Below are 46386 nucleotides of genomic sequence, written 5' to 3'. Positions count from 1 at the left end.
ACATCCTTGCAGAATTAATGATTACATTTGATGATAGAATTTCACAAGTTGATTTATTGAGTTAGGGGGCTAGCCCCCTAACTCAATAAATCAAATGACACAGTTCTGTGAACACTCCCATATTGAATTTCCTATAATTATTCCGTCAATTGTTTCGTTCCAATAAATAATGAAAGAAATGCCAATTAAAAACCTTCTTTCAAAATTTTAATTGGCTTTCTACCTTCAATTTACCGTTTACTAATTTTACATAAAGATTTATGCCTAAAAAATTGAAAATCAATTAAACTTTTCTGAACTTCTCAGCAGATTTTTACAAACCCATTTAATTCTGTTTTTCGATTTGCTAAATCGACTCAAAGCTCTATGAAAACCTCTTTTTTTAGCCCAAAATCGGGTATCTACTTCCTGCTCATTTCTTTCTTTTTCTTGTTTTCTTGTTCAAAATTTGGAGATGTTTCTATCCGAAATATGAATTTTGAAGATGAGGTACAGCCTACGCAAAACCTTGTGTTTACTTTCAGTAAGGATTTGGTGAAAGAAGCTGATTTGAATACTTGGTCGTCGGAACCGTTGATTGAATTTTCGCCCAAAGTAGAAGGTAAATTTAAGTGGACTGCCACCAACGAATTGGTGTTTTCGCCAGCTGTTGGTTTTGAACCTGCTACCGATTACTCGGCAACAGTCTTGAAAACTATTCTGGCAAAAGCTGAAAAAGATTTGGGTTTGGATGTCGATAAAATCAAGTTTCATACGCCTTATTTGAAAGTAGAAAATATAGAATCTTTCTGGACAAAATCAAGAGAGGACGGACAGGCTACAGCGATGTTGAAAGTGAATTTCAATTATCCTGTCAATCCACAAGAATTGGCAAAAGTATTGGTTTTGACGGATGAAGACGGCAAGCAACAAGAGTTTCAAATCACACAATCGGGTGCTTTGGCGAATGTGTTGGTGAAGCTGAAAAATCAAAGTAATGCCAGTGGAAAGTCGTTTAAAGTAACGATTGAAAAAGGGCTTTCGATGCCTAATTCTAACTTTGAAACACCAGAAGAATTAAGCTTAGAAACTACTTTGCCCGATATAAAAACGTTAGAAATTATTGATATTCAGCATGGTTTCGAGAGTAATCAAGGTTATATAAAAGTAATTACCAACCAAAGTGTGCCGACTGAGTTTTTACAAAATATGTATGCTATTGAAGCCGATGGAGGAACAAAACAGCAAGAAGCAGTAGAAGAAGCGGTGATAGAATACGATTCTACGGGAAATCCTATCGAGAAAAATATTGAAGTAAAAATACCTGAAAAGACGAACCTGACAATGAATACCAAAGTCGAAACGATAGACAATGGTTTTATTATTCGTGGAGATTTTAATGAAAGTGATAATTATATTCTAACGATTAATAAAAACATCAAAGGTGTAATGGGCGCAACTTTGTCAGAAGATTATATCAAAGATTTATACTTCGGACAAATGCCTGCTTCTATTGGTTTTGTGAATAAGAAAGCCATTTACTTATCGTCAAAAGGGAATAAAAATATTGCCGTAAATATCGTTAATACACCCAAAGTGAATGTAAGAATTGCGAAGGTTTATGAAAATAACATTTTGCATTTTATGAAGAATGGGCGGTATCAGGATTATAACGACTACAATGAAGAAACGGGCGAATACAAAGCAGGTTCGTTTATGTATGACACCGATGAATCGGGGCAATATTCGGATGTGATTGTTAATAAAACGGTTGAGACTTCTAACCTGAGCAAAGTAAAAGGTGTGCGTGCCTTGAATTTATCTTTGCCAGAACAGAATAATATCAAAGGTATTTACTTAGTCAGTTTGAATTCAAGTGACGAATATTACAACAGTGCCACCAAATTGGTGAGTATTTCAGACATTGGTTTAATCATGAAAACTTCTGAAAACGAAGTAGTCGTTTTTGCTAATTCTATCAAAACGGCTGACCCCATGCGTGATGTAGAAATCCGTTTGGTTTCAAGTAATAATCAAACCATTCAAACTGCCAAAACAGATTCAAAAGGCATTGTTACTTTCAAAGATTTAAAAGCTTCTGGCTTTAAAGTAGCGATGATTTCTGCCCATACTGCCGACGATTTCAATTACTTATTGATGGATGGTTCTCAAGTAGAAACCTCTCGTTTTGATGTAGAAGGCAAACGTGATAATACTTCTGGTTTTGAGGCCTTTTTGTATGGCGACCGTGATATTTATCGTCCTGGCGAAACTATTAATATGAATACCGTTATTCGCAAGCAAAACTGGGAATCGGTTGGAGAAATTCCTGTGAAAATTCGTCTTTTGTTACCTAACGGACGAGAATTCAAAACCTTTAGAAAAGAAACTAATCCACAAGGAGCTGTCGCTTTATCAATTCCAACAAGTACTTCTTCGATTACTGGTACTTACGTTCTTGAAGTACTGAACGCCAACGATGTTTTGTTGGCTTCCAGAAATATTGCGATTGAAGAATTTATGCCTGATAGAATTAAGGTTGATGTAAAAGCCAACAAAGAGTTTTATCGCAATGGCGAAACCATTCAAATTGGAGCTACAGCACAGAATTTATTTGGACCACCTGCTTCAAATAGAAATTACGAAATGGAAATTGAGCTGAAAAGAAAACGTTTTGAAGCCAAGGCATTTAAAAACTATATTTTTGATATTCAAGACAATACGAATTTTGAAGCCATTCAAAGGGAAGGTGTAACCGATGCCAATGGTATGGCAAAAGAAAACTTCCTAATTCCTGCTACTTATAGCAACATGGGTGTGTTGGAAGCTAAAACTTTTGTAACAGTTTTTGATGAAACGGGTCGTCCAGTAAACAGACTCAAAAAGGTTGATGTTTTTACACAACCAGTATTTTATGGTATCGGAATGCCCGATACTTATATCAGTACCAATGTACCCGTACAAATTCCTTTGGTAGCTTTGAATAAGGATGGGAAACTTGCAAATGCAAATGGTAAAGTAGAAATTGTTCGTTTTGAATACCAAACTGTTATTCAGAAAAATCCGAATAATACCTTAAAATATTCTTCTAAAAAACAGACGAAAGTTGTCTATTCAAGGGCTTTATCTTTTGAAAATGGTAAAACTTCTGTGGCTTATGCTCCGCCAGTTTCAGGTGAATACGAAGTAAGAGTACATAGCGAAGGTGCAAAATCTTGGACGGCACAAAGTTTTTATGCTTATGGTTTTGGCAGTACTCAAAACAGTTCTTTTGAAGTAAACAACGAAGGGCAAGTAGAAATGGAATTTGATAAAGAAAAGTACAATGTAGGCGACAAAGCCAAAGTACTCTTCAAAACGCCTTTTGCTGGAAAATTGATTGTTACGATTGAAAGAAATCACGTGTTAGAAAATTTTGTGATTGAAACCGACAAAAAATCGGCAGAGTTGAGTTTCCCAATTCGGAAAGAACATTTGCCAAATGTGTATGTTTCGGCAACGTTGATTCGTCCTTTGGATAATGCCAATTTACCGCTGACTGTAGCACATGGTTATGCGCCAGTCATGGTAGAAGAACTTGATAATCAATTACCGATTGAAATTGTGGCGGTTGAAAAATCTCGTTCAAAAACCAAACAAAAAATAACCATTAAAACCAAAGCTAATACAGAAGTAACGATTGCGGTAGTGGACGAAGGAATTTTGCAATTGAAGAATTTCAAAACGCCCGACCCTTACAAGCATTTTTATCAAAAACAGGCTTTAGAAGTAAACAGCTTTGATTTATATCCTTTCCTTTTTCCAGAATTATCTATTTCGGGAAGCTCGTCGGTAGGTGGCGATGGTTATGATTTGGAAAAAAGAGTCAATCCATTAATCAACGGCAGAGTAAAATTAGTAGCGATTTGGTCGGGCATTGTGAAAACTGGTTTTGGCGGAGAAACTACTTTTGAAGTCGATATTCCACAGTTTTCTGGCGATTTACGCATCATGGCAGTTGGCTACAAAGACGAAGCATTTGGCTCGGCTACCAAAAACATGAAAGTTGCCGACCCATTGGTAGTAAGTACGGCTTTGCCAAGATTTGTTTCGCCTAATGATGAAATACAAGTACCCGTAAATATCACCAATACTACCAAACAAAATGCTTCGGTTATTGCCAATATTACTTTATCGGGCGGACTGATGGTTACGGGACAAAGAACGCAAAATTTGGTTATTCCAGCAGAAAAAGAAGGTAGAACTTATTTTTCCGTAAAAGCAGGAGCGATGACGGGCAATGCCGTAGTAAACGTTACGGTGAATGGTTTGAAAGAAAAGTTTACTGAAAAAATAGATTTAACCATTCGTCCAAGTACTTCTTTGATGAAAACGGCTGTTGCTGGACAAGTAAATGGTGGCGGAACAGCTACGGTAAATTTGGTGCATGATTATTTACCCAATAGTATCAGTTCAGAAATTACGTTGAGTAAATCGCCAATGGTGCAGTTTACCAATCAGTTCCAAAGTTTGTTAGATTATCCTTATGGTTGCGTAGAACAAACTACGGCTTCGGCTTTTCCACAATTGTACTTTGCCGATTTAGTAAAACAAATTCAGTCGGGCAAAAAGCCTTATATGAAAACGGGTGATAATCAGTTGAATCCACGCTTTAATGTAGAAACTGCCATTCGCAAATTAGAAACGATGCAATTGCCAAGCGGAGGAATGTCCTACTGGCAAGGTGGCGAGCGTGAATCTTGGTGGGGTTCTGCTTTTGCCACGCACTTTTTGTTGGAAGCTCAGAAGAATGATTTTGAAGTAAATAATACTACTTTGGGCAAATTGATTGAATACCTCAGCAATCAATCAAACACGAAAAAGACCGAATATGAATATTATTATCAAGGAAGTGGCTTTACGACCAAAGTAATTGCAAGCCGAGAGACCATTTATAGTTTGTACGTTTTGGCTTTAGCTGGCAAACCCAACCGTTCGGTAATGAATTATTATAAAGCCAATCCGAATATTTTAACAACTGATGAAAAGTATTTATTAGCGGCCGCTTATAGTTTGATTGGTGATGTAAGAAGTTACTCAGCCATTTTACCGAAAAATTATGCTTTTGAACAAACCGAAAAGCAATCTGGCGGAAGTTTCAGCTCGCCGATTAGAAATCAGGCTTTGGTATTGAATACTTTAATTGATACCGACCCGAATAATATTCAGATTCCTACTTTGGCAAGACAACTTTCCACAGTACTCAAACAAGAACGTTGGCTAACTACGCAAGAGCAATCTTTTGCCTTTTTAGCTTTGGGTAAATTGGCGAAAAAAGCCAACGCAAGTAACATTACGGCTTCGCTGACTACGAATGGAAAAGTGGTTGGTAATTTTACCACAAAAGATTTATTGGTCAAAAATATCGGTACTCAGTCGCAGATTCGCACACAAGGAAAAGGGAGTTTATATTACTTCGCTCAGGCAGAAGGTTTGAGTGCTTCGGGCAAATACGAAGAAACGGACAATATTTTGAGAGTGCGTAAGCAATTCTATACTCGTTCAGGACAACCTTTGGGCGAAGCTAAATTCAAACAAAATCAATTGATTGTGGTAAAAATTACTTTATCCATATCGAATGGTTTGAATGTGGATAACGTGGTTGTGACAGATATGCTTCCAGCAGGTTTGGAAATTGAAAACCCAAGATTGAATGCTGACAGAGATTTAGTGTGGATAAAAGACCAAAGTACGCCAGAGTATTTTGATATTAGAGACGATAGAATCAATTTCTTCACCAATGTTTCCGACAAAACTCAAACGTTCTATTATTTGGTAAGAGCTGTTTCAAAAGGTAAATTCCAAATGGGACCAGTTTCGGCAGATGCGATGTATCGTGGAGAGTACAGAAGTTATTCAGGTGGAGGTGTTGTTGTGGTGGAATAGAGTGAAAGCATTGAGATTTCGGATATTCTTCCGAAATCTCAAATCACAAATCCAACATTAACCCTTGGCTTTTCTTCCAGTCTTGATAACCTTTCATTGCCAAAACTAATAAAAGTAAATACAATAGACTTGTTCCGTAAAGCCCTTTGTATAAGTACATTCCTGTATAAAAAAAGTCTGCGCCAATCCACAAAATCCAGTTTTCGAGGTATTTTCTTGCCATCATCCATTGGGCAATTAAACTGATTGCCGTCAGTGCTGAATCTACATAAGGCAAACTAGCATCCGAGTATTTACTGTGCATATAGCCAGAAGCCAATGTGAAAGCTAAAAAAATCACAGAACAGGCAACCCAAAATTTAGTAGGCATTGCTGTCACGGGCAATTCTGTTCTTTCTTTACCTCCAAAAAGCCATTGATACCAACCATAAATACTTAAAATGATAAACACAACTTGCAATTCCATATCCGAATACAATTTGAATTGCCAGTAAATCACGCCATAAACTCCAGAAGAAACAATTGCCCAAAACCAGCCCCAAATATTTTGGCGAGTATTCAACCACACACAAATTAATGTTGTGAGTATCCCTAAGCCTTCTAACCAGTTTTGTTGGATGTATTCTTGCATGATTATCTAATTTGAAAATGTGAGAATTTGAAGATTTGAAAATGTTTTATGATTGATAAAAATAAAAAAAGCTCATAACTCAAGGCTTAAAGCTTTTCCTTCCTCTTTTCTTTCATCACCTTCTTTTCAAGTGCTTCGTAGTATTTACAAAGATGCTTCAACGCACATTCTCCACATTTTGGACTTCTTGCTACGCAAATATATCGTCCATGAAGAATTAACCAGTGATGTGCCACAGGTACTGATGCTTCTGGAATATATTTAATCAATTCCTTTTCAACCGCTAAAGGAGTAGTTGCTGTTTTGGCGACTAAACCAATCCTGTGAGATACTCTAAAAACGTGTGTATCCACCGCCATTGCGGGCTGATTATAAATCACCGAAACAATTACATTTGCAGTTTTACGACCAACACCCGGCAAAGTTTGCAATTCTTCAATAGTGCTTGGTACTTCTGAATGATATACTGAAACCAAACGTTGTGCCATGCCAATTAGGTGTTTGGCTTTATTGTTAGGATAAGAAATCGAGCGGATATAATGAAACACCTCATCAAACTCAGCTTTTGAGAGTGATGAGGCATCGGGGAAACGTTCAAATAAAGCTGGTGTTACCATGTTCACACGCTTATCAGTACATTGTGCTGATAAGGATACCGCTACCAATAATTCATAAGGCGTGCGATAATGCAATTCCGTTTCTGCAATCGGGAAGTTTTCGGTGAAATAAGCAATTAGCTTTTGATAACGTTCTTTCTTGAGCATGGTATGGGTATAATTTAAAAGAAGCCTTCGATTTAGGCAAAGGCTTCTTTTAAGAATATTAAATTTTATGTTGAAGAATATTTAAGTTTTAGGCTATCAAAAAACTTATCAACTCATAATCTCATAGACTTCACTTACAACATTTCTGCTTCACGCTGGCGGTTTACTCTTGCCGAAACTAGAATACTTACTTCATATAAACCCAATAATGGAATAGTGACCAATAATTGAGAAATCATATCTGGAGAAGGTGTAATAACTGCGGCAACAATCAAAATCACAACAACTGCATGACGACGATATTCTCGCATAAATGATGGCGTAAGTACTCCAACTCGTGAAAGTACATAAGTAATCATTGGTAATTGGAAGGTTAGTCCGCAAGCCAAAGTCATCATCGAAAGTAATGAAATATAATCACTAATATCGAATTGGTTTTGGATAGATTCGTCTAATTTAAAGCTTGCCAAAAAGTTGATTGCCATTGGCGAAACTACAAAATAACCAAATGAAACACCCATGAAGAAAAGTAATGAAACCCAGAAAACTGCTCCACGAGCCGCCTTTGCTTCTGTAAGTTTTAAGCCTGGTTTTACAAAGCGCCAAATTTCCCAGAAAAAATAAGGGAAAGAAAACAACAAACCTACAAGGATTGATTGCGTAAGCGCCATCATAAACTGACCTGATACTTCTCTACTTTGTAAAATAAAATTCGCTTGTGTAAAACACAATCCCTCTACGCCCGTAGCATCTGCTAGTTTACAAAGCATTCTGTTCGTCCAAAATTCAGATTTTGAAGGCCCCATAATTACTTTTCCAAAGATTTCTTTTTGGAAAATCCATGCGATAATTGTAAATATCAAAATAGAGGCTACCGAACGTAAGATATGCCAGCGGAGTTCTTCGAGGTGGTCAAGGAAGGTCATTTCTTCACCTTCTGTTTCGTCTAATTCTTTGTCAGATTCTTGGTCTAAAGCCATTTGTTGAATATTAATTTGCTATTTTAGGGTAAGGATTTCTCTTAAAATTTCCTTTTTACTTGCCTTGAAAAAACCATTGCTTAACTACAAAGAAGCAATGGTATAATTGTTCTGATGCAAAAGTACATCAAAAACACAAAAAAACTTGATTACCTGTGTGATTGTATGTTTAATTATAGGGTTTATGTGAAGATACGAGCATATTTGAGGCATAAAAAAATCTCCAAATATTCAATAATGAAGCATTGGAGATTTTTCAGTATGGAAAGAATTCTATCAAATATTGTTTACTGTAATGATTTCTATTTTCTGATTTTGTAAAATACTTAAAGGAAAAACGGTATTGCTTTCGCCTGTTTTTAAGGTAATAGAAGTGGTATCAATCGTAATGATTTCGCCTTTTACACCATCCAACACTACAATTTGTCCTTCTTTGAATTTGTTTTTACTATAGAAATTTGAAAGAATATTAGCTAAAACATCTTTCGATGCCATGCCATAACCTACCGCAAACGCTAAAATAATTCCACCAATAATCAGATTAAAGCTAGATTCTAGCAAACTCGTTTCAATACCAGCCTGCTTCAAAGCCGCAATCAGGGCGATAATCAAAAAGAAAAAGAAAACAATGTTTCCCAATAATTTCCCTGAATCTATTTTCAAGGATTTACAAATATTAATGACCGAATTCTTGAGTGCATCGGCAATCATTACTCCAGCTAAAAGCATCAATGCCGAAGCAATTAATTTAGGAATTAAATTGACCAACGACGTTACCATGTCTGTCAGTACTTTCATGCCTAGCGTTTCGGTTGCTGCTGTTACAAATACCAGCATAATAAAGTAATAAAGCGTTTTTGAGGCCAGCTTACTTAGCTTAATTGAACCAAAACGCTGAATAATTTCGATGGTATTCAGCTTGTCGCCAAGTTTATCAAATCCAGTTTTTTCAAGACCTTTCTGTAAAATATTCGTTACTATTTTGGCGATAATAATACCAATAATTAACAAAACGATTGCTCCAAGGACTTTAGGAGTAAATAAAAATAGCTGCTCTAAAAGCTTTTGAAAAGTTTGAAAAAGTATCTCTTGAATATTAGGCATAATGGTAATTGTTTTCTGAAATGAATAAAAAGAAAATCAAACGTTGGGATTTTTTTCTTTGATGTGTATATCTTCTATTGATTTGCTAAAAGTGTTGATGAAATTGCCTACAAATAATTCTACCAAAACAGCAGTATTTCTGATGGTTTCGATTTCTGCTATCAGAGCAGACTTTACGTGAGCAGGTATTTTTTTTTCGGTGTCGATATTTTTAAATGAATTATTGTTCATGATTAAAAAAAACATGGATGGCTTTTGTGATAATCACTCCCCAGAAAAATAAACTTTCTAAGTATGCCTTTTTGAGTTTGTCTTTCGCTCTGAGCAAACGCATTTTAACAGCACTTTCAGAAATATCTAAATTGCCAGAAATTTCTTTGATACTCATTTCATCTTGATACTTCATCATCAAAATGGTTTTGTCTTCAGGAACAATTTGCTGTAAAGCTTTGCGAAGTCTATTGGCTTCCATTTCTGCTAATTCAGTTTCATCATCATCTTCAACTACATCAAAATGTTCTTCAATAGGGTTTTCAGCAAACCTTTTCGTGATTCTTGTTTGGTCAATACAGTAATTATAAGTAATAGCATACAGCCAAGTAGAAAACTTGGCGGTTTCCTTGAATGAAGCAATATTCAGCACAAGTTTCATGAAAATATCATGAGTATAATCTTCAGCTTTAGCTTCGTCTTTGACGAACGATAAGCATTTGCGATAAATTTTATCAGCATAACGGTCGTAAAGTTGTTCAAAATAGAGATTACTTTGATTGTCGATGTACAGGGAAACTAATTGCTCGTCACTTAAATTTTTAAGATTCATTGATAGGTAATGCTAAATTCTCAACATGAATTCTTAACCGTTTTTGATTTTCCGTCAATTCGGTTAAACAACTATACTTTCAGAGGGAATTTTGGTGGGCAGTGACGCTGTGTGTTTTGGAATACGAAAATAACAAAAAATATTTTAATCCTATTATATATTAAATAGCGAAAAGCCTTAAATTAGCTAAATCGCAAGGTTTTATATAATATTTTTAATAGAAGGAGCGTTCAAATTTATACATCATAATTTTTTGAAACGATGAAAAACTTCAGTTTTTTTTGCCTAACTATCTTGCTTTTAGGAGCTTGTAAGAATACCCGAAAACTTGCAAATGCCAATTCGGAGCAAACTGCAAAAAATGCGGAAAACCTTGCCAAAACTATTTTTACTTTAGAGAAAACAGCTTGTTACGGTACTTGTCCCGTATATAAGTTGAATGTCTTTGAAAACGATAGTTTAGTTTTTGAAGGCGAGAGGTTTGTTGGAACAATAGGTTTACATACTAAAAAACTGAAGAAAGGAACAGTGGCGCAACTCAAGAAAACATTCAGAGAAGCTAATTTTTTCAACTTCAAAAGTAGTTATGAAGCCCATATTAGCGATTTACCTACTACGATTATCGCTTTCAACGATGAGTCGAAAAAATTAAAGATTACAGACTATCACGGTAGTCCTGAAACACTAAAAAACCTAGAACAATTACTCGCTAATTTGGTAGCTGATGAAGTACAAATCAAAAAAGAGTGAGTTTGAAAATTTAATGATTTTATAATAGAGGATATATTCTGATTAGATTTAACTTTGTTGAGACATGAGTGGAATGATTCCCAAATACAAAAAACGCAGTAGAGTAAAGGATTCTCTTGTGGGGAATCTTTTTTCCTTTCTTAATAATTTTATGAATACAAAGCAAACGCCAGATGAGAAACGTCGTCTTGAAAAAGTCATTAACAAATCGTATGACGTCATTGAAAAGTCTGACTATATCAGCCGTGATTTAAGTTGGTTAAAATTTGATGAAAGAGTACTTGACCAAGCAAGAGACGTTCGCAGAAATATTTTCGATAGATTAAAGTTTTTAGCCATTACAGCATCAAACCTTGATGAGTTTTTTACCATCCGTGTAGGTTCTTTGTACAACTACATCGACTACGGTAAAGAACGTACAGATTACTCAGGTTTGAGAGAATTGCCTTTCAAAAAGACTTTGATGGCTGCCACACAATCTTTTGTGACCGAAACACAAAGATTGTATAAAGAAGATTTATTCCCAGAATTTTTAGGAAATGGCTTTAGAGTAATCGGCTTGAACGACCTCAATCATGAGGAAATGGAACAAGTACTTGATTATTTCAATCGTACCATTTACCCAATGCTTACGCCTATGGTTTTCGACCATACGCATACTTTCCCGAGTTTATTGGGCAAAACCTTGATTTTTGGGGTTGTCACCAAAAGCGAAGGCGAACGTACTGAAAGTAACATCAACGAAAGTAGAAAAATTAGTTTTGTACAAATTCCACAAAACTTAAAACGCTTTTATGTGGTAGAACGTGAAGACGAAATCATGTTTTTACCCATCGAAGAAATCATTCGTCATGAAATCTGGAAACTCTATAAAAATGTAGAAATTGAATCTGTCGCTTTATTCAGAATTACCAGAAATGGCGATTTTGATTTGGTAGAGCATGAAGATTCTGAAACAGATTTCATTGACGAAATCAAGAAGAAAATCAAAGACCGTCGTTTGGGAAGAGTAACCCGAATAGAAATGGAAGGTGGTTGTTCGGAATGGATGTTACAGATGATGTTGAAGCGTTGGAAGCTTGAAAAAAACGATATTTTTTTCAGCGATACGTTGATTGATTTTACAGCATTCTGGCAAATTATCAAACATGCAGAATTAAAATCAAAACAAGTTGCCCAAAGAGCATCAGTGCCAGCCTTGGGTCAGCTAACACAAAAACCAGAAAATATTTTTGAAACGATGAAACAAGGAGATATACTCCTGCATCATCCTTACAACAATTTTGAACCAGTACTCCAATTGCTTGAACAAGCAGCTGAAGACCCACAAGTATTGGCGATTAAAATTACACTTTATAGAATTTCAAAACATTCACGCATTGCAGAAGCCCTTTTACATGCAGCTGAAAACGGTAAACACGTTTCGGTATTGTTTGAAGTGAAAGCACGTTTCGATGAAGAAAATAATATTCGTGAAGCACTTCGTTTACAGAAAGCTGGCTGTTTTGTGATTTATGGAATTCCGGGATTGAAAACTCATACAAAACTCCTTCAAGTAATTAGAAATGAAGGAGATATGGTGAAAAGCTACGCTCATTTATCTTCTGGAAATTATAATGAAGATACTGCTAAACTTTATACTGATATTGGTTTGCTTACGACAGATGAAGTATTGACAAGAGATATTTCTGAGTTTTTCAACGTAATTACTGGACATTCCCAACCGCATTCATATCAAAGATTGATTACCGCTCCACGTGATATGCGTAAGAGTTTGGTAAAAATGATTCAGCACGAAGCAGATAATGCCAGAGCTGGTTTACCAAGTGGGATTTGTTTTAAAATCAATTCGCTACAAGATAAAATCACGATTGATGAATTATACAAAGCTTCACAAGCAGGTGTAAAAATTCAATTGATTGTTCGAGGAATCTGTTGTTTGCGTCCGCAAAGAAAAGGTTTATCTGAAAATATTACAGTACGTTCTATCGTCGGAGATTTCTTGGAACATACTCGTATTTATTATTTCCATAACAATGGCGATCCTAAAGTTTATGGCGGTTCTGCCGATGTAATGGTAAGAAGTTTTGACCGTAGAATTGAATCGCTTTTTGAAATTTATGGCACACAAGTTAAACAACAAGCCATTCATATTTTAGATTGGAATTTGAAAGACAATGTCAATGCTTATACCATGCAGGAAGATGGTTCTTTTATACAATGTGCTTCGCCTGCTGAATGTGGAGATGAAACATTTAATATTCATAAGAAATTCTTTGAAGTAAATGCCACAGAAGTAATGGAAGCCAGATTATTTCAGGAAGAAGAAATGATTGAGGAAGCATTAGGCACTGAAGTTTAAAAGATTTAATCTTCAGAAGTTGAGATGCCCAATAAGTAAAAAAAGGCGAACGTTTGCTAAATGTTCGCCTTTTTTGCGTCCTTTACAATAAAAAGGCGTCTTTCAGAAAAACTTCGTTTTATGAATGCAATATCCACATCCAAAGCCATAAAATTTAATCAGATTTGGTTAGACTTCAGTAAACCTGTCAAAGAGTTTATTCGGAATCAAACACATAATGCTGAGGTGACCGACGACCTTCTGCAAGAAGTATTTATAAAGATTCATCAACATTTACATGAATTGCGTGAAGAAGAACGCCTAGCTGGATGGGTTTTTCAGATTGCCAGAAATACAGTTTTAAATTACTTTCGTTCAAAGAAAAGAGCACTTGAGCAAGAAGATACTGTCTATCAAAACAATTTAGAACAAACATATTTTAGCGAAAATGAACTGAACACGATGGTAGCCCAATGGCTTGAACATTTTAGACAAGACCTTGATCCAAAGTACGAAGAGGCACTTCGTTTAGTAGATATTGAAGGATTATCGCAAGTACAATTAGCTGAAAAATTAGGGATTTCAGTTTCAGGAGCAAAATCAAGAGTGCAACGTGGCAGAGAGCAATTGAAACAAAAGCTCATGGATTGCTGTCCCGTAAAAGTAGATGCTTACGGAAACATTATAGAAATACGAAACAAAAAAGGAGAATGTCTTTGTGCTTAACTTTCGACGAAAATTAATTCAAAGAAGCTTCATAAAATGGTTTTAAAAGTCTGGAAGTTTTAGAAGAAAGAATACGATACTGCTCCATTTTTACATGTGAAGGCGTTTTTTCTAACTTTCTAATCACGAATTTTAAAGGTGTTTCTCTTGAAACAAAAACCAGAGAAATAAGCCAGTCTTGCGTTTGTGATTCTACCAAATAGCCAACTAAAGAATCGCCAAGCCATTTTTCCTCTAATAATTGTAAATCGTTGCCAGCTCCCTGAGAGTTTTCCTGAAAATCGTAATCGAAATGAAAAATATCCATAGTATTATATTTTATTATTTCAAGAATTTTTATAAATATAACGATAGTGTTGAGCTTTTGTTATTTTTTCAAAAGAAATATTTAAAAACCTGCGTCCATTTTTAAGATTCGGGTTCTTTCATATAAAAAACAAGATTATTATGAAAACGCAAGAAGAAAATTTAAAAGACATTGTTAAAGAAAAATATGGGGAAATCGCCCTTCAATCAGCCGAATATAATGCCTCAACTTGTTGTGGTGCTGGACCTTCTGGTACTTATACCATCATGTCTGAAAGCTACGAACATTTAAAAGGTTATAACCCTGATGCAGATTTGAGTTTAGGTTGTGGATTGCCAACAGCTTTCGCAAATATTCAAGCAGGCGATACTGTTATTGATTTAGGTTCTGGTGCAGGAAATGACTGTTTTATCGCTCGTGCTGAAACAGGAGTAACAGGTAAAGTAATCGGGATTGATTTTACAAAAGCCATGATTGATAAAGCCAGAAGAAATGCTGAAAAATTAGGTTATAATAATGTAGAATTCAGAGAAGGCGATATTGAAAATATGCCAGTTAATGATAATGTAGCCGATGTAATTGTAAGTAATTGTGTGCTGAATTTAGTACCCAACAAAAGAAATGTTATTCAAGATATTTTTAGAGTATTGAAACCAAGCGGACATTTTAGTATTTCGGATATTGTTTTAGAAGGCGAATTGCCAGAAGGGCTAAAAGCCGCTGCAGAAATGTACGCAGGCTGTGTGTCGGGAGCGATTCAAAAATCTGAATACCTTCAATTGATTAAAGAAGCTGGTTTCGAAAACATCACCGTTCAGAAAGAAAAACCAATATTTTTACCCGACAATATTTTGATGGAATATCTTTCTATTGATGCTTTAAAAGCCTTTTTAGCATCTGGAACTGGGATTTATAGCGTAACAGTTTATGCTGAAAAACCAACCACTGATGGCGTGAAGAAAGAGAAAGTAAAAATCAATTTAGCTGATTTAGCCAATGCGTCTTGTTGCACACCGGGAAGTGGTTGTTGTTAAGCATTAGCAATAAAAAAGCAGTCCGATTTAATTTCGGACTGCTTTTGGTTTTTTATGAAAAATACTTGGTTTTTCCCGGAGTTGCTACTGGATAATTTCCGTAGGCATCTGGTTTAAGAGGCATATCTGCGTCCCAGGCAAAGGTTTTTGGCATAATATCAATGCCCGAATTGATGGCTTTGTCCCATTCAATTACTTGTCCTGAGTAGGTTGCCATTCTTCCCAAAATAGAAGTCATCGTTGACTTTGCACCATTTTCTGCATCAGCAAATTTATATTCACCTTTAGCGATGGCTGCAAATAATTCATCATGTTCGGTTTGGTAAGGCTGATTTTCTTTCGTCTTTTTATCAAAAGAGAACAAAGGCTTTCCTTTGTGGTCGGTGATTTTGGCAGCATCAAACTGGATTTTCCCTTTTGTTCCAACCGCTAATTCATCTACTTTAGCCCAAGTACCTTTAATGTGTCGGCATTGAGAATTCATAATCGTTCCATCGGCATATTCAAATTCTACAATATGGTGGTCAAAAATCTCTCCTGTATCTTTTCCTTTTCTTACTTCACGTCCGCCAGTGCCTCTTGCTTTTACAGGATAGCCATTTTTCGCCCAGTTGATTACGTCGATATTATGAATATGTTGTTCTGTAATATGGTCGCCACAAAGCCAGTTAAAATAATACCAGTTGCGCATTTGGTACTCCATTTCAGTTTGTCCAGCCACTCTTGGTTTAGTCCAAACGCCATCATTATTCCACCAAACAGAAGCCGAAACGATGTCGCCAATCATCCCATCTTGATAACGTTTCATTAATTCACGATATGAATTTTGGTAACGTCTTTGCAAACCAACCACAACATTTAGTTTTTTAGCTTTTGCCTTTTCGGCAGCGGCTAATACTCTTTGAATTCCAGCGGGGTCGGTTGCCACAGGTTTTTCCATGAAAATGTGCTTGCCTGCATTTACTACTGCTTCAAAATGAATTGGTCGAAAACCTGGAGGAGTAGTCAGAATCACTACATCTGCCATAGGAATCGCTTTTTGATAAGCATCAAAACCAGTAAATTTATGGTCGGCTGGTACATCAATTTTAGCCTTTAAATGAGCAAAATCATCGCTAGTGATTTGCTCGAAGCAACCATCTAAACGGTCTTTGAAAGCATCAGCCATCGCTACTAATTTCACATTTTGCTTAGTGCTTAATGCCTGAATAATTGCTCCTGTTCCTCTACCTCCACAGCCAATTAAAGCTACTTTGATAGTATCATCAGAATTACTGTTGAAAAAAGAAGCCTCCGATAAAAACGGAGTAGTAAGTATTCCACCTGTGATGATAGAAGTACTTTTGACGAAATCTCTTCTGTTAAAGTTCATAGTTGTTTAGTTAATTGTTTATTTTGGGTAAGCTGTGAGCTATGAGCCTTGAGCTACGAGCTGTGAGTTTTTAAATTTATATTCATAAAAAAAGAAAGAAGCTCAAAGCTCATTTCTCATAGCTTATTACTCAAAGCTTACGGCTCATAGCTCACAACTTATTACTATTTTAACATTTTCTCAAAAAAAGCCTCAACTTCTTCTTTGTTTGGCTGTTTTACTGGACGAATAATTCTGAAACCTACAAAGGGAGAATCGGCATTCCACCATTTACTTTTCGGAATCTGCGGATCTCTTCTATTCCAAACTGCATCCGATTTCAGGCGATTAGCACTTCTTAATTGAATGGCTTCATCTTGATAATTCCCCCCTTTTACAGTACTTGGATAACGTTTTAATTTTACATTATAAGGATTGGTTTCACCATCTTTTATGGTCTGATAAAAGTTTTCGTCATATTGGTCTAAAGTCCATTCCGCTACATTACCAAGCATATCGTACAAACCCCAAGCATTTGGTTTTTTCTCGCCTACATGATGATATTTATCTCCTGAATTACTTTTAAACCAAGCGTAATCTGACATTTTTGAAGCATCATTTCCAAAGAAAAATGTGGTGTTACTTCCTGCACGACAAGCATATTCCCATTCAGCTTCTGTAGGCAATCTGTGAAAAATTCCTGTTTTGTAATATAACCATTTACAATACATCAAGGCGGCGTATTGTTGCATGGAATTAGCAGGAAAACCACCAACTTTGCCCATACCCAAAGTGAAATCTATGTACGGAGGGCTGGGACGAGTAATAGCATCTGGTCTAGGTTCTGGGTCTCTTTCTTCTTCAAAGAATAATTGATATTCATCATAAGTAACTTCATAAGCCCCCATCCAAAAAGGTTCAATTTTTACTTTTACTTGTGGGCTTTCGTCGGCTTCATGTCCTTGTTCAGAAGCGGGACTTCCTAACATAAATTCCCCAGCGGGAATTGGCATCATTTTGTATTTTACTGAAGTATTTGGAATGGTCTGCTCGTAAGGTTTAAAATCTTGAGCAATAGATTTTTGGGCAATAATAATTAAAAAGATAAAGAGTGTTTTTTTCATAAGGTTTTGAAAATATTAAGGTTTCTCAAAATTAAAAAAACAAGCTTTTCTATATGTCCTGATTAATCATACTTTACTGATTTAAATCAGCAAAATATGCCTTGAAAGCATCTGTTTACTGTTGAAGTATTTTATCGTTTTTATTTCAGTAATTAAATACCTTACAATGCGGTATAGATTTTATTTACTTCATGGCTTTTTAACGCTGAGAAAACTGCATGTAGTTGAGTACCAATCTGCAATAGCAAAGTCTGGAGTAGTGAAGCTTACATTTTTTCCTTCAGTTAAAGTTTTCGTTTGTAGAGCATAATAAAAATTAATAAAGAATTTTATCGAATTAGAATTTTACAATTATTTAATAAGAATTTTTTCATGAATCTTTTAAAAGTACAAAAAAGGTAGTAACTTTGTCTTGCAAATAACAATATCAACGATATTTGCCATGTTAGATACATCCAAGTTCCTTTTTGAAGCCCTCACATATGATGATGTGCTTCTTCTTCCCGCTTATTCTGAAGTCCTTCCACGAGATACAAGTACGAAATCAAAACTTACTCGTAACATTATTTTAAATACTCCAATTGTTTCTGCTGCGATGGATACTGTTACCGAAGCTGAGTTGGCTATTGCTATGGCTCAAGAAGGTGGTATCGGAATTATCCATAAAAATATGACGATTGCCCAGCAGGCTGCTCAAGTAAGAAAAGTAAAACGTTCGGAATCAGGAATGATTATCGACCCAATTACACTTACTGAAGGACAAACCTTGGGAGATGCTCACCGCATTATGCGTGATTTCAAAATTGGAGGTATTCCAGTAGTGAACGATGCAGGAAAACTTATTGGTATTCTTACTAATAGAGACTTACGTTTTCAGAAAGATTTGACCAAATTGGTGACTGAGATTATGACCAAAAATAATCTTATTACTGCCAAAGAAGGTATTTCGCTTGAAGATGCAGAAAGCATTTTACAAGAATATAAAATTGAAAAATTACCAATTATTGATAAGAATGATACGCTAATTGGTTTGATTACTTATAAAGATATTTTGAAAAGAAGAAGTCATCCAAATGCTTCTAAAGATTCATTAGGTCGTTTAAGAGTTGGTGCTGCCGTAGGTGTTACTGCTGATTTATTAGAAAGAGTAGAAGCTTTAGTAAAAGTTGGTGTTGACGTAGTAAGTATTGATACTGCACACGGACATTCAAAAGGTGTAATTGATGCTTTGAAATCAGTAAAAGCAAAATTCCCAAATCTTGATGTAATTGTTGGTAACGTAGCAACTGGCGAAGGTGCAAGAGCCTTAGCCGAAGCAGGTGCTGATGCCGTAAAAGTAGGTGTTGGTCCGGGAAGTATTTGTACTACTCGTATCATTGCTGGTGTGGGTATGCCACAATTAACGGCTGTTTACGAAGCCGCTTTAGCCGTTGCAGACTTAGGCGTTCCGATTATTGCTGATGGTGGAATTCGTTTCTCAGGTGATATTGTAAAAGCAATCGCTGGCGGTGCAAGTACTGTTATGATTGGTTCAATGTTGGCTGGTACAGACGAAGCACCGGGTGAAATGATTATTTTTGAAGGACGTAAATTCAAAACTTATCGTGGTATGGGTTCTGTAGAAGCAATGGAAGATGGTTCTAAAGACCGTTACTTCCAAGATGCAGAAGACGACATTAAAAAATTAGTACCAGAAGGTATCGTTGGTCGTGTACCGTTCAAAGGTGCTGTAGCTGAAATCATTTACCAAATGGTTGGTGGCTTAAAAGCAGGTATGGGTTACTGCGGAGCAGGAAACATCGAAGCCATGCAAAAAGCGAAGTTTGTAAAAATTACTGCGGCTGGTTCAAGAGAGAGCCATCCACACGATATTACCATTTCAAAAGAGGCACCTAACTACAGTGCCAAATAAGAATAAAATACTTTAGTCCGTTATTTGTGGAAATTATAAATAACGGACTAAAAAATATATTATGAAGAAACAGCATTTTCTCTTCTTTATCGTAAGCTTATTTTATTCGTCGAACATTTTTGCTCAAGAAGTAAAAAGTCAAGAAGTAAAGCCTCAAGAAGTAAAAACACCAGAAGTTAAACCGCAGGAAACCAAACCACAGGAAGTTAAGCCTAAAGAAATAAAAAAAGATACTTCGTATTGGAAAAAGAAAACCCAATATGGTGCTAATTTCAGTAATGCTGATTTTAATAATTGGAGTCCCGGAGGGCAAAATGCTACAGGTTTCACCGTTTTTTTTAATACAAAAAGAGAATACGCTAAAGCAAAAACTACTTGGGTGAACGATTTGCAAATGCAATATGGCTTGCTCAATAATGGTAACGGTTTTAGAAAAAGTATCGACCGCTTGTTTTTTGATTCAAAAGTGGGTCATAAAATATCTCCTACATGGGCTTTGGTTGGAGTATTCAACTTTCAATCACAATTTACTTCGGGTTATAAATATGGCGACGTTGCTGCCAATGATATAAAGATTTCTAACTTTTTATCGCCTGCTTATATTACAGAATCTATTGGGTTTGAATGGCGACCAAAACCTTATTTTAGCATGGTAGCATCGCCAGGTGCTATTCGTCAGACAATTGTAACAGACAATGGTGTAAGAGAAAAAGACCCAATAACTGGTGAATTGAAACCAGCTTATGGTGTACGAGTGGGCTCTAAGTTTCGTAATGATTTTGCCTTAATTCAAATCGTATCAAACTTTGATAAAGATATTGCTAAAAATGTCAACTTGAAATTACGCCATCAAGTTTTTATCAATGCCAACTCTTTAGGACATATTGATAATAGAATTGATGCGAAAGTTGCCGCTAAAATCAACAAGTATTTTAGTGCTACTTTTGATTTCATTTTACTTTATGATGACGATTTAAGCACTAAAATTCAGCAGGCTAGAAATTTAGGTTTAGGTTTCTTACATACTTTCTAAGATTTTCACCATATTAGTATTGTCAATTACTCTAAAAACACTCAGAACAATGCTAAAAGAATTTAAAAGTTTTATTGCCCAAGGCAATGTCCTTGACTTGGCAATTGGTGTAATTATCGGAGGTGCTTTCGGTAAAATTGTTACTTCATTAGTCGATGATATTCTGATGCCAATCATTGGGATTGCATTAGGAGGCGAAAATTTTGCTACGTTATCTGTTATGGTAGGTAAAGCGGAAGTGAAATACGGAAATTTCATCCAAGTTACTGTTCAGTTTTTAATCATTGCTTTTATGATTTTTTTAATCATAAAAGCCGCTAACAAAGCTGGAATCACGGATAAAACGACTGAAAAGTGATAGGAAAGTTTTGATATTATTCAATAAAGCCCGAAGTGTAAAAACTTTGGGCTTTTATTTTTTCCGTTAAAAAGATTAGAAGAGGGCTGAGATTTTGGTTACTTTGCAAATTGAATTTTGAGAACATAACAAATTCTGGAATATGAAAAAAATCGCAATCTTGGGCGGAGGTGAAAGTGGCGTTGGTGCAGCTTTATTGGCAAAAGCAAAAGGCTTTAAGGTGTTTTTGTCGGATAAGGGTATTTTATCAGACAAGTATAAGGAAATTTTGAATCAAAATGAGATTCCTTTTGAAGAAGGACAACATACAGAAGAACAAATTTTAGATGCTGATGAAGTAGTGAAAAGTCCGGGAATTCCAGATAAAGTTGCTTTAGTTCAAAAGTTGAAATCGCTTAGAATTCCTATTATTTCAGAAATTGAATTGGCTTCACGTTATACAAAAGCAAAAATTATTGCGATTACAGGAAGTAACGGAAAAACAACGACCACACTGTTAACCTATCATTTACTGAAAAATGCAGGTCTGAATGTCGGCTTGGCAGGCAATATTGGCGATAGTTTTGCCAAACAAGTAATTGATGATACACTTGATTATTTTGTATTAGAACTTAGCAGTTTTCAGTTGGATAATTGTTTCGAATTTAAGGCTGATGTTGCTATTTTACTCAATATCACGCCCGACCATTTGGATAGATATAACTATGAATTTCAGAATTATGTAGATTCTAAATTCAGAGTTTTACAGAATATGACACCTTCTGATAACTTTATTTTTTATCAAGAAAGTGAAGCACTAGCAAATGAATTAGCTAAAAAGACATTCCCAGTCAATTATCTGCCAGTTTCATTACAAGAAAAAGTAGCACAAGGAGGAAGTTTACAAAACGAAAGGCTTGAGGTTACTTATCAAGAAAATCATTTCTCATTTGCTTTAGAAGATTTGCCCATCAAAGGTTCGCATAATGCGATCAATGCAATGTCTGCTATTTTAGTTGCAAAAGTATTGGGCATTGAAAACGATAAAATTGCAGAAGGGTTAAAATCTTTCAAAAGTGTAGAACATCGCCTTGAGCCTTGCGGAGAAGTTGGTGGCGTAAAGTTTGTCAACGATTCAAAAGCGACAAATGTTGATTCTGTTTTTTATGCACTGGGTAGTTTCAACGACCCAATTGTGCTAATCATGGGCGGTGTTGATAAAGGCAATGATTATAGCCAAATTGAAGCCTTGGTTGAACAAAAAGTAAAAGCCTTGATTTGCATGGGAACGGATAATCAAAAATTATTAGATTACTTCGGCAAAAAAGTACCCTTGATTTTCTCGGTTGATAGTATGCAGAAAGCCGTTACGCTTGGGCAAGAAGTAGCCACTGAAGGTGACGTAGTTTTACTTTCGCCTGCTTGCGCTAGTTTTGATTTATTCAAAAATTACGAAGATAGAGGACGACAATTCAAAGCGGCTGTATCAGCATTGACAATTGCTTAAACAAAATATTATTTCAAAAATTCATTGAAAAAATGGTGACAAATTGGTTAAAAAGTAATCTTAAAGGCGATCATCAGATATGGACTATCGTTGCAGCTTTGTCGATGATAAGTATTATTGTCGTATCAAGTGCATCTGGGAAATTAGCGGTAATGGCTAGTGGAGGTATTTTTTATCATATCTTTAAACATATTATTTTGGTTTCGTTGGGGCTTGGTTCGATGTGGTTTTTTCATCGACTAGACTACCATCGTTTTGCGATGTATTCCAATGCTGGTGTAATTCTATCTTTTGTACTCTTGATTTATGCTTATAAATTCGAACAAGGAATTAACCATGCCAATCGTTGGATTCATGTTGGTGGTTTAACATTTATGCCTTCCGATTTAGCCAAATTATCTTTAATTACCAATTTGGCGGCAATGTTAGCCAAACGGCAACATGTGAGTTATACTTTTAATGAAATTTTACCGATGATTGTAAAAATCATTTTGGTCTGTTCGGCAATTGCACTCACCAACGTTTCTACTTCCTTACTTTTATTTACCACTTGTTTTTTGTTGATGTTTTTCGGAAGAGTACCTAGCCAATATTTACTATTGGCTTTAGCGGGTATTTTCATTACGGCAACTTTATTGGTTATGACCGGAACAGGTAGCCGTATCGAAACAGCCAGAAACCGTGTTATCAACTTTGCCAGTGGTTTAAAAGGAACGAAGAAAAAAGACGCCTCACAAACTTCCGATTATCAAATTGAAAGGAGTTTTTACGCCATCGCCAACGGTGGAGTTTTAGGAAAAGGGCCCGGAAAAAGTCAACAACGATACTTCTTAACAGAATCTGAATCTGACTTTATTTATGCCATCATTATCGAAGAATGGGGGATGATTGGTGGTGTATTTGTTTTGGGGCTTTATCTCTGGTTTTTATATCGAGGGATGAAAGCCGTGGATAGTTCTGGGCGAGCCTTCGGAGGCTTACTTTCTGCTGGACTAACCTTTAGTTTAGTGATTCAAGCAATGGTGCACATGGGCGTTGCTACTGGTTTAGGACCTGTTACAGGGCAAAACTTACCACTTTTAAGTATGGGTGGTAGCTCCCTTTTGTTCACGGGTGCAATGGTCGGAATTATCATTGCGGTGAGTAGAGATAAAGTAAAAAATCCAATTTTATAAGCTATCAGCCCTTCGTTGTCAGCTATTTGTTTTTAACAGTACCAAAATAAGTTTTTAGTTTAAGGCTTAAAACTTATTGCTTAATTATCATTCAAATGACCAAAGTCATCATCTCAGGTGGAGGAACAGGCGGACACATTTATCCTGCCATTGCTATTGCTAATGCTTTAAAGGAAATTAATCCTGCTATTGAAATTTTGTTCGTTGGAGCAGAAGGAAAAATGGAAATGGAAAAAGTACCAAAAGCGGGTTATCAAATTATTGGTTTACCCATTGCGGGAATCAATCGTTCTAATTTATTAGCTAATCTTAGCTTTCCTAGAAAATTAATCGCAAGCCTGAGCGAAGCCAGAAGTATTATTAAAGATTTTAAACCAGATGTTGCAATAGGAGTAGGAGGTTACGCTTCTGGACCATTATTGTTGGCGGCATCTATGATGGGGGTTCCTTACTTGATTCAAGAACAGAATTCTTATGCGGGTGTTACCAATAAATTACTAGCGAAAAAAGCAAAAAAAATCTGTGTGGCTTATCCAAGAATGGATACTTTTTTTGATGCAGAAAAAATAAAAATGACGGGCAATCCTGTCAGAAAAGATATTTTAGAAGTAAAATCAAAACGAGATGAAGCTTTAAAACATTTCGGTTTGCAAACTGATAAAAAGACAGTTTTAGTAATTGGTGGAAGCCAAGGTGCCAGAACAATCAATGAATCTATTGATGCGGGATTAACCAATTTGGTCGGTGCCGGTTATCAAGTAGTTTGGCAAACAGGTAAATTGTATATCGACAGAGCCAAAACGACTGCAAGTGTTTTCAAAGGTCAGGTTTATGTTTCTGATTTTATTTATGAAATGGATTTGGCTTATGCAGTGGCTGATGTGGTCGTTTCAAGAGCGGGAGCTTTATCGGTTTCTGAATTATGTTTGGCGGCGAAACCTGCTATTTTAGTGCCTTTGCCAACGGCTGCGGAAGATCATCAAACCATGAATGCCATGAGTTTGGTTAATAACGATGCTGCTATTTTGGTAAAAGATATTGCTGCCAGAGAGACTTTAGTAAAAGCTACGATTGATTTATTGCAAGATGCTTCAAAGCAAGAAGTGCTGAGCAAAAATATCCATCAATTAGCCAAACCAGAAGCGGCGAAAGAAATCGCTAGTGAAGTATTAAAACTCATTGGGAAAAACCAATAAAGTATTTATGCGAAAGGCCATGAATGTTTCGTTGATTACTCAATCATTATCAATACTTTAATCACTTCAATGACTAAGAAAATACTATTACTCGTTTTTTGTTTTTGTCTAACGCTTAGCAATGTTTTGTTTGCTCAGTCTATCAATGGAGTATGGCAACAAGTAAACCCTAATGGCAATACTTCAAGGTTGATTTGTACTGAAAACTATTTAATGTTTGCTACTTATCAAACCAATGATAAACATTTTGTCAATACAGGTGGAGGTACTTTTGAAATATTAAAAGCAGATTCAAAAACTATTTTATCTTTCAAAAGAGATTTTAATACAGAAGATTCTACTTTGGTAGGATTAACCGTAGCTAATATTTTTTCTTTGGATAAAAATACTTTAACCCTTACTCAAGGTCCTTTGGCTGGTACTTGGTTACGAATTACGGAAAAATTAAGTACAGAACCTTTTTCAAATGCACTTTGGCGTTTACGAGCAAAAGAAGACAAAGCATTTAAAATGCAAACTGTTTTTAAAGGACCTTTTAAAACAATAAAAATATTTTCTGGAGAACACTTTCAGTTGGCGAGTTTCAATATTGATACACATCAGTTTTTTGGCACTTTTGGCGGTACGTTTAGCAAGAAAAAGGAGAAGTATATTGAAAAAATTACTTTTTCTTCAAAAAGAAACAAAGAAGTGAATAATTCATTTGAATACGATTGTGTAATCAATGGCAAAGATTGGATTCATGCTGGGCAAAGTGCTACAGGCGAAAGAGTACACGAAGTCTGGGAAAAAGGATATTAAGACAACAATTAAGTATTAACCGAAACGGGGAATTTCTGAGAGGAGATTCCCCGTTTTTTATTTTTCTAGTTATTTTTTCAAATCCAGCAATCCAAGATGAAATGTCTTTCGTAGATATGTCTGTTGAATGAAAAACATATCTAAAAACTTCCAAATAAATATTTTCAGCCATGCAAACGCTAACCAAAATATTCAAAGTAACAAGCATTGTCATTTTAAGTCTTTTCGTTGCTTTTGTTGTTTATGCCAATTGGCAAGAACCGCCACTTTCTGAACGCTTGAATTTAAAACCAATTTCCCTAGCTGTTTTTAATCTCGACCGTGACTTATCGGTTCAAGATAGTATAAACATCGCCAACAAATTATCCGCTAACATAGGTATTACTGCTGCCACAGTAAACCGCATGGGAAAAACCGTAAGTGTTACTTTCCATGAAGACGAAACCTCAGAAGAAGCATTGAATAAAGTGCTAACTTCTGAGGATTTCAATCCTTCAAAATTAGATTTTAGCACTTTCAAAGGTCCGCAGTGTCCAGTTCCTTCAGAATACATTGATTTTATATTAGGAGCAAAAAAGGCATTATGCTTTCGATAAGTATTATCAATAGCACACTTTTAAGCAATAATCCTATAAAGTTTTCATCGCTTCTTGACTATTAAAATTTAATCTTCATTGCTCGAACATTCTTAAAATTAATCGTAAAAGTTGTGCATAACGAGCGTGCAAAACTCTTACAGTCATCGGTAAAATTTTTAAAAAACATGAAAAAAACAATGCAACTATGGGGCGCATTCCTCATGGCAGGAATGCTTGTGTTTACATCTTGCAGTAAAGATGATGAAGTAGTTCCTGTAAAATCTCTTTATGACCGTCTGGGTGGTAATGCTGCCATTTCAGCAGTAATTGACCAATTTATTACGAATGTTGCTGGTGATGCTAGAATCAATGCTTTCTTTGCTGATGCTGCTGGAGATCCTGCACGTCTTACAAGATTACGCAACAATTTGATTAACCAGGTTGGAATGGCAACGGGTGGAATGGAAAAGTATTCTGGACTTGACATGAAAACGGCTCACAAAGGAATGGGTATCGAAGAATCTCATTTTAATGCTTTAGTAGAAGATTTATCATTATCACTTGATAAATTTAAAGTACCAGCTACTGAAAAAACAGAATTGTTAACAGCTTTGGCTACCATGAAAGGTGATATTGTTGAAGGGCCTACTTCTGTATATGTACGTTTGGGAGGCAATCCTGCGATTACTGCCGTGATTGATGATTTTATTGGAAAAGTAGCTGCTGATACTCGTATCAATGCTTTTTTTGCTGCTGCTGCTGCTGACCCAGCTCGTTTGAATCGCTTGAAAATGAATCTTGTAAATCAAGTTGGTCAGGCTTCTGGTGGACCAGAAAAATATACAGGCTTAGATATGAAAACGGCTCATAAAGGAATGAAAATTACAGATGCACATTTCAACGCTTTGGTGGAAGATTTAACCGCATCTTTAGTAAAATTCAAAGTTGAATCAAGAACAAAAATTCAATTATTGACAGTTTTGGCGAGTCTTAAAGGAGATATTGTAGGGCAATAAGTTTACAAAGAAAAAGGTAAAAGGTTTTTTCAGAATAGAATTCAATGTTCATTTCAAGAATACCTTTTGCCTTTTTTATTGAATAGAATTATAGCTAAAAACTATTCTGATATACAAAATATCAATTTTTACTATTAAATATCTTTGTTTACTTTTGTGAAGTAAAGGTTTTGAATGGAATAAAATGAATACTCATCCTTAGTCAAGCTAATTAATATTAACATTAAAATTGATTAAAGTCAGTTTCGAAGCGTAAAAACTCTACTACCTTTCGACAAAATTAGAAAACAGTGAAATTGTATTTTTTTTAGAATACAGAACAAAGAATAAGCGTCTTATTTATATGTATTCTAAATTATAGATAAGTATAAATAATTAGCCATTATTAGAGCCAATCATAATCATTCGTGTTGTAATTTTACACAATTATTCAATTTGTGAAAATATGGCACACAGCGTTACAAATTGTTTAATTGTATAGCTTTAAAACAAGGATATTTTCTTGTTGAAGCGAATCGGAATTGTAAGGAGTCATGAAAAATATTTTCAAAGCATTAAGTTTATCATATAAATCTGCTCCCTTGGCGGTGCGAGAACAAGTAGCTCTAACGGAGGAAGAAATCAAAAATTTCTCACTTAAAATTAGAGATTTGTTTGGCATTCAAGAAAGCCTTGTTGTTTCTACTTGCAACCGAACTGAAGTATATTATGTAGCCGAACAAAATATCACGGCTGAATTAATCAAAGTATTATTAATTGAAAAAGGAATTAACAATACTGAATTATATTTTGATTATTTCCAACAACTTAATACACAAGCAGAAGCGGTTCAGCATCTTTTTGAAGTAGCAACAGGTTTGCATTCAAAAGTTGTTGGCGATTTGCAAATTCCTAACCAAGTAAAACAATCATATCAAATCGCTGCTGATTTGAACATGGCTGGGCCATTCCTTCACCGTTTGATGCACACGATTTTCTTTGCAAACAAACGTGTTGCTCAAGAAACTTCTTTTCGTGATGGTGCCGCTTCTACGTCGTATGCTGCAGTAGCTTTGACAGAAGAAGTAACTAGAAATATCAACAATCCGAAAGTATTGATTTTAGGTTTAGGCGAAATTGGTATTGATGTTTGCAAAAACATGGCAGACCAAGAATTTGCTGAAATCACAGTGATGAATCGTACTCTTGCTAAAGCTGAAAAAATCGCTGCGGGACGTAATTTCAGAATTGCAGATTTTTCTACTTTAGAAAGAGAAATTAAAAGAGCCGACGTAATTATTTCTTCAGTGATGATTGATAAACCAATTGTTACCAAAGAATTAATCGAAAGAATCGGAATTCTTACTTTCAAATATTTTATTGATTTATCAGTTCCTAGAAGTGTAGAGGATAATGTAGAGGAAATTCCAGGAGCTTTAGTATATAACATTGATAGTCTTCGTGAACGTGCCGATGAAGCTTTGAAAAGTCGCTTAGCATCAATTCCTCATGTAGAAAGAATCATTGCAGAAGCTATTGTAGGTTTTGATGATTGGTCGAAAGAAATGGTTGTTTCACCAACAATCAACAAATTGAAAAATGCACTTGAGCAAATTCGTAAAGAAGAGATGGCTCGTCATTTGAAGAATCTTTCACCCGAAGAATCTGAGAAAATCGAGAAAATTACGATGGGCATTGTGCAGAAAATCATGAAGTTGCCAGTAATTCAGTTGAAAGCAGCTTGTAAACGTGGAGATGCAGATCAATTAGTAGATGTACTAACCGAATTATTTGATTTAGAAAAGCAACCAGATAATTCAGCTTACAGTCACTAATTTTCGATAAATAATACTTTTAGAACCTGCGAATTATTTCGTGGGTTTTTTGTTTTTAGATAAATATCATCTCAATACTATGCTTATATATCGTAGATTACTTCGTTTAATCCCTTTGATTTTATTGATTATTTTGGCTGTTTGGGCATGGGAGAAATTTAAAAATTTAAAAAATCCTTTTGGAGATGCCGAACCAGAAGTATCGCATAGCGTGCTTTTACAAAAGATTACTTCCATGGGAAAACTGGAGTTGGTAAAGTATAATTTCAGAGATGTGGTAGAAAGTCGTATTAAAAAAGACTTTTTGCCAGATGCAAAAGTATTGTTAATCGTCACAGGAGAAGCCACAGGTTGTTTGGATTTAACCAAGATTAGGGTTGCTGATATTACAGAACAAGACAGTATTTTAGTCGTTCATTTACCAGAACCTGAAATCTGTAATTTTAAAATAGACCATTCAAAATCAAAGGTTTATAATACAGAATACGCTTTTATGGATGAAGCAAAATTGGTTGATGAAGCTTTCAAAAAAGCAGAAGTACAAGTAGCACAATCGGCGAAAGAAATGGGAATTCTGGAGCAAACTAAAAAATCAGCAGAGCAAATTTTAAAGCCTTTTCTGGAAACTGTTTCTAGGAAAAAAGTAGTATTAAAATATGCAATGAAAGATAAAAAGAGAGAGTTAGGATAACATAAGTTATCACTAATTTTAAAATCACAAAAAAGCGGTCGAAATTAGTTTTTCAACCGCTTTTTTGTGATTGATGGACACCGAATTCCTACTGTTTGAGCGAAGCGAGTTTAGGAATTCTTGATTTTCTTTTGTTACTTTTCTTTCATCAAGGAAAGAAAAGTAAGGACTATGATAATTCCAAAGACCTCTAAAATCTTTTTTGTATTAAAGGGGAATTCAGGTTGATTTACACCTTAGCGATGTCCAAAAATCGCAGAACCAACCCTTACCAAAGTAGAACCTTCTTCGGCAGCAATCAGAAAATCTCCCGACATTCCCATTGAAATTTCTTTTAATTGTAGGTTATCACTTTCAGGAATTGATACCTTTAATTCATCAAAAAATGTTTTTAAACTTCTGAATTCTAATCTGATTTGTGCTTGGTCGTCCGTATTCGTTGCCATACCCATCAAACCCACAATTTTGATGTTTTTCATGCTTTTAAACTCATCTGATTGTAAGAGTTCTTTGGCTTCATCTTGTGATAATCCAAATTTAGTTTCTTCTTGGGCAATATAAATTTGTAATAAACAGTCAATAATTCTATTATTTTTAGTAGCTTGTTTATTAATTTCCTGAAGTAGTTTTAAAGAATCAACAGAATGAATCATTGCTACAAAAGAAGCCATGTACTTTACTTTATTACTTTGTAGATGACCAATCAAATGCCATTCAATATCTTTAGGCAAGATTTCCCATTTTTCAACCATTTCCTGAACCTTATTTTCGCCAAAGGTTTTACAGTTTGCTTGATAGGCTTCTTCCAAATCAGCAATAGGTTTAGTTTTAGTTACAGCAATTAATCGTGCTGTTGTGCCTTGTAATTGAATATTGATATTATCTAAATTTTTTGCGATGCTCATGGTTTCAGCTCAAGAATGATTGGTAAATATTTGTATTTTTGTGTAATCGGGGGCAAACACTTAGTTTTGCAAAATTAAACCAAACTTATAACGTTTAAAGTTAATACAAACATAAATTATCAAATACTAGCCAATGGAGGAGTACAATCCAAATAGACAAAGTGAACAGAAACTTAAAATCGCCGTTGCTGTATTGATTATTTTGGTTACAGCATTGGGTTTTTTATATTTCAGAGAACGCCAGTTTAATAAAAGAAACGAAGACTTAAGCGATTTACAAGCGAAGGATTTGTTAGTAGCAAGTACCAAATTAGATTCGATAGAAAATCAGTTAAATACAAAAATTATTGAAATTAAACGTTTGGGTGGTGATGTAAGTGAGTTGATTCGTGCAAAGCAACAATTGCAAAAAGATAAAATAGCATTGCAGAAATCAGTAGGTTTTTCAATGAAAAAGTATGAGTTGAAATTCAAGAAATACCTTACTTTATTAGGAGAGAAAGATAATGAATTAGTGAGTTTAAGAAAAGAGAATGGTATTCTAGCTGCGATGAACGATTCGCTGAGTAAAGAAGCTCAAGCTCTTTTAGAAGACATTTCTTTTGCTCAAAAAGCTTTGAACGATTCTGCCATTAATTATACAATTCGCCAAAAAGAATTATCTGAACGTAATAGAGAACTGTCTGAAAAGGTTTCTCAGGCGGCGGCTCTTCATGCCGAAAGTATTAATGTTTATGCGATTTCTGTAAAAGGGAAAGAAAGTGATGGTGGTGTTTATAAATCAAAGAAAGTAGATAAAGTAAGAATTACCTTCTATTTGCAAGAAAATCCACTGACGACACGAGAAGCGAAAGTGATTTTTTTAAGAATTATCGACCCCTCTGGTCAGTCTATAGCGGATATGAGTACTGGTTCTGGCAGTTTTACGTATAAAAATAAAGACGTTACTTATACAGCCAAGCAAAGGATTGTTTATGATAACAGTCATCAATCTGTTGAATTCGTTTACAGTCGTGGACAAGCTTATAAAGATGGCAAACATATCATAGAATTATATGCTGAAGGCTACAAAATCGGCGAAGGCTTTTTTGAAGTGAAATAAAATAAAAAGAGGAGTTTGATATCAAGCTCCTCTTTTTTATTTATCAGTCTTTAATGCTTTTCCTATCCCTCTAATTGACTTTTACGATGATTATAATTAAGATGAAATTGGCATCTAGTAAGATTGAATGCTCATAAAGTAAAATGGAATTGGCATCTAGTAAGATTAAATGCCCATAAAGTAAAATGAAATAGTCATCTAGTAAGATTAAATGCTCATAAAGTAAAATGGAATTGGCATCTATTAAGATTAAATGCCCATAAAGTAAAATGGAATTGGCATCTAGTAAGATTGAATGCTCATAAAGTAAAATAGAATTGGCATAAAGTATTTTATCAACCCTATCTTTTCAAAGCCGAAGGCGTATGCCCATATTTTTCTTTGAAGGCTTTTATGAAGTGCGAGACACTTTCATAACCAATTTCCATACTGATTTCCGAAACGTTTTTCTCTGTCTTTTCTATTTGTAAACAAGCGTATTCCAAACGTTTATTTTTAATCCAAAGGGCTGGTGTTGTATTGAATTCTTGTTGAAAATCTCTTTTAAATGCCGACAAACTTCTTCCTGAAAGTCTTGATAATTCTTCTAAAGACAGTGGTTTTAAATAGTAAGAATTCATCAAAAAAGCTAAATCAGGTTTCTCGCCTTTGTACAAACTAAAAAGTATTGATTTAAACTGCTTTGAATGGTCAATTTCCAAAATGTGCAAGAGTAATTCTTGTAATTTTAATCGTAAGAAATGATTCAAATACTGCGTTTCATGATTGAAATACGGGAAAATAGATTCAGTGAATTTATCCAAACTTTCAGTAATTTCTAGTACCAATAACTGATTCGCATTATTCCACATCACTTGTAAAGCTTGGCTACTTTGGTATTCTTCAAAAAGCTCTAAATGTTGGCTGACAAATTCTTTCAAAAGCTTTTCGTTAAAGAAAAAAACCAAACTTCTGTAGCTCGCATCAATGGTTTCTTGCATTAAATAATAGCCTCTCGGAATAAACACCACACTTCCTTTACGCACAAGAATCGTCTGGCTAGGCAAGGTAAAACGCTTTTCCCCTTCCAAGACAAAAATCATGGCATGTTCTTCAAAAAACACTTCGTTTTTTAGAGGTGGGTCTTGGTTGCGATAGGCAACGAAAGTCATATCCTGAATCTTCAAGGATTGAAATTCACCAGCGTGTATAAGGGAAGGGACTCTAATCATGGCAAAAATTTATACATTTCTTTTCGTAAATCCATATCATTTCTGTAGAAATTATCATTCATAAGGCTTTGCCTGTAAGGGTGCTATCCTGAATGTTTAACTTTTGTTAAGACTTTTTAACTTTTTGCATGCAACATTTTGTAGAACCTTTGCATCTTCTTGTCAAATCAACAAAATGCTCAATGCTCATGACCTTTAAACCTACTTTTTTTGCTTTATTTCTCTTTACTACTATTCAAGCTTTGGGACAGTCAACTGTTTCAGGAATAGTAATTGACGAAAAAAAACAGGCTGCTTCTTTCGCTAATGTATTGATTTTGAATGAAAAAGATTCAACAATGGTAAAAGGTGCTGTAGCTGATGTGGATGGTAGATTCCTTACGCCACAAATTCCTCATAATACTTATTTACTTGCTATCACGGCGATAGGCTATCAAAAGTACTACCAAAAAATCGAAGTACGTGCAGATTTGAATCTTGGAAATATTCAATTATTGCCTGAATCTAAAACGCTTTCAGAAGTAGAAGTAAGCGTAAAAAAACAATTGATAGAACGTTCGGGCGATAAAATGATTATGAACGTAGATGCCAGCCCGATTACTTCTGGTTTGAACGGTTTAGAACTGATGGAAAAAGTACCGGGCATTACGGTAGATAGAAATTCAGAAACGATAAAAGTAAAAGGGAAATCGGGCGTAATGGTGATGATTGATGACCGCAAAACTTACCTAAGCGATGAACAATTAGCCAATTTCTTGAAGACTCTAAAGAGTGATGACATTGATAAAATAGAAGTAATTACCAATCCGTCGGCTCGTTACGATGCTTCTGGAACTACGGCAATTATTAATATCAAAACTAAAAAAGGCAAAAATTTTGGCACAAACTACATCGTGGATATGGGTGTAGGTTATAGCAATTATAAAGAATATGGTAGTTTTCCCAAAAATAATCAAGGGATTACCATGAATGCCAAGAAAGGGAAATATACACTTTATGCCAATGTCAGTAGAAATTACATGACTTGGTTTAATGCTTTTAATGAAACACAAGAATTGTATGAAGGAAGTAATTTGGTGGAAACTCGTAAAAACATCGGAAAGGCTTTAGGGAATGGAAATTCGTGGTCATCAAAAGTAGCCTTTGATTATGATTTTAGTAAAAACACAAGTGTAGGTTTTACAGTACAAGGGGCTTTGTCGGATAATCTTTTTGAAAGAACGATTAACCAAAGTAATCAACAGCTCAGCACAACGAAAGCCATTCAAATGTTGCGTAACCGTAATACAGATAATAAAAATTACCTCATCAATACGCACTGGAAACAAAATTTTGATACATCTGGAACAGTACTGAACGTAGATTTTGATGTGATTATTAATAAAATAACATTCGACGACCGTTTTAAAACAACCAACATGCTGGAAAGTCAACAAAATGTAGTAAATAATCAGATTTACTCGCCTGAAAACTTTGTTACTTATGCTTTGAAAGCTGATTTTATCAAGAATTTAACTAAAAAAGTAAAATTAGAAACTGGTTTTAAAAGTAGTTTCTCAGATAATGCAAAAGACTTTAATGATAATTTCAGAGACAATGGTGCATTGGTGAATTCATATTTCAAGTTCAAGCAAAATATTCATGCCGTTTACTTTATGCTGAATACAGAACTCAGCAAAACCTTGAATTTACAAACAGGTTTGAGAGGTGAGCAAACCTATACTTCTGGAACTGACAGAGCTGGCGAAGAGCTTTCAACCCAGAACTATTTTAATTTGTTTCCAACGCTTTCTTTGAATAAAAAAGTAACAAAAGATTACGCTGTTTCTCTGGGTTTTTCTCGCAGAATCAATCGTCCAAACAGTGATAACTTTAATACTTTTAATCGCTTTTTCTCGCCACAACAATATGCTAAAGGAAACCCTAATTTACTTCCTTCTTTAAACAATAGCATTTCTATGACGCATACGATTAAAGATGCTTTTAGTTTTTCGGTAGATTACGTAACAGTAAAACAGTTCTTTGCGGAGGTTTATAGTGTAGATTCTGTTTATATTCCTGGAAATCGTTTGATACAAGAATCCATAGAAAATGTAAATGGCAAAGTATCATGGTGGAGTTTTAGTGCTTCATTACCGTTCAATCTTACAAAATGGTGGAATGTCAATTTAAATATTTGGAGTGGAATTAATATGTATAATTATAGCAGAGAAAATGCCGTTGTTAATGTAAACCAATTTTATAGTGGCTTGTATTTGCAACAGACATTTACCTTGAATAAAACACTTTCTGCTGAAATTTCGGGCTATGTAAATTCGGGCGAAACATGGGGTTTTGAAACCAGTAAACCACAAGGCGCTTTTGATTTAGGCATCAAGAAATTCCTTTGGGATAAAAAAGCTACTTTAAAAATTTCTGTCCAAGACCCTGCCTATTTGAATCGTTATAGAAATGTAGCAAGAACAAATGAATTGGTTTCTACAGGAGAATATCGCTGGGATAACCGCAGACTAAGAATCAACTTTACTTATAATTTTGGTAATACCAACGTAAAAGTAAATCAAAGATCAAATGGAGATAACGATGGCGGAGGCGGAGGTAAAGGCAGAAGTTAATCGAAATATTTTACTTTAATTTTGCGTTCCATTTCAATATCGTCTAACTTCAACATTCACAGAGAAACTACTGATATTCAGTTTTTTCTCTGTGATTTTTTTATTCCCAAAAACATGGAAACGCTCAAATTATCAATCCAAAACCATATTGCTCATCTTATCATCAATCGCCCAGATAAAGCCAATGCGCTGAATCAAACCGCTTGGGATGAAATCTTAGAAATCTTTACTGAACTAGACGAAAATCCAGAAGTAAGAGTAATCGTACTGGAAGGTGGCGACAGCAAACATTTTTGTGCAGGAATAGATTTAAGTTTGTTGATGTCGGTTACACAATCGCAAACTTCATGTGATGCCCGCCGAAGAGAAAAAATCAGAAAAGATATTTTGCGTTTACAAGCTCCAATCAATGCTATCGAAAATTGTTCTAAACCAGTTTTAGTAGCAATTCATGGTGGTTGTATCGGTGGCGGAGTAGATTTAGTTTGTGCTTGCGATATGCGTTATTGTACTGAAGATGCCTTTTTCACGATTAAAGAAATTGACATGGGCATGATAGCAGATTTGGGAACTTTGCAAAGACTACCCAAATTGATTGGCGATGGTTTGGTGCGAGAAATGGCTTATACAGGCAGAAATGTGGAAGGAAAAGAAGCTGAGAAAATCGGAATTGTAAATCGTACTTTTACTGACAAAGAAACGATGTTGGCAGAAGTAATGAAATTGGCAGCAACGATTGCCCAAAAATCGCCTGTCGCCATTCGTGGAACAAAACATATTTTATTGCATAGTCGTGATAATTCGGTAGCCGACGGACTTAATTACATGGCAACTTGGAATGCGGGAATGTTACTCTCTGCTGATTTGCAAGAAGCTTTTGAAGCGAAAATGACTAAAAGAGAACCTAAATTTGGAAATTGAATAAAAGGACTCCTCCGTCCTTAGTATATTTGTGAAGAATTGACAGACAAGGCTTTTATGCCAACAACTTATGCTAACGAAGTTACAAATAAAAAACTATGCTTTAATCGAGCATCTCGTATTAACACCAGACGTTGCTTTAAACATTGTTACAGGCGAAACAGGTGCGGGGAAGTCTATTATGTTGGGTGCTTTAGGATTGTTATTGGGCAATCGTGCCGATACTCGTACACTTTTTAATCCCAATGAAAAGTGTGTCATCGAAGGCGAATTTGATGTTTCTGGTTATATTATCAAGAGTATTTTTGAAGAAGAAGAATTAGATTATGATGAACATTGCGTAATTCGTCGTGAAATTTCTCCACAAGGTAAAACCCGTGCTTTCGTCAATGATACGCCTGTTAATTTAGAAACGCTTCGCAGAGTAGCTTCGCAATTGATGGATGTGCATTCACAGCATGATAATTTATTGTTGGGTGCGAACGATTATCAACTAGAAATCGTCGATACTTTCACCCAAAATCATGATTTATTAGATACTTATAAAAAAGATTTTCAGGCTTTTCATAAAGCCCAAAAAGTATATGAACAGCTTCGGATAGAAGCCAAAGAAAGTAAAAAAGAGTTTGATTATAATTCCTTTTTGCTGGATGAATTACAGAAAATAAAACTGAAAGCAGGCGAATTAGAAGTACTGGAACAAGAACTAAATAAGTTAGAAAATGCCGAAGAAGTAAAATCTAAATTGCTTTTGTCTGCCGAATATTTGAATGCTACGGAACAATCTATCATTCCATTGCTAACTTCTACCTTAGCCAATTTGAATAGCATTAGCACTTTTGGCGAACAGTATTTACAATTGAAAGAGCGTATTCAAAGCTGTTTGATTGAACTCAAAGACATTGCAGTAGAAGTAGAAAGTGAAGCCGAAGAAGTAGAATTAGACGACGAGAAAATCACGAGTATTCAACAAAGACTTGATGTAATTTATAATCTTTTACAGAAACATCAAGTAAAAACAGATGTTGAATTATTGGCTATTCAGAAAGAATTAGAACAAAAAGTCAATAAAGTACTGAATATCGACGAAGCTTTGGCAAATGCAAAAGCAGAAGTAGAGAAAACCGAGAAAGAAGTATTGATAAGTGCCGAAGCTTTATCGCAATCAAGACTCATTTCTTTGCCTGTTATCGAAAAACAAATTTCAGATTTGTTGAAAGATTTAGGAATGCCAAATGCTAGTTTGAAAATTGAAGATGAAATCATCAAGCCATCACCAATGGGTATCAATGTGATTAATTTATTGTTTTCAGCAAACAAAGGCATCAAACCACAACCGATTAAAAATGTGGCTTCGGGCGGTGAATTTAGCCGTTTAATGTTGGCGATTAAATATATTTTAGCCAATAAACGTGCTTTACCAACCATTATTTTTGATGAAATTGATACTGGAATTTCAGGAGAAGTATCAATCAAAGTAGGAAATATGATGCGAGAAATGAGCCGTAATCACCAATTGATAGCCATTACTCATTTACATCAAATTGCAGCACAAGGTTCAGCACATTACTTTGTGTATAAAGATAATTCTTCGGACAGAACGGTTTCAAGAATCCGAAAACTAAGTAATGAAGAACGAATTATGGAAATTGCACAGATGATTGGTGGAGAAAATCCTTCAAAAGCCATTATAGAAAATGCTCGTGAGATTTTAGGGAAGCATCTTGCCCTCAGTTAAAATATTATCTTGCAGGCTAAACGTTCAAGGTCGAAAGCTTGTTATCTCAATAAATTTGTTCCAAACTAAACAGATACTTATCAATATGAAGAAAATATTATTATCAGTATTAATGTTGTCAGTAGTTTTTTCTTGTTCAAAGTCGGAAGACAAACAGAAAAAAATGATTGAAGAAGTAATGGCAGTACATGATGAAGTAATGCCAAAAATGGATGAAATCATGACCTTGAAAGGACAATTAGATTCTATTTCAAAAGTATCTTCAGATTCTTCAAAAGCGAAAGAATTGTACGTAGCATTAGATTCTGCCGATGTACAGATGATGGAATGGATGGAAAAGTATAATCCAGACCAAGTAAAAGGAAAATCGGAAGAAGAAGTAGTGAAGTACTACGAAGAAGAGAAAAATAAAATCATCAAAGTAAAGGAATTAACGAATGCAAGTATTGAAGAGGCAAAAGCATTTTTGAAAAAGTAAGTTTTGAATACTTGTAAACTATTATGAAGAGAAATATTGTTCAATGTTTATCCTTAATCTTTCTGCTAACAATTGTATTTGGCTGTTCGCAAGCGCCTAAAGAATTACCTTATTTGGGCAATAAAGAAACCGTCGAGAAACTGGTTGATGGCAAAATGGTTGTTGATACTCTTTACCATAAAATTCCTGATTTTGAATTTATCAGTCAGGATTCGGTAAAACTTACGCAAGAATTTGTTGCAGGAAAAATCTATATCGCAGATTTCTTTTTCACGACTTGTCCGACTATTTGTCCAAAAATGAAAACGCAAATGCTTCGGATTTATGAAAAGTATAAAGATAATCCGAATGTAATTTTACTTTCTCATTCAATTGACCCACGCCACGATACGCCAGCGGTTTTGAAAGAATTTAGGAGTAATCTTGGGATTAAAGGAGAATCTTGGCAAATGGTGACGGGCGATAAAGCGAAGATTTTTGAAATAGGTCAAAAAAGTTACATGGTTTCTGCTGCTGACGACCCTACCCAACCGGGTGGAGTAGTGCATAGCGGAGCGTTTATTTTGGTAGATAAAAATCGCCACATTCGTGGAATTTATGATGGAACTGTTCCTGCAAAAGTAGATAACTTGATGGAGGATATGGAAGTACTTTTAAATGAGTCGAGTTCAAATAATAAATAATAATTTGTTGAAAAAGATATTAATGTTAAGCACAATTACTGCTTACAAACTTGGTTTTGCTTTTTGTGTATTGATGATGGTTGCTTGTGATAGCAAAGAGGAAATCAAGAGAAAACAGTATTATATCGACGGACAAGCACTTTATAAAACCCATTGTGCGAATTGCCATCAAGAAAAAGGAGAAGGTTTAGCGGGATTGTATCCGCCCATTGCTGGCTCAGATTTTTTGGCAAAGAATAAAGAATTAATTCTGTGTTCGATGCGCAATGGATTGATGGACACCATTACAGTAAATGGAAAATCGTATCATCAACCAATGCCAGCCAATTCACAATTACAAGCGTTGGACGTAGCCGAAATCGCTACTTTTATTTATAATGAATGGGGTGGCGAAAAAACCATTACAGAAGTAAAAGATGTTCAGAAAATATTGGCTACTTGTAAAAATAAAGTAGAGTAATGATACTTTTCTCATGTCTGTAATTTTAATCGCTTTTCAGAGATGAAATTCAAGTCTGCAAAGAAGTACAATTAAGAATATGAAAAGGTTAGTTTGAAAGTTGTTCCAACATTTTCTTCACTTTCAAAAGTAATGTTACCTCCGTTCATTTTTACTAAGTTATGGACTATCAATAAGCCTAAACCAGTTCCTTTAATTCCTCCAACATTTTCACCTCTGAAAAAGGAAGAATAAACCTTTTTATATTGTTCTCTTGGAATACCAATGCCAAAATCTTTTACTTCAATGACATAATCATTTTCATTGAAGTATAAAGTTAATTTTGGGCTGTCTCTTTTCGGAGAATATTTAAACGCATTCGATACCAAATTGTCAATGATATGTTCTAAATGCTGTGGGTCGGCAAGTACTTTTCTGGCTTCTCCGATTTGCTCCACAACTAATTTCCTACCATCTTTTTGATGCCTGTTTTGCCTTTCCATGACATAGTTTACTATTGCAACCAAATCTACTTCTACTTTTTTGACATCCGCATTTTCATCTTCAATTTTGCCTAAAAATAACGTTTCATCCATCAAATTAGTAATTCTAGCAATTTCATTATGAATATTACTGAGTTGTTTGTTTAGCTTTTCTCTGATAATTCCATCTTGTAGCTGTTCAAGAAACATTTCTATAATTTCTGCGGAGGAAGAAATAGTAGAAAGTGGCGTTTTAAATTCATGGGCGGTCATTGCCACAAACCTTGTTTTTAGTTGGTTTAGCTCTTTTTCTTTTTGAAGAGCATTCATCATACTTTCTTCAGCTCTTTTCTTCAGTGTTATTTCTCTACTTGAACTAATAATTCTGTCTTCGATATCATATTCATCAAAAAACATTTTATAAGACGTTTGCATCCAAATAAATTCCCCATTTTTTTTCAGGAATCTATACTCAATTGATGATTCTGTTTTGTCTTCTAAAAGCAAGCGTTCATGCCTACGTTGTACTTCTTCAATATCATCAGGAAAAAAGTAATCATATACATTTTTGCCGATTAGTTCTTCTGGTTCATAGCCCAAAACATCTTTGCTTGAGGGAGAAACATAAAGATATTCGCCTTGAAGGTTGTAAATACAAATTAAATCACGCACATTACTTGATAATAACTCGCTTAAATGCGAATTAGCTTTCTCATTGGTAATGTCTCTTAAAGTACCTGTTACACCTAAAACCTCTTTTTTTTCATTCGTTAAAAGGGTCGCAAAAACTTTAATCCAAATTGTGTGACCAGCTTTGTTGAGATAACGAATAGAATGATTACATGAAGTTTTTTGCTGATTGATTAAAGGCTCAAAAAGTAATTCATTCTTTTTTATATCGTCAGGATGCAGAAATGTATAAAAAGTCTTTCCGATAGATTCTTCAATAGAATAACCTAGAATATCACTCCAAGCCTTATTTAGAAAAGTCCAATTTCCAACATTATCTGTTTGGAAAAGCACTTCATGTACACTCTCAACTACATATTTATATTGTTCTTCTTGCTCTGATACCTTTCGGATTAGCTGTTTTTTTTCAGTAACATCTCTTGAATAAATGATAAGATGAGTCACTTTCTGTTCAGTATTAAAAACTGGATTGATATAAAACTCATAAAATTTCCCTTTAGCTTCATGAGTAGTCTTAAATCTTTCTCCACTCAATCCTCTTCTAATATTATTTGGAGCAACAGATGAAAACAAAGTATCGGTATCAGTAAGTCTTTTACTTCCGATTACAGGGAAGTAATCATACAATTCTTTAAAAAAAGTACTGTAAGATTTATTGAAAAGAACAAAATTACATTCTGCATCTAATACGCAAACAGGATCTACCAGAATGTCTAGCGCTTCTTGGCTTAATGATAATAGGTCGTTTTGCTTAGTCATTCTAAAAATTAGTTTAACAGATATGATAGAAAATGATTTTTCTACAATTTTTAATCCTTTAGTTGACCCTTTTTTGAGTTTATTTAATCATTAAATTAAGATAAAAATCCCCAAATAAGTACATAACCAGTTCTAATTCTAAATTTAGAATTGAAAAAGCAGCTAAACACTGACAATTATCATAAAATTATGATTTTTTTGTACTTTTAAATCAGTATCTGTTATTTTTTAATGTTGAATGCAGTCTTATCAGTACGGAAATTCTAAAGTGAAAGTAGTTCCTTGATTTTCTTCGCTTTCGAATGTGATTTTACCACCATTCATTTTTACTAAATTATAGACAATTAGTAAGCCAAGCCCTGTACCTTTAATATTCCTTACATTATCTCCTCTAAAAAAAGAGGAGTAAACTTTTTTATGTTGATTCTGCGGAATGCCCAAGCCATAATCTATAATATCAACGGTGAAATTATTTTCATTAAAAGTTAAAATTAAAGCTGGACTAGGCTTGTTTTGAGAGAATTTAAAAGCATTAGAAATTAAATTATCTAAAATATGCTCTAAATGTTGAGCATCCGCAAACACTTTTTTGACTGTTCCCCTCAATTCAAAATATAATTTACGCTTATCTTTTTGATGTCTTACTTGTCTATCAATAATATACTGCACTAAGCTTACCAAATCTATTTCTTCTTTGCTTACTTCTGTTTTGTTGGCTTCTATTTTACCTAAAAACAAAGAAGTATCCATCATATTCGTCATTCTAAGCACTTCGATATTGATATTTTTCACCTGTTTGATGATATTTTCAGTATCAGCATTTAGGCTGCGTTCAGCATACATTTCAATGATATCAGCAGATGAAGAAATCGTAGCAAGGGGTGTTTTAAATTCATGCGTAGTCATAGCCACAAATCTGGACTTTAGCTCATTCAGTTCTTTTTCTTTCTGAAGAGCCTTCATCATACTTTCCTCAGCTAATTTCCTTTCTTGAATTTCATGAGTTGAAGTGATAATCCTATTTTCAATTTCATACTCATCAAAGAATATTTTTGAATTAGATTCCACCCAAATATAATCACCATTTTTCTTTAGAAAACGGTATGATATATATGTACAATCATCTCGTGTACTTAGAATTTCTTGATGACGGTCCTTGACAAGTTCAAGATCATCAGGATGAAAAAAATCATAAGGGTTTTTACCAATTAATTCATAGGGTTTAAATCCTGTTAAATCTTCAATTGATGGCTAAACAAAAAGATAAGTACCATCTTGATTATGAATACAGATAAGGTCACGGACATTATTTAATAATAACTCGTTGAAATGCTCATTGACTATTTCATCAGTAATATCTCTTAAAGTGCCAGTTGTACCAATTATTTCATCGTCTTCATTTATTAAAAGCGTAGCAAAAACTTTAATCCATCTTATTTTTCCAGCTTTAGTAATGTAGCGGATAACATGACGACAAAACTTTTTTTTACGATTAATAAGTGGCTCAAAAAGTAATTCATTTTTCCTTACATCATCAGGATGTAAGTATGAATAAAATGGTGTGTTTAGCGACTCTTCTACTGTATATTGAAAAATGTCAGTCCAAGCTTTATTCAGAAAAGTCCAATTGCCTACAGCATCAGTTTGAAAAATCACATCATGAATATTTTCAACGACATATTGGTATTTTTCTTCCTGAGCCGAAACCTTTTTAATCAAGTTATTAGTTTGTGTAGTCTCATGGGCTGAAACTACTAAAGACTCAACCTTTTGGTTTACATCAAAAATAGGACTAACCGTAAATTCCAGATATACACCATTAACTTGATTATTAATTTTAAAACGCTCGCCACTAAAACCTCTTTTGAATGAACTTCTAACCAGTTCACCAAGATTTGGACTATAGTTCATAAGTCCTTCTTGACCAATTTCAGGATACTCACCAAAATGCGAAAAATAGAGTGATGCAAAAGATTTATTGAATGCTCGTATTTTATATTCTGCATCAACAATAAATACAAATTCATCTAATGCGTCGAGAAATTGATTGTTTAGGATCATTGACTGTTTATTGTATTGAAGTAATAAGTCATTTTAAAGGCAAGTTATGTATCAATAAAATTGGGTTAGTCTATTTGTCAAATATTCAGTGTGTTAGTGAATGCCAGTAGATAAACACCATAATCTCTCTACTAACTTACAATACAAAATAACGGTTTATTTAAAGGCTGTACAATCCCTTAAAGTAGGGGTTTTTCCCTAATTTAAGGGGTAAGGCAAATTATTTTACCAATAGAATGAAATAAAAAAGCAATACCTGCCACAAGACAAGTATTGCTTTGAAGAAATCGTTAATAAATGGTAATAATCAATAAGAAAATTTAATCTGAAATATTATTTATGAAGTCAGTTGGACAATGTTAACGATGTCTAAAACACGCTAACTATTTATAAAAATTCCCAATTCTTACAAAGAATTGGGAATATAAATTATTAACACACATAAATAGGGTTTCTATTTAGAAAATAGTGAAAACATTTTCTAAAGAATCCTATTTAGTTTTCTTTTTGTAAGTTTCACCTTTAATTAAAAAGTTATTTGTTTTTAATCTTTCTTTCATAAAGATTTATTAATTCCCTTTTGTGTCTTCTTTCCTTTATTAGTTTTTTGGAAAGTAAACTAATAGTCCTGTTCTGTTTTTGAATATTAATATTTAGTTCAGAAATCTGATTTTCATAACTAGCACTTTTAGCTCTCATTTCCATTTTAAAATACATAAACTCTTTAACCTTATTTTCAGCATCACTCAATAGCCTTTTTATTCTCAATGAGTCTTGTTTATAAGCATTTCGAATTTCATTAACAGCCTTCAATTCTGACTTTCTTTTTTCATCTTGATTTAAGTATTCCTCAGTGATTGCAAGATTTTTTGCTCTTAAATCACGTACTTCAATTTGTGAGCGTTTAAAGTTTTCATAGAGTCTATTTTTTTCAAATATTTGGGAATTATATTTTTTAGAACTAACACAAGATTGCATCGTAAATGAAATAATTATGATAAATAAAATAGAAATAAAAACTGCTTTCATAAATAAAGATTTTACTAAAATTAGAAGCCATATTTAACCCTTACTATGTTTGAAGTATAAATACCATAAAACTAGATTAAATATCTAAATCAATTTCTAATTTAAAATGACAGGAAATATTAATTAGCCTCAAAACCACAATGTTCAACATTATAGATTTTTAAAAAGGCTCAATGCAGAGCTTTGAGCCTTTAATAGTTCACCTTAGTAGTATTAATATTTACTAAGCATTTATTGAAATTTTAATAACTATATCGAATAGTTGATTTTCGCCTTTTACTTCAAATTGCCCATTAATTGACTCTACCCATTCCTTTACAATATATAAGCCTAAGCCTGTGCCATTCATATCTTTGGGATTATGTGCTTGATAAAATGGCTTTATCTCTTCTGTTGTCAAAGTATAATTCTCGGAATAATGATTTCTAATAATTAATACTAAAAAATCATTTTCAAGTCTTGCTTCTATATATACTTTTCGATTTGAGTCAGCAAAATTCACTACATTTTGGATTAACTCCATGAACATAATTTGAATTAAACTCTCATCATATCCATATAAATAAGTAACGTTTGACTTAATATTGATGTCAAATATTTTCAATGAGCTTTTTGTTGCACTATCCACAATATCTTGCAGAAACTTAATGACATTAATTTGGCTATTGGCTCCTAATACATTTTTCCAAGGATTTACAGCATTAGATAATTGGTTGTACCACAATAGCTTTCGGGTAGTTCTCAGCATTCTGTTTCCAGAAGTATAAATGCCTTCTAATAAGGGTTCAATGTCGAAAGTTTGCTTATTTCTAACCATATCCAAAGCAATCTCGCTTAGGTTAATAATACCATTAAGCGGTGTTAGGTATTCATGATTGGAAACATGATAAAATACATCTATCGCATTTTTCTTGATTTCTATTCCTACTGACTCTTTTTTCTGATTACTCAGTTCCAAACGTGCTCGAATCGTTTCAACTAGTACTCTAGCATTATAAGGTTTGGTTAGGAAATCATCAGCACCCGAATTCATCCCTTTTCTTTTATCCACAAAGTCGGCTCTGGCTGTTAAAAAGATAAAGGGTAAATTTAGAAATTGAGGGTTTAATCTTATTTGCCTCAAGATTTCATAACCATCAATTTCGTCTAAATTAATATCGCAAATAACCAAACATGGATTGATAGACGTGATTAAATCAATTCCTTCTTGTCCTTTATTAGCCACAAAACACTCAAATCCATTGATTTCAAGGATAAGTTTTGTATTCTCTGCCAACTGTAATTCATCCTCTACTAATACTATTTTTGGCATTTGAATATGATTTATAATTAAATTCAAGCATTATACATGTTCCTTTGTTGACTTGAGATTTA

At 34.5% G+C, this 46386-nt stretch carries 40 protein-coding genes and 1 pseudogene (1 of these 41 running past the window's edge); 23 read left to right on the top strand and 18 right to left on the bottom strand.

Going from position 1 to position 46386, the window contains the following annotated elements; genetic code table 11:
• Nucleotides 1-366: 366 nt before the first annotated feature.
• Nucleotides 367-5904 (top strand): alpha-2-macroglobulin family protein, encoded by a 5538-nt coding sequence (locus VB798_RS07940; RefSeq protein WP_323257703.1) that lies wholly within the window; start codon nt 367-369, stop codon nt 5902-5904.
• Between the two features lie 43 nt (nt 5905-5947).
• On the opposite strand, the gene pnuC is transcribed toward VB798_RS07940, so the two are convergent.
• From pnuC to VB798_RS07910, 6 genes are all read right to left on the bottom strand, one after another.
• On the bottom strand, nt 5948-6535 hold the full coding sequence (gene pnuC, locus VB798_RS07935) for a nicotinamide riboside transporter PnuC (RefSeq protein WP_323257701.1): 588 nt from the start codon (nt 6533-6535) through the stop codon (nt 5948-5950).
• Nucleotides 6536-6621: 86 nt separating this feature from the next.
• Entirely contained in the window at nt 6622-7299 is a 678-nt protein-coding gene (nth, locus tag VB798_RS07930; protein ID WP_323257700.1) for an endonuclease III, read from the bottom strand.
• A 134-nt stretch (nt 7300-7433) separates the two neighbouring features.
• Nucleotides 7434-8279 carry a twin-arginine translocase subunit TatC gene (gene tatC / locus VB798_RS07925; protein WP_323257699.1) on the bottom strand — a complete coding sequence of 282 codons (846 nt, stop codon included), beginning with the start codon at nt 8277-8279 and terminating at the stop codon, nt 7434-7436.
• 276 nt (nt 8280-8555) lie between these two features.
• A complete protein-coding gene (locus tag VB798_RS07920) occupies nt 8556-9383 on the bottom strand; it encodes a mechanosensitive ion channel family protein (RefSeq protein WP_323257697.1) in 828 nt (275 codons plus the stop codon).
• Between the two features lie 36 nt (nt 9384-9419).
• Nucleotides 9420-9614, bottom strand: coding sequence for a hypothetical protein (locus tag VB798_RS07915; protein WP_323257695.1), 195 nt, complete (start codon nt 9612-9614; stop codon nt 9420-9422).
• Nucleotides 9604-10206, bottom strand: a complete 603-nt coding sequence (locus VB798_RS07910; RefSeq protein WP_323257693.1) for an RNA polymerase sigma factor — start codon at nt 10204-10206, stop codon at nt 9604-9606. Before VB798_RS07910 ends, VB798_RS07915 begins: the two co-directional genes overlap by 11 nt.
• A 261-nt stretch (nt 10207-10467) precedes the next feature.
• Here VB798_RS07910 and VB798_RS07905 point away from each other — a divergent pair, with 261 nt between their 5' ends.
• The 3 genes from VB798_RS07905 (at nt 10468) to sigZ (ending at nt 14023) form a co-directional block, all read left to right on the top strand.
• Nucleotides 10468-10956, top strand: coding sequence for a DUF6438 domain-containing protein (locus VB798_RS07905; protein WP_323257691.1), 489 nt, complete (start codon nt 10468-10470; stop codon nt 10954-10956).
• Between the two features lie 151 nt (nt 10957-11107).
• Nucleotides 11108-13318: a polyphosphate kinase 1 gene (ppk1, locus tag VB798_RS07900; RefSeq protein ID WP_323257689.1), complete on the top strand. Its 2211-nt coding sequence runs from the start codon at nt 11108-11110 to the stop codon at nt 13316-13318.
• A 120-nt stretch (nt 13319-13438) separates the two neighbouring features.
• The gene (gene sigZ / locus VB798_RS07895; RefSeq protein WP_323257687.1) at nt 13439-14023 is read left to right on the top strand and encodes an RNA polymerase sigma factor SigZ; all 585 of its coding nucleotides are present in this window, start codon (nt 13439-13441) and stop codon (nt 14021-14023) included.
• Nucleotides 14024-14036: 13 nt separating this feature from the next.
• Here sigZ and VB798_RS07890 read toward each other — a convergent pair whose 3' ends face one another.
• Nucleotides 14037-14330 carry a hypothetical protein gene (locus VB798_RS07890; protein ID WP_323257685.1) on the bottom strand — a complete coding sequence of 98 codons (294 nt, stop codon included), beginning with the start codon at nt 14328-14330 and terminating at the stop codon, nt 14037-14039.
• A gap of 140 nt (nt 14331-14470) precedes the next feature.
• On the opposite strand from VB798_RS07890, the gene VB798_RS07885 reads away from it, so the two are divergent.
• Nucleotides 14471-15364, top strand: coding sequence for an arsenite methyltransferase (locus tag VB798_RS07885; protein ID WP_323257683.1), 894 nt, complete (start codon nt 14471-14473; stop codon nt 15362-15364).
• Nucleotides 15365-15416: 52 nt separating this feature from the next.
• Here VB798_RS07885 and VB798_RS07880 read toward each other — a convergent pair whose 3' ends face one another.
• Both VB798_RS07880 and VB798_RS07875 read right to left on the bottom strand, forming a co-directional pair.
• Complete coding sequence (locus VB798_RS07880) at nt 15417-16736, bottom strand: Gfo/Idh/MocA family protein (protein WP_323257681.1); 1320 nt, start codon at nt 16734-16736, stop codon at nt 15417-15419.
• 164 nt (nt 16737-16900) lie between these two features.
• Nucleotides 16901-17839: a formylglycine-generating enzyme family protein gene (locus tag VB798_RS07875; RefSeq protein ID WP_323257680.1), complete on the bottom strand. Its 939-nt coding sequence runs from the start codon at nt 17837-17839 to the stop codon at nt 16901-16903.
• A 442-nt stretch (nt 17840-18281) separates the two neighbouring features.
• Here VB798_RS07875 and guaB point away from each other — a divergent pair, with 442 nt between their 5' ends.
• The 11 genes from guaB (at nt 18282) to VB798_RS07820 (ending at nt 29899) form a co-directional block, all read left to right on the top strand.
• A complete protein-coding gene (guaB, locus tag VB798_RS07870; protein WP_323257678.1) occupies nt 18282-19751 on the top strand; it encodes an IMP dehydrogenase in 1470 nt (489 codons plus the stop codon).
• 61 nt (nt 19752-19812) lie between these two features.
• Nucleotides 19813-20784: a DUF3078 domain-containing protein gene (locus VB798_RS07865; RefSeq protein ID WP_323257676.1), complete on the top strand. Its 972-nt coding sequence runs from the start codon at nt 19813-19815 to the stop codon at nt 20782-20784.
• Between the two features lie 49 nt (nt 20785-20833).
• Nucleotides 20834-21142 (top strand): large conductance mechanosensitive channel protein MscL, encoded by a 309-nt coding sequence (gene mscL / locus VB798_RS07860; protein ID WP_323257674.1) that lies wholly within the window; start codon nt 20834-20836, stop codon nt 21140-21142.
• Between the two features lie 142 nt (nt 21143-21284).
• Nucleotides 21285-22628: a UDP-N-acetylmuramoyl-L-alanine--D-glutamate ligase gene (murD, locus tag VB798_RS07855; RefSeq protein WP_323257672.1), complete on the top strand. Its 1344-nt coding sequence runs from the start codon at nt 21285-21287 to the stop codon at nt 22626-22628.
• Nucleotides 22629-22660: 32 nt separating this feature from the next.
• Nucleotides 22661-23803, top strand: a complete 1143-nt coding sequence (locus VB798_RS07850) for an FtsW/RodA/SpoVE family cell cycle protein (protein ID WP_323257670.1) — start codon at nt 22661-22663, stop codon at nt 23801-23803.
• A gap of 95 nt (nt 23804-23898) precedes the next feature.
• On the top strand, nt 23899-24999 hold the full coding sequence (gene murG / locus VB798_RS07845; RefSeq protein ID WP_323257668.1) for an undecaprenyldiphospho-muramoylpentapeptide beta-N-acetylglucosaminyltransferase: 1101 nt from the start codon (nt 23899-23901) through the stop codon (nt 24997-24999).
• 69 nt (nt 25000-25068) lie between these two features.
• Entirely contained in the window at nt 25069-25800 is a 732-nt protein-coding gene (locus tag VB798_RS07840; RefSeq protein WP_323257666.1) for a hypothetical protein, read from the top strand.
• 170 nt (nt 25801-25970) lie between these two features.
• On the top strand, nt 25971-26396 hold the full coding sequence (locus VB798_RS07835) for a hypothetical protein (RefSeq protein ID WP_323257664.1): 426 nt from the start codon (nt 25971-25973) through the stop codon (nt 26394-26396).
• Nucleotides 26397-26563: 167 nt separating this feature from the next.
• The gene (locus tag VB798_RS07830; RefSeq protein ID WP_323257662.1) at nt 26564-27394 is read left to right on the top strand and encodes a group I truncated hemoglobin; all 831 of its coding nucleotides are present in this window, start codon (nt 26564-26566) and stop codon (nt 27392-27394) included.
• 533 nt (nt 27395-27927) lie between these two features.
• Nucleotides 27928-29208 carry a glutamyl-tRNA reductase gene (gene hemA / locus VB798_RS07825; protein WP_323257660.1) on the top strand — a complete coding sequence of 427 codons (1281 nt, stop codon included), beginning with the start codon at nt 27928-27930 and terminating at the stop codon, nt 29206-29208.
• 79 nt (nt 29209-29287) lie between these two features.
• The gene (locus tag VB798_RS07820) at nt 29288-29899 is read left to right on the top strand and encodes a DUF4230 domain-containing protein (protein WP_323257659.1); all 612 of its coding nucleotides are present in this window, start codon (nt 29288-29290) and stop codon (nt 29897-29899) included.
• 236 nt (nt 29900-30135) lie between these two features.
• Here the strand turns inward: VB798_RS07820 and VB798_RS07815 are convergent, their stop codons facing one another.
• Nucleotides 30136-30804, bottom strand: coding sequence for a YggS family pyridoxal phosphate-dependent enzyme (locus tag VB798_RS07815; protein WP_323257657.1), 669 nt, complete (start codon nt 30802-30804; stop codon nt 30136-30138).
• A 133-nt stretch (nt 30805-30937) separates the two neighbouring features.
• On the opposite strand from VB798_RS07815, the gene VB798_RS07810 reads away from it, so the two are divergent.
• Entirely contained in the window at nt 30938-31906 is a 969-nt protein-coding gene (locus VB798_RS07810) for a hypothetical protein (RefSeq protein ID WP_323257655.1), read from the top strand.
• 341 nt (nt 31907-32247) lie between these two features.
• Here VB798_RS07810 and VB798_RS07805 read toward each other — a convergent pair whose 3' ends face one another.
• Nucleotides 32248-33117 carry an AraC family transcriptional regulator gene (locus VB798_RS07805; RefSeq protein WP_323257653.1) on the bottom strand — a complete coding sequence of 290 codons (870 nt, stop codon included), beginning with the start codon at nt 33115-33117 and terminating at the stop codon, nt 32248-32250.
• A 182-nt stretch (nt 33118-33299) separates the two neighbouring features.
• Between VB798_RS07805 and VB798_RS07800 the strand changes: the two genes are divergently transcribed.
• The 6 genes from VB798_RS07800 (at nt 33300) to VB798_RS07775 (ending at nt 40012) form a co-directional block, all read left to right on the top strand.
• Complete coding sequence (locus tag VB798_RS07800) at nt 33300-35732, top strand: outer membrane beta-barrel family protein (protein WP_323257651.1); 2433 nt, start codon at nt 33300-33302, stop codon at nt 35730-35732.
• Between the two features lie 114 nt (nt 35733-35846).
• Complete coding sequence (locus VB798_RS07795) at nt 35847-36653, top strand: crotonase/enoyl-CoA hydratase family protein (protein ID WP_323257649.1); 807 nt, start codon at nt 35847-35849, stop codon at nt 36651-36653.
• Between the two features lie 70 nt (nt 36654-36723).
• Nucleotides 36724-38391 carry a DNA repair protein RecN gene (recN, locus tag VB798_RS07790; protein WP_323257647.1) on the top strand — a complete coding sequence of 556 codons (1668 nt, stop codon included), beginning with the start codon at nt 36724-36726 and terminating at the stop codon, nt 38389-38391.
• 85 nt (nt 38392-38476) lie between these two features.
• A complete protein-coding gene (locus VB798_RS07785; protein WP_323257645.1) occupies nt 38477-38869 on the top strand; it encodes a hypothetical protein in 393 nt (130 codons plus the stop codon).
• A 23-nt stretch (nt 38870-38892) separates the two neighbouring features.
• Nucleotides 38893-39552 (top strand): SCO family protein, encoded by a 660-nt coding sequence (locus VB798_RS07780; protein WP_323257643.1) that lies wholly within the window; start codon nt 38893-38895, stop codon nt 39550-39552.
• A gap of 22 nt (nt 39553-39574) precedes the next feature.
• Entirely contained in the window at nt 39575-40012 is a 438-nt protein-coding gene (locus VB798_RS07775) for a c-type cytochrome (RefSeq protein WP_323257641.1), read from the top strand.
• 71 nt (nt 40013-40083) lie between these two features.
• Here the strand turns inward: VB798_RS07775 and VB798_RS07770 are convergent, their stop codons facing one another.
• The 7 genes and pseudogenes from VB798_RS07770 to VB798_RS07745 form a co-directional block, all read right to left on the bottom strand.
• On the bottom strand, nt 40084-41922 hold the full coding sequence (locus VB798_RS07770) for a sensor histidine kinase (RefSeq protein ID WP_323257639.1): 1839 nt from the start codon (nt 41920-41922) through the stop codon (nt 40084-40086).
• Nucleotides 41923-42171: 249 nt separating this feature from the next.
• On the bottom strand, nt 42172-42888 hold the full coding sequence (locus VB798_RS07765; RefSeq protein WP_323257637.1) for a sensor histidine kinase: 717 nt from the start codon (nt 42886-42888) through the stop codon (nt 42172-42174).
• Nucleotides 42889-42903: 15 nt separating this feature from the next.
• Nucleotides 42904-43167, bottom strand: a pseudogene (locus tag VB798_RS24355) (PAS domain-containing protein); the annotation flags it as partial.
• Nucleotides 43168-43173: 6 nt separating this feature from the next.
• Nucleotides 43174-43983 (bottom strand): PAS domain-containing protein, encoded by an 810-nt coding sequence (locus tag VB798_RS07760; RefSeq protein ID WP_323257635.1) that lies wholly within the window; start codon nt 43981-43983, stop codon nt 43174-43176.
• 534 nt (nt 43984-44517) lie between these two features.
• Nucleotides 44518-45012 (bottom strand): hypothetical protein, encoded by a 495-nt coding sequence (locus tag VB798_RS07755; protein ID WP_323257633.1) that lies wholly within the window; start codon nt 45010-45012, stop codon nt 44518-44520.
• A 223-nt stretch (nt 45013-45235) separates the two neighbouring features.
• Nucleotides 45236-46324 carry an ATP-binding response regulator gene (locus VB798_RS07750; RefSeq protein WP_323257632.1) on the bottom strand — a complete coding sequence of 363 codons (1089 nt, stop codon included), beginning with the start codon at nt 46322-46324 and terminating at the stop codon, nt 45236-45238.
• On the bottom strand, nt 46296-46386 hold the 3' portion of the coding sequence (locus VB798_RS07745) for a sensor histidine kinase (protein ID WP_323257630.1). Its footprint extends 1805 nt past the window's final position; 91 of the gene's 1896 nt are visible here — the last part of the coding sequence; its start codon lies off the right edge, out of view — the gene reads right to left on this strand; its stop codon occupies nt 46296-46298. Before VB798_RS07745 ends, VB798_RS07750 begins: the two co-directional genes overlap by 29 nt.

The organism is Arcicella lustrica, from assembly GCF_034930985.1.
GTDB lineage: Bacteria > Bacteroidota > Bacteroidia > Cytophagales > Spirosomataceae > Arcicella > Arcicella lustrica.
This window is presented reverse-complemented; position numbering and strand designations above follow the sequence as displayed.

Bases quoted from the DNA above. Each gene is read 5' to 3' on its own strand.
- VB798_RS07885 (WP_323257683.1), top strand. From the start codon at position 14,471: ATGAAAACGCAAGAAGAAAATTTAAAAGACATTGTTAAAGAAAAATAT.
- VB798_RS07920 (WP_323257697.1), bottom strand. From the start codon at position 9,383: ATGCCTAATATTCAAGAGATACTTTTTCAAACTTTTCAAAAGCTTTTA.
- VB798_RS07785 (WP_323257645.1), top strand. From the start codon at position 38,477: ATGAAGAAAATATTATTATCAGTATTAATGTTGTCAGTAGTTTTTTCT.
- recN (WP_323257647.1), top strand. From the start codon at position 36,724: ATGCTAACGAAGTTACAAATAAAAAACTATGCTTTAATCGAGCATCTC.
- mscL (WP_323257674.1), top strand. From the start codon at position 20,834: ATGCTAAAAGAATTTAAAAGTTTTATTGCCCAAGGCAATGTCCTTGAC.
- murG (WP_323257668.1), top strand. From the start codon at position 23,899: ATGACCAAAGTCATCATCTCAGGTGGAGGAACAGGCGGACACATTTAT.
- VB798_RS07765 (WP_323257637.1), bottom strand. From the start codon at position 42,888: ATGATGAAGGCTCTTCAGAAAGAAAAAGAACTGAATGAGCTAAAGTCC.
- VB798_RS07775 (WP_323257641.1), top strand. From the start codon at position 39,575: ATGTTAAGCACAATTACTGCTTACAAACTTGGTTTTGCTTTTTGTGTA.
- VB798_RS07815 (WP_323257657.1), bottom strand. From the start codon at position 30,804: ATGAGCATCGCAAAAAATTTAGATAATATCAATATTCAATTACAAGGC.
- VB798_RS07760 (WP_323257635.1), bottom strand. From the start codon at position 43,983: ATGATCCTAAACAATCAATTTCTCGACGCATTAGATGAATTTGTATTT.
- VB798_RS07835 (WP_323257664.1), top strand. From the start codon at position 25,971: ATGCAAACGCTAACCAAAATATTCAAAGTAACAAGCATTGTCATTTTA.
- VB798_RS07915 (WP_323257695.1), bottom strand. From the start codon at position 9,614: ATGAACAATAATTCATTTAAAAATATCGACACCGAAAAAAAAATACCT.
- VB798_RS07820 (WP_323257659.1), top strand. From the start codon at position 29,288: ATGCTTATATATCGTAGATTACTTCGTTTAATCCCTTTGATTTTATTG.
- VB798_RS07755 (WP_323257633.1), bottom strand. From the start codon at position 45,012: ATGAAAGCAGTTTTTATTTCTATTTTATTTATCATAATTATTTCATTT.
- murD (WP_323257672.1), top strand. From the start codon at position 21,285: ATGAAAAAAATCGCAATCTTGGGCGGAGGTGAAAGTGGCGTTGGTGCA.
- VB798_RS07875 (WP_323257680.1), bottom strand. From the start codon at position 17,839: ATGAAAAAAACACTCTTTATCTTTTTAATTATTATTGCCCAAAAATCT.
- nth (WP_323257700.1), bottom strand. From the start codon at position 7,299: ATGCTCAAGAAAGAACGTTATCAAAAGCTAATTGCTTATTTCACCGAA.
- VB798_RS07940 (WP_323257703.1), top strand. From the start codon at position 367: ATGAAAACCTCTTTTTTTAGCCCAAAATCGGGTATCTACTTCCTGCTC.
- pnuC (WP_323257701.1), bottom strand. From the start codon at position 6,535: ATGCAAGAATACATCCAACAAAACTGGTTAGAAGGCTTAGGGATACTC.
- VB798_RS07865 (WP_323257676.1), top strand. From the start codon at position 19,813: ATGAAGAAACAGCATTTTCTCTTCTTTATCGTAAGCTTATTTTATTCG.
- VB798_RS07830 (WP_323257662.1), top strand. From the start codon at position 26,564: ATGAAAAAAACAATGCAACTATGGGGCGCATTCCTCATGGCAGGAATG.
- VB798_RS07890 (WP_323257685.1), bottom strand. From the start codon at position 14,330: ATGGATATTTTTCATTTCGATTACGATTTTCAGGAAAACTCTCAGGGA.
- VB798_RS07905 (WP_323257691.1), top strand. From the start codon at position 10,468: ATGAAAAACTTCAGTTTTTTTTGCCTAACTATCTTGCTTTTAGGAGCT.
- hemA (WP_323257660.1), top strand. From the start codon at position 27,928: ATGAAAAATATTTTCAAAGCATTAAGTTTATCATATAAATCTGCTCCC.
- VB798_RS07805 (WP_323257653.1), bottom strand. From the start codon at position 33,117: ATGATTAGAGTCCCTTCCCTTATACACGCTGGTGAATTTCAATCCTTG.
- VB798_RS07850 (WP_323257670.1), top strand. From the start codon at position 22,661: ATGGTGACAAATTGGTTAAAAAGTAATCTTAAAGGCGATCATCAGATA.
- VB798_RS07770 (WP_323257639.1), bottom strand. From the start codon at position 41,922: ATGACTAAGCAAAACGACCTATTATCATTAAGCCAAGAAGCGCTAGAC.
- VB798_RS07880 (WP_323257681.1), bottom strand. From the start codon at position 16,736: ATGAACTTTAACAGAAGAGATTTCGTCAAAAGTACTTCTATCATCACA.
- ppk1 (WP_323257689.1), top strand. From the start codon at position 11,108: ATGAATACAAAGCAAACGCCAGATGAGAAACGTCGTCTTGAAAAAGTC.
- tatC (WP_323257699.1), bottom strand. From the start codon at position 8,279: ATGGCTTTAGACCAAGAATCTGACAAAGAATTAGACGAAACAGAAGGT.
- VB798_RS07795 (WP_323257649.1), top strand. From the start codon at position 35,847: ATGGAAACGCTCAAATTATCAATCCAAAACCATATTGCTCATCTTATC.
- VB798_RS07810 (WP_323257655.1), top strand. From the start codon at position 30,938: ATGGAGGAGTACAATCCAAATAGACAAAGTGAACAGAAACTTAAAATC.
- VB798_RS07800 (WP_323257651.1), top strand. From the start codon at position 33,300: ATGCTCATGACCTTTAAACCTACTTTTTTTGCTTTATTTCTCTTTACT.
- VB798_RS07910 (WP_323257693.1), bottom strand. From the start codon at position 10,206: ATGAATCTTAAAAATTTAAGTGACGAGCAATTAGTTTCCCTGTACATC.
- VB798_RS07750 (WP_323257632.1), bottom strand. From the start codon at position 46,324: ATGCCAAAAATAGTATTAGTAGAGGATGAATTACAGTTGGCAGAGAAT.
- VB798_RS07840 (WP_323257666.1), top strand. From the start codon at position 25,069: ATGACTAAGAAAATACTATTACTCGTTTTTTGTTTTTGTCTAACGCTT.
- guaB (WP_323257678.1), top strand. From the start codon at position 18,282: ATGTTAGATACATCCAAGTTCCTTTTTGAAGCCCTCACATATGATGAT.
- sigZ (WP_323257687.1), top strand. From the start codon at position 13,439: ATGAATGCAATATCCACATCCAAAGCCATAAAATTTAATCAGATTTGG.
- VB798_RS07780 (WP_323257643.1), top strand. From the start codon at position 38,893: ATGAAGAGAAATATTGTTCAATGTTTATCCTTAATCTTTCTGCTAACA.